The following is a 57,671-nucleotide window of genomic DNA, read 5'->3' on the forward strand; positions in this document are numbered from 1 at the left end:
GGGCTACCGAATCCTGCCGGTCAATCCCCGCCTGGCCGGTCAGACCGTGCTCGGTGAAACGGTATACGCCGACCTCCGAAGCCTTCCCGAACCGGTGGACATGGTTGACCTGTTCCTGGCGCCGGAGCGCACCGATGCAATTATCGACCAGGCCATCGATCTGAAAATCCCCGTGGTCTGGCTCCAGATTGGCGTCATCAACCATGAAGGGGCGGCGCGAGCGGAAGCCTCGGGGCTGACCGTGGTGATGGACCGTTGCCCCAAGCAGGAAATTCCCCGGCTGGGGATTACCAGAGTTTCCGGACACGCCTGAAACCTGACCTGAATCAGGAACTGCGTCACACTTCCAGCACTCTTCTGTAACCGGTCTGTCAGGTCTGACATAATCACCGGACATAAAACAGAAGACTGGTAGAGCCATGTGGTTCCGACGTAAATCCAGCAAACAGCACCGACATTCCGTCTCGGCGCCGTCGGCGCTCGCAACTCATTCGGACTCCCCTGTTTCGACTCTCCAGCGGGTGCGCTTACCGGTGGACCTTCTCCAGCCTGGCATGCGCGTCGTGAGCCTGGACCGGCCCTGGACCCAGGTGCCGGTTCTGTTTCAGGGCTTCACCCTGACTGATGACAACCAGGCGCAGATTCTGCGGCAGTACTGTGAGTGGGTTCTGGTGGAAGATGAAGAATCACACCTGAACCCGGTGCTCGATCAGATCTCGCTACTCAAGCGTCGCACCAGCGAACCGCTGCCGGAAACCTGCTCTCTCCAGCAGGAACTCCCAAGGGCACACGCAACCTGGAGCCGGACCCAGGCCTTTGTGGAAGAAGTCACCCGACAGATTGAAGCCGGCAATGACCTCAACCTCCAGAGCGCCCGCCCCATCATCCGGGAGTGCGTGGACAGCGTGAAAGCCAACGCAAGCGCCATGTTCTGGATGAGCCGGATAAAGTCCCGGGATGCCTACACCGCAGAGCATTGCCTCAGGGTGGCTATATTCTGTGTCGCCTTTGCCCGCTTCCTGGGCATGCCGGACGACGACCTGGAGACCGTGGGCATGTGCGGTCTGCTGCACGACCTTGGCAAACTCAGGGTTCCCGACGAGATCCTCAATAAACCCGGCGCGTTGACGCCGGAAGAGCACAGCATCATGCGCCAGCACACAACGCTGGGTTACGAGTTGCTTCGTGCTGATGCCAATCTGGATCCGATTATCAGCGATGTCTCCCGTCACCACCATGAACGCATGGATGGTCGCGGCTATCCTGAACAGCTGGCGGAATGGCAGATCAGCCGTTTCGCCCGTCTGGTTTCCATCGTCGACGCCTTCGATGCCATCACCAGCGACCGGTGTTACCGGGATGGGCTACCGGCCTCCGAAGCCATTCGCATCCTGTTCCGTAACCGCGGCCAACAGTTCGACGCTTCCATGGTGGAAGCCTTCATACGGATGATTGGCGTGTATCCGCCCGGAAGCCTGGTCGAGCTGTCGACGGGAGAAGTGGCCATCGTCCTGGCGACCCACCCCCGGCGCAAGCTGAAACCAAAGGTGGAGGTGCTGCTCAATGGCGACAAGCAGCCAGTCACCCCGCGTATCATCGACCTGGGAGGCACGGGCTCGGAACCTGACGAGGGTTCTCCGGAAATTGCACGGCCAGTGTCCGACGGCGCCTTTGGGGTCTCGCTTCGGGACCGAATCAAGCAACTGATGGCGGTGGCCGATAGAAATGCTTCATAATTGCGCTGGCGCTGCCGACTGCCCGGCACCACCGTTTCAAGTCACGGAGTAACCTGTGGAACAACCTGTATCACCCCCCAAAGCTGTTGTCTCGGGCATGCTGAACCCGCTGTTTCCGGTGGTGATCTTTCTGGTTTTCCTGGGTCTGGCAGCCGGCCTGCGCTACGGGCTGGTACAGCAGGACAAACGTCAGATAGAAGCAAACCTGGCCAATGAAGCCCGGGCCATGGCCAACCACCTCGAGCGGGAATTTCTGATTCATGCCGAAGCAATCCGGCGCATGGCTGAAAGACTCGAGACAGCTCCGGACATCACCGAACAGGAGTGGCGCCAGGACGCCCGCAACTATCTGGACGATTTCGGGGTTTACCAGGCTATTGAATGGATTGATTCTGATTTCGTTATCCGCTGGCTGGAGCCATTCACCGATAACGAGGAGGTCATTGGATACAACGTTGCCTTCAACGAGGAACGACGCCAGGCGCTGGAGCTGGCGAAGCAGACCGGCACCTGGGATCTCTCCGGTGTCATCAATTTGCGCCAGGGCGGCAAGGGCATGGTGATCTACGCGCCCGTCGGAGCAGGCCCTGAAAACAATGGTTTCATGGCCGGCGTGTTCAGGATGGAAGTACTGGCCCGCCAACTCCTCACCGAACGGGTTCTGGAATCGTTCCGGATCGAGATCCGCGAAGCCGGCGAAGTGAGCTACCAACTGAACGTGTCAGAGCCTGTCAGCAGCGAATTTTCGCAACGCCAGTCCGTGAATCTGCCAACGCTGGACTGGACCCTGACACTTCGCCCGTCTGTCGAGTGGGTGGAGAACCAATACAGCGACTGGCCGGCCCTGACCTTTACCACGTTCCTGTTGATGGGCCTTCTCACCAGCCTGACCACGTTACTGGTACAGCTGATTCTGAAACGCAATCAGGCCCTGCTGAAGACCCGCCGGGAACTGGATCAGGAAATCGAACAGCGCACTGCGATCCAGAAGGATCTGGCGCGGCTGGAATCCACCGACACCCTCACTGGTCTGGCCAACCGTCGGTTCTTCATGGAAGACCTGTCTCACACCCTGAACATTGCGGATCGCCAGATGCGCCAGGTTGCCCTGGTTATGCTCGACCTCGACCGGTTCCAGACGCTGAATGACTCGCTTGGCCACCAGTTCGGGGATGAGCTGCTGATCAAGGTGTCCGAGCGGCTCAACCGTTTGAGTAACGAACGTCTGCTGGTGGCCTACTCCGGAGGCGATGAGTTCATGTTCTGCCAGCAGCAGGTAGACGACATTGACGACATCATTCACCTGCTGGGCCAGATCAAACAGTGCTTTGACCAGCCCTACGAGGTTCAGGGCCAGTCCCACAGCATTACCGGCACCATGGGCGTGGCGGTGTATCCCCAGAGCGGTCTGGACGCAGATACGCTGTTGCGCAATGCCGACATTGCCCTGTATCGCGCCAAGGAGCAGGGCCGGAATACCTACCAGTTCTATACCGAAGGCATGCAGGAACGGGAAGTCATGCGCCTGGAGCTGGACAAAGATCTCAGCCAGGCCCTGGCCAACAACGAATTCGTGCTCTTCTACCAGCCTCAATTGAATCTGGACACCGGTGAAATCCAGAGTGTTGAAGCGCTGATACGCTGGCGCCATCCCCGCCGGGGGCTGCTGCCTCCCGTGGAATTCATCCCTCTGGCTGAGGAGAGCGGCCGGATCACCGATATCGGGCGCTGGGTAGTGATGGCCGCCTGTCGGCAGCTGGCAGCATGGAAAGGGACGCCACAGGATGGCCTGCGCATTGCGGTCAATCTCTCGGGCCGGGAGCTGGACGACGAGGATCTGGTGGATCATATCCGGGAAGCGCTGGCCGCAGAGAATGTCCCGGCGGATCGTCTGGAGGTTGAGCTGACCGAGGAGATCTTCATCCAGAATATCGAGCACAATCGCAATCAGCTCTCCCGTCTGCATCAGCTGGGAGTGAACCTGGCGATCGATGACTTTGGTGTCGGTTATTCGTCTCTCGGCTACCTGCGGGATTTCCCGGTCGACCTGCTGAAGATCGACCGCTCGTTCATCACGGAGGTCACCGAACGCCACGACGATGCCGTCATTACCCGGGCGGTAATCAATCTGGCGCATAATCTGGGTATTCAGGTGGTTGCCGAGGGCGTGGAAACCGAGGAGCAACTGAGCTTCCTTAAGAACCAACGCTGCAACTTCGCCCAGGGTTACCTGATCAGCCGGCCGATCCCGGTCGATGATCTTGAGAAGGCGCTGGCCTCCGGCGTTCTGGTGGCAGGTATCACCGCCGATTCCGGATTGTAATTCCCCCCGGCCGTCCCCAAGATACGGGTAAATCCTCCAGGTGAGATTCTATGGCTGCGCAATACCTGACACCGGAACAGGACGACAAGATTCGCCAGTGGGAACGCTGGAACCGGAACTATTTTATTTTTGCCTTTGTGGCGCTGACCATCATTCTGGTGTTCAGCAGCCAGCTGGGCTTGTCCAGCGATGAAAGCTGGGGCCCCCTGGGTGTTCTGATCGCCGCCCTGATTACGCCGATCATAGTTCTGCAGCTCAAGCTGGCGTGCCCGGCCTGTGGCCACAAGATTGGCTGGCAGGCAAAGCTTATGGCGCCGGATCAATGCAAGACCTGCGGTACGTTTTTGCGTTCCCGGGATTAATAGGCCTTCTGTGAACCCCATCACTCTGAAAAAGGAGCAAGGCTTGACGGATGACTGGCTTCGCAGAGTGACTGGGGAAAACCCTCCGCTCTAGTCCTAATTCAGAATCTCAGGCCCGTTGCTCAGGACTTTACGATACGAGTTCTCGGAATCTGCTGGAGTCCACGTCCCGGTTAGATGCTTTGCTATATACTTTTTGCTACAGCAGCGTAGCTAGCCAATGCATTAGCTCTTGATACAGAAGGCGGCGATGTAAAGAAAAGCTCACCATTCTCAAAAGAACGTTTCATTTCCCCATCTTCCATAGAAGAAGTCATATCCTCATATTCCCTATGAAACCAGTCAGGCACTTTTTGAGAGTTGATCATGATTTGATGTTTGTTCAATGTGACACTGCTGCCTGCAAATGAAGCACCGCTGTCTTCAGCAGCTTGCGAAAAAGCTTCTTGGAACGCCTTTCCGGCGGCCACTACACTATCATCTGAAATCAAAAGGCCCTTTGCCGACCATTCTTGCATCGTGTCTATGCCAAGAGCCATTCTACCCAGCGTATAGGTCCCAATCTCCCCAGTTACGCTTATTAACCCGCCATTTAGTGGCTTTCCCGAGGTAAGGGATTTAGCCTCTTTGCTGATTCGCACAGTGCCCTCAGGAGGCTCCTCTTTCGGCAAATTATTGCCGCCTGTTGCGGCAGGCTTTGTACTATTTCCCGTAAAACCAGTCTGATTTATCGCAGACAAATAACCTGTATTGTTCGATATCATGTTTATTGCTCCTCCCATTTCTCGGGGTAGCAATATCAATGCCGCTTTCCCGCTGAATCACAGCAGTCCTCGCCTGCAATACAATAATCACCGGTGGCGACACCGCCTGGTAGAAACGCCTTTGGATTTCAGATGGTTATAACGCGATCAATGAGTTCGATTTTCAACGGACAGATTGAAGAGGCCGTGCGACATGAGAAGCCATGGGCCGATGTTCATGCGAAGAGAGTTTCGCGGGGTCTGCTTAATCACGCAGTAAGAGCTTTTCTGCACCGCGTCTGGCAAGAGTCTCGTTTAAGGTGCCCTCATAATTAGGAAGGGAATTTGCGATCAGGTCGCGCCCCCGCCCCTGTTCATCCAATGCGATAACTGTGCTTTAGCCCGCCAATCGACCAAAACAATAAACGCAGCCAAACACCATTAGTTGACTATTGCATTCAGTAACCATTTAAACCAAAATATTAACACGTCGGGCGTTTGTGTCCCCTCGTTTCACTGGCAGTCCCGTGGCAGAGGTTTTTCAACAAGGTCGAGCGGAGCAGAACACATTGAAGCCATTGCATCTATCGAGGATCGAGAATGATTTCGTCAAATTCATCACGACCCAAAACTGCGTTTCCAGTACCGAAGTCGGAAACTGAGCTTGTGGAAGAAATGAAAGAGGGCAGACCAGAGGCTTTTGCGGAGGCGTATAAACGCTACCAACCCTCAATGGCTCGCATAGCCAGAAGGCTGTTGGATCGCAGCCTTGCAGAAGATGTCGCCCATGAAGCCTGGTTGGCGGCACTCCAGAGGATTAAAGGGTTTGAGGGTCGGTCGACGCTTCAAACGTGGCTGTGCCGAATTACCTTAAACGTGGCATTCAATGCGCTCCGCAAAAGTAAACTAGAGGTCCAGTTAACACCACATTCTCATGATTTGATGGAAGAGCAAAACCTTGATCTGGCACCCGCCCAGTCTTTGCCATTAAGTGAGCCGGAGATGGCAACTCATTTAGCAAGGGTCCGAAGCCGTGTAGACGTGCAGCTAAAAAAGATGAGTCGTACTAAGGCCAATGCTCTATACCTCACAGGTACGTCCTCAATGAATGGCAATCAAATCTCCGAGATTTTCTCTATTTCGCACTCAAATTTGAGGGTTATCCTGCATAGAGCAAGGGCAGATTTGAGCAAGACTATTAGCGTTAACTAGAAAGACAAACCTCTTTAACACAATAGAGTGATATCACTACGCTCGATCACGGTGACCTGCTCGGGACGGTCTGTGCTGAGACGAACACACCGCTCCAACTCCACACTCTCCAGAACTCCACCGGAGTGACTAACCTGTCACTCGGTGGAGAGCCCCGCCGAACCGCCCATTCGATACCAAGACCTTTTCTTCAAAAAAACGCAAGTTGTTGTACCAGCTGTTTTCCGGATTCTTAAAGGACATTCGTTTCTCGCAAGACCCAAAAATGATTTCGTGAGCACATCCCGCTTTTGGTTCCGGTCAAAACCTAATACGTAAAATAGACACCTTTTGACTATTGGTCACTTTAGTCGTTTTACTGGTATTATCCCGTTAGTTATGACACTAACTAGTGATGACAGTCACCGGTTACCACCCGGTGAATTAGGTTTGCCAACGGATCCCATCAGGTTTAAGAAACAATGAAACGAATTTCCGATCTGAAAGTCAGCACCAAGATAACCTTGTCGGTCGCCTTACCTTTGCTAATTCTCTCAGGACTACTCACCTACATAGGCGTGACTCGGCTCATCGAATACAGCGAGGAGGGGTTGGATTCTCTCGAAATCGAGCTTGTAGAGGCTAGAAAGGCAGGTCTCCAGCAGCTTGTTGAAGCTGTCACAAGCGCAGCAATGGAGCTAAAGAATGAAAGCCCTGGATCTGTCGAAGAGCAGCAAAGACGTGTTATTGATTTTCTGAAATCAGTTAGCTTTGGTGATCAGAACTACGTCTTTGCGTACAACCGCAAACTGGAGTACATGACGGTGCATGGAGACCCGTCGAAAGATGGCGTCACCGAGGATAGGCAAGTCAAACAGCTTCTTAAAGACCTCTTTAAAGCCGCCGAAGACAGCGGTTTTCACTACTTCGAATGGGGAAATCCCGCCACCGGAAACATTGAGCCTAAAGTCGCCTACGTGAGGCTCATTCCCGGATGGGATTGGATGCTCGGAGCAGGCGTCTATATGAAAGATATTTCTGAGCAGGTAGAGACATCCGCGCAGAAAAGCCAAGCGACTATCGAATCAGTGATCTGGAACATGATTGCGATCTCCTTGGTGGCTTTCGCCGGGTTCGCAATTCTCGGCTATATCGTTTCAAGGACAGTAACAAAGCCCTTGCATCAGACAGTAAAGCTTATGGAAGAAATTGCTGTTGGGGACGGGGATCTGGGTTCTCGTCTCCCCGATACCCGTCAAGATGAGTTGGGAGAAATGGCCCACTGGTTCAATCTGTTTGTAGATAAAATAAAAAACGTCGTCATCGATGTCTCCGAGACATCCCGATTGCTCAAAGATGACACGGACCTGCTTGATGAAAACGTCCATGAAACCCGGCGCTCCATAAATATCCAAGAACAGGATACAGACCAGGTTGCGGTTTCTCTGAGCGAGCTAGCAACGACGACCCAGCAGATTGCTGAGAACTGCAATTTCGCCAACTCCGGCTCGGCGGATGCTGAGAACCTTGTCAAAAATGGAGTGTCGCTTACGTCGTCTTCCATGGAACAAATGGCGGAGCTGAATACCAGCATTTCAGAAAGCGCAAGAAAGATAACGGGTCTCTCAGAGCGCTCCAAAGACATATCTCAAATCTTGGACGTTATTCATTCAGTGAGTGAGCAGACGAATCTTCTCGCCTTGAATGCTGCAATTGAAGCTGCCCGAGCGGGAGAACACGGCAGAGGCTTTGCGGTTGTGGCAGATGAGGTTCGCCAATTGGCCAGCAGGAGTGCCGAATCTGCCGACAGCATTCAGGAGCTATTGGAGCAATTCATTGAAGAGACGAAAGACGCTGCGGTTCAAATGGAACTCATTGAGCAAAAGACAAACCGAACAAATGGCTCAATAAAGAATGCAGAAGAATCGCTCAAAGGCATAGCCGTTTCGGTCGAGAGCATGCATGAGCAAATTACTCAAGTTGCGACAGCTACCGAAGAACAGAGCAGTGTCGCTGAGGAAGTAGCTCAGAACCTGGACCGAATCGTTAACACAACCAAAAACAACAGGGCCAGTATGGAGTCAATCTCGTCAACGAGCGAGAGCGTCAAGGAATTGTCTGAGCGATTGAGAAATCTAGTAGAACAGTTCAAGTTCTGAGTTATCGGTAGAGGCTACAAACACTCCATGTTTGCAGCCTTTACCATCCAACCCTCAACGGGCCTTAACGAACCCTGAAATAGAGGTCATAGATCTCTCTATCGTCACCGTTAACCGGTGTGATGTCCTGAGGGCAAGCAGACATCGCAATGATCAGATCCTCTAATGCCTCAAATTCGATTACATCTTCCGGCTTTGAAATCGGTGCGAGAAACTCGATGGCCCCATCATCATCAAGCCCAACATTCATCCATAAGTTCAGAGGCGATGGAAGATGCGTAGCGGTCTCACCAATCGCAGCAAGCGCCATCCTCAGGTTATCAGTACAGTTATCGTGATAGCCATCAACGCCCAGCCCCTTGTACCGATTGAGATCACAGGAAGCGATTAGCATGTCATGAACACCCGGAGAGGTGTCACTAAGCACCTTCAACACGGGACGCCGCCAGTTCGTGACCAATTCGTCCTGTTCCCTGATCGAGTTCCTTCCCAGATGAGTCCTGCAATGCTCCATCGATAACGATTCATGCAGGTTATCTTCCTTAAACGCCCAGAAATCACAGACCTGGCTCCCGCTTTCATTCCTCAATTCGAGCGTGTTGCCTTTTTTCAGGCGCACGGCCACACCGCAACGAGCCGGAACTCTGTACCATTTTCGCAGGTTGGGAATCCCATCTGGGGAGACTGCGCTAGTCAGAGAATCGTTACTGCCTTCGGCGATCCCCGGAGCAAAACTGAGAAAGTTCTCGTTCATGGTGATTTTTACGCCTCTGCTGATTTCGGAATGGCCCTTTTCGCCACCTTTTCAAGGGCGGCGGTCAGAACTGCATAGCTAACGATGGTCGCTACGATGGCATTCAAAGGTGCGACACTGAAAACGCCCGTGTCTGGCGATGCCACCGAGACGCCAATGGCAATTAACCAGGCGACAATCGCAACGCCGTTGAACATTTGTGGCTTAAAGCTCTCAACGGATGGATAATTTGTTCTGGCACGGAAGAAGAAATCGGCAATGATGATCCCACCGATCGGTGGCAGGGACACGCTCAGGAAACTGAGCCATCCTATGAAGTTGTTGTACAAAAAGTCCGATGCGACCGTACCGAATATGCCAGCAGCCCATACCAGGTGGGATCGCTTCAGGCCGGTAATATTCACCAACCCAAGACCTGACGCGTAGAGTGCGTTGTCGTTGGTTGTCCAGATATTGAGGACGAGCAAAATAATCCCAGCGCCTAACAGGCCTTGTAGAGCCAGAACCTCAGCAATGTCCGAAACCCCTGTGGCGATTGCGCCGACAGCGCCAAAAATGAACATCAGGCTGTTACCGAACACGAAACCGATTGCAGTAGAAAAGACACCGATTCGCTTATTCTTTGAGAAACGCACAAAGTCCGGAGTAAGCGTCGCCCCACTGATGAACGAACCGACGGCGAGTGACATCCCGACCGCAATGGTCATAGACCCGCTGGGCTCCGAGAAAAGGATCGTATCGATGCCTTCGGGCGCGTCAAATATGGCCTTGAAAACGGAAGTGAATCCGAGAATCAGTATGGCAGGAACCGCAATCATGCTGAGCAATTCAATGGCCTTGAAACCTACCGCTACGGTATAGGTCATTGCCAGACCGCCGACCAAGAGAAGAGGAACATAAGGGATGCCCACATACTTGGTAATGGGGGCAGACAACATCGCTATCCCTACACCGAACCATCCGATTTGCGTTATGGCCAGCATGAAGGAGGGAAGCTTCGACCCTTTAACGCCGAAGGAATGCCACAATAAAACGTGCGTTGAGAGGTTGGTTTTAGACGCAGCGAACGCCAGGAGGGAACCGTATATCCCGAGTAGCAGGTTGCCACCAAGAATAACCAGGAGAAGATCGGGCCAAAGACTGAAGTTCTGGCCTAACGTGCCGCCGGTCCACATGCTCGACGCAAAGAATGTGAATCCCAGCATTACCGCTGTCATAGAAATAAAGCCCCTTCTTGCATTGAGAGGGACCGCTGTTAATGCGTAGTCACCATGACTCTCCAGCTCGTCTTTGCTAGTTTGACTGTTCATAGCCTTATCCTTGTAGTTTGATCAAACTTCATTCTTGAACGTCCAACCATCGTCTTGAGAGATAGTTGTGTTCGTCCATCACCGAATTCCAAATTGCTATATTTGATCTACGCTCGAGATAGTTTCCGCCTTCGTGCACCTCCCCTGGGTCAATGATTTTGTTGCCAAACGGATCTTTAAGAGATTTTTTGGTCTCGCGACCTTCGTACCAATAATTCCATTCATCCTTTTCCAGAAACTTCTTGGTGCTTTTCGGGTTTGCGACATATGCACCGTTTCTTGTCATCGAAGCGCCGGCAAATCCGTCAAGCCACCAATTCAGGTACCGATATGCCATATCAAGTTTTTTACCTTGCGCTTCACTGGATATTGAGAGCCCACCAAACCAGCCTCGATATCCCTCTTTTGGTGTGCACATATTGATGTTTATTCCGAGACGGCGAAGATAAACAAATCCTTGCCACCACATACTTGATATTTGAACTCGTTGAGCATTGATTGCATTAGCCACTTCGGATTCTTCTTTCCAGAACTGTGCAAAATGCTTTTTCTTTTTTAATCCCAAAAGAAAATCGATCAATTCGTCTATTTCAGGGATTTCAAAGTTTCCCGCATCCTTAAAACTTTTTCCGGAATACGATTGGTAGGCGAGATAACAGTCGATCACACCGATTGCCGCATCATTCTGGATGCTTACCTGACCGGAAAATTCAGGATCAAATAAGGCTGCCCAACTATTGGCGTAGTCCGTTTTCTTGCCGACCATGGCAAAAGTGTCGGCGTTGTAGACCGTTGGCAACATGCTCAGCTTTTCGGTGCAATCTCCGGTTAAACGGTCCCCTGAATCGATAAACAGTCTTGAAAATGGACTTCCTCCGGGAGTTCCCTTGGAGTCACAAGAAACTTTTAGACTATTGAGGGACTCAGATATGTCATCCCAATGGGCAACCCTGTTGATGTCTATCGCTTGTAAGCTTTTAGTCGGCCAAATCAAATCCAGGTCGTGAAACCACTGGTCATATACATCAAACTTTTGAGGACTTAGCGCAGCAACCCGCTGCGCCTCAGTACCGTCCAATGTGATGTACTTAATTGGAAACCCAAGATCTGACTCAGCCTTTTTCTTTATTACTTCCAGGTGCGTTACTGATGTTCCCAAGACTGTTAATTCTTCTGTGTTGCTATTTTTTATAGTCTTCATCACATACTCCATTTCACATATAGGACGGTGCTTGTTCCATAATTTCTTTAAAAGTACAGAACTCAACACCCTCGTGGCTTAACATGTAATCAATTAACCTTTCGTGCATAAGAAGGACTTGAGGCCTTCCCGAAACATCTGGATGGATCGTCATTGGAAAAACCGCGAAATCGTATTCTCGATAAACCCAATCAAACTGGTCCTTCCACAATTCTTCAATTTGCCGTGGTGTGACAAACCCATGACTGTTTGCCTGGTTTTTCACAAACATCATTGGGACTTCATCATCCAGGTACCAATTTGCAGGGATCTCAAGAAGGTCAGTCACCTGCCCTCTTTCGATCGGTTTCATCCACTCTGCGGCATCCTTTGAGTAGTCGATCTTCGTCCAACGATCATTCTTTCTCAGGTAATAGGGCTGGAAGTCGTGGTGCATCAGACTGTGGTCGTACTTGATGCCGCGAGAAAGCAAAAGATCGGCGGTGTTTTTACTGAACTCCCACCATGGCGCGACGTATCCAACTGGCCGCTGTCCACTGAAGCGCTCCACCAGTTCAATGGATTTGTCCAGGACGTCACGCTCTTGCTCGTACGTCATTGAAATCGGGTTTTCATGGCTATAGCCATGCAGCCCTACCTCATGCCCTGCCTCGACTATTTCCATGAATTGATTCGGAAAGCTTTCAATCGAGTGACCAGGAACAAACCAGGAGGCTTTGATCCCGAACCGATCAAACAGATCAATCAGTCGCGGAGTACCGACTTCGCCCGCAAAAACGCCTCTGGAGATATCGCTGGGTGAATCCTCGCCTCCATAGGAGCCAAGCCAGCCGGCGACGGCGTCAAGATCTACTCCATAAGCAACCATTATTTTTTTCATCGGTATCACCTCAATGAGACACTGTGTCTGGTGTGTAAATGTTTTGTTTTGATAGCGCTGCTTCCAGGAAGAGCGCGGTTTTGAGAAGGAAATCGTCCTTGCCGGACGCCGCAGACAACTGAATAGACGTCGAAAACCCATTGGGGGCGTGGCCAATCGGAATGGCTATCGCTGGCATCCCAAGGTAATTCGCGTACATCGTGTTGCCGAGGATGAGTTTGTTGAACGCCTTGAATTCCTCGACGCCCTTTAGCACCGATTCAATAGCAGGCGGTAGAATTTTTACTGTCGGCTGGAGAAGGATCTTGTTACCAATACTGGAAGACAGCTCCGCTCGCAGGTTTCTTCTTATCTTCTGCAAGAGTGCATAGCTCTTCCGATTGAGTAACGTTCCCTCTTTCAGTCTCTGCAAAATCTTCGGGTCGATATATGAGGTCAGTCCATTCTCAAATAATGCTTCGTACTGCTGGGCGGCCTCATGGGCGACCAGGCTTCCATGTATCTCGAAGAGCCGGTCAACTTCGGCGTAGGGTGAAAAATCAACCTCGTGAATCTCGAACCCAAGGTTGGACAACAGATCCAGGGTTTTATCGAAATTGTCTTTGATGTGCGGATCACGTGGCTGGATCGATTTATTTCGAGGCACCAGAAACTCGGTTTGCTCGGAGAGCATTCGAAACTTCGGTATGGGGGCCAGACCTCTCAGGGCCTGATCCAGAATGACGCAGTCCTGTACTGTAAGAGCATTTATGCCCAAATGATCCAGGGAGGGGGCGAGAGGGGCCACTCCCCTTAGGGGATACCTATCGAACGATGGCTTGAATCCGACGACGCCACAAAACGCAGCGGGGATCCGGGACGATCCCGAGGTATCCGTACCCAGTGACACGGGCCACAGTCCGGAGGCGACACCTGCGGCACTTCCCGAAGACGAACCGCCTGTGATGTATTTCCCGGTAGTTGCTCGTGGATTAATGGGACTGCCAAACAAGTCGTTTGTCCCAACTCCAGAAAACGCCAACTCGGACAGATTTGTCTTCCCGCCGAAGACCATTCCCTGAAAACCAAGTCTTTCGACGGCCTCGGCATTTCTTTTTGCTGGCGGCGCGTTCCTGTATAGAAGAGAACCGCGAGAGGTAGTGCACCCTTCAACATCGATAAGATCTTTTACTCCAAAAGGAATGCCGTCGAGCAATCCAAATTGCTCATCATTCAGATACCTTTTTTCACTGGAGCGAGCTTGGGCCAAAGAAGTTTCGCCCAGAGGCTCCACCAGGATCCCCTGGTTCTTGGAATACCCCTGTTTAAACCGAGTTTCCCTAAAGACATCGACCGGACTTAATCGACCTGATCTCATCCCAAAGCTAAGAGCCTCAATTCGACTTCTTAGGGCCCCCTCACGAAGAATTTCGCTAATTCTCATCACAATTGCCTTCCAGGTATTGTTCTATTTTCGAAAGATAGCTGAAAATGACTATTGGATACAATACCTATTTGTGATTAGCAAGGCTCTGTTAGGTCCAATTTGCATTACAGTGCAAAGTCGCTATGCTCCGACAAGCGTTTCGGGAGGAAAAAGGCATTGGCAAAACAAAGGGCTAGTGGGAAAAAACCGAATTTTGAGGTCATCAAGGACGCACTGGCGGCGGCGCTTGAAAGGAGAGCTTTTCCGGAAGGACAGGTTATTCTCGAGAGACCAATCGCTGAGATCTTCAAAACAAGTCGAGCCCCAGTAAGGCGCGCCCTGGCCGAGCTGCATGAAGAAGGCAAGCTGTTTAAATTCGAAGGCAGAGGCTACAAAACCGACAACTCTGACATCATCCTGAGGGAGGAGATTCGCCCAGAGACGCTTGGTTTGGACGACGAAGCCCAGACTAGCGCTCCCGCAGAGGCTAGTATTATTGACGATGTCTACAGAGCGACTAAAAGGTCCACCTCAATCGCTATGACGTTTGGCCAATTCAGGATCCGCTCTGAAAAACATTCCCAGCATTTTGGAGTCAGCAGGACAATCTCCAGAGAAATTCTCGGCAAACTGATGGACGAAGGGCTTGTTGGAAAAGACAGTACCGGACACTGGATTACCGGGCCGCTCACGGCTCGGGATGTAAAGCAGGATTTTGAAACAAGACGGCTGTTAGAGCCTTACTCCCTTGAAACCTGCGGACCCTTGATTCCGGTGGAACTTCTTGAGCAGATGAAACTTCGCCTCCAGGAAGCACTTGCGCGAACCCCTGAGGACAAGAATCCGAGTCTTTTGGAGACCATTGAAGCTGACCTTCATCAGCGATGCCACTCATTCAACCCGAATAAAAAAATCGCCAAATTTATCAACCAAAGCTTAACGCCTCTGGTTGTCGGGCTGGTTTTTAGCGACGCAGTAAGGGCGTCAGTTGAAAAACCTGGCCTTCGCGAGCACCTTACTATTATCGAGTCGCTGATCGCCGGGAAGCACTCTGAAGCTTCAGAGCATCTTCATGATCATTTGCTCAACGCAGAAACCAGGACTTTGGAAAGGATGAAGTCCCTATCCGTTATCCCAGAGCCTTCTTTGCCAAACTACCTGATAAAAATTTCCTAAAAAAAAGCCGGGCGAACTTCCGCCCGGCAAAGGGCTGACACTGTGCTAAGCCCAAACCTCCTGACAGAAAAACTACATTTAAAAACTCCGCACCCAGCTGGCGAGAGCCCTCTCTGATTGCTCTCCATCTGCGTACCCCAATACCTCATTTCCCTGTAATAGCACCAATGTCGGAACCGATTTGATGAAGAACTTAAAAGCAAGCTCTATCGACGCTTCGACATCTATTTCGACGACCTGATCGACCAACCCACTGTTCTGGAGCGCTGCCAATACAGAATTCTGTTGATCACGTTGCTGACCACAAGCAACATAAAATCTCAGCAAAACAAGCTGATTTCGAAAAACAATATCACCCAAATCAGCCAGCGATTGAATCTGAGAAATTGCCACAGCAGCCTCCACCCAAAACAACATGCACGCGCTTTCCAACTCACGGCATATCCAAGCAAGCCCCACCTCTCCAGCCGAGCCATTCATCAAAGAAAGATACTGACTTTCTGTTTTCCGACCGCTGAACAGGCGCATAACAACAAAGCGCTTACCGTGAGGTTTTGCATGGACGTACAAGTCGAACGGTCGTACTCAGTATCGAGCTACCAAGTGCATCTCCATGGTAGAGAGTGAGCTGGGAGCATATTTGTTACGAAAAACAAAAGATAAATCTGGTTAGAAACAGAAGAAGGGAAGAATTCTCTGCCATGCCGGTAAGATCACCCGGAATTCTGACGACGCCAAACCGTTAATTTCTTTAAACCACCGATACAAAATGCCAAGCAAAGGGGTTGGCTTCGATTTGTTCGTGGACACATCCAACAGCGCTTTGCAGTTTAAACTTGCCCCGAAATGCCCGAAGCCACTTTGAAAGGATGCGCCGAATGTTCTCTCGTTGAAATCGAGGACGAGCGGCTTTGAATCACACCTCAGCTTGGCAAGCTCCACTTAAGCCGCTTCCAGAAGCGGATATAAAGATTATTAATGCGTCAGTTTACAGGTCCCGAACGTCACGAGATCTGGGATCAGACTCAAATTGGACTGACACCCTCTCATTCTCTATTACCCCAAAAAACCTTTGACCTGTGAGTTGCTCACAGGTTTTAGTCTATCGTTAATATTTTGGAGTTCGCCGTATCGGTGCGGGGCGGGCTTCCGAAAACCACTGCAAGTACATCCGTGTACGCTTGCTCTGAGCCGTCCATGGCTCAGAGCATTTTCGGAAGCCCGCCCCGCACCGACACTCCTCCAACTGTAGTGATATGTTCCCGACAATCTCCTACTGGGGAGTTGAGGCAAATGAAAGTAAAAGAAATTGCACAAGCCGCTGGTGTTAATCCGGATACGGTGCGTTTCTACACCCGGGAAGAACTGCTCAAACCTACCCGTAACCCGGACAACAACTACCAGCAATACGATACCGAGGATCTTCGACGGCTTCGCTTTGCCCGTAAGGCCCGTCAGCTGGGGTTTTCGTTGCCTGAAATTCGGCAGATTCTGGATCAGGCGGACGACCATCATTCGCCGTGTCCGATGGTTCGGGACGTGTTTCAACACCGGCTGGCAGAAGTTGAGCGGGAGATTCGGGAATTGCAGCAGCTTCGCAAGCGAATGACCGCTGCACTGGCGGCCTGGCAGGACATGCCGGATGGTACGCCGGATGGTCATACCATTTGCCGGCTGATCGAACACTGGGATGATCCGGCGCCCTGTTGCAGGGCAAACGAACAGAACGAGGGGTGATTCTGGATGACTGATACACCTGTTCTACAAACAACCCTCAGCATTTCCGGAGCTTCGTGCCAGGGCTGTGCGAAGAAGATTCGTAACGCCCTGGAGCCGTTGACCGGTGATACCGGGCTGGTTGACGTCGATCTGGAAAAACAGACCGTGGCCTTGCCGGAGGGAGTGGATGCCTCTGAGGCCGCGCGTATTGTTACCGAGACTGGTTACCCGGCTGAGCCTTTTGAAGAAGACGCCAAGCCGGGCAGTTGCTGTTCTCCAGCCCATCAGGATAAGGGTCACTCCAACGACAGCGCCGAAGACCGGGCAACCGGTGAACGTTCGGCACCTGCCAGCTCTGACGCGACAACCGGAGCGGATGAGCAGATTCATCTTTCGGTGACAGGTGCGACCTGTGCCTCTTGTGTCAATACGATTGAAAAGGCCCTGATGTCGGTTTCCGGGATCAGCCATGCGCATATGAACCTGGCAGACAACACCGCCACCGCCACGGGGGATGCCGATCCCGAGTCACTTGTGAAGGCGGTTGAGAGTGCTGGTTATGGCGCCAGCGTGATTGCGGACGAGGACGAAGCCGATGACCGCAAGCAGGAGGAAGACCGGAAACAGTACAAGACCCTACTGGTGAAGATGGCAGTGAGTCTGGGCCTGGGGCTTGGGTTGATGGTCTGGGGTATGGGCTTCGGAACCATGATGGTGACGGACGCCAACCAGGGCACCTGGCTCGGACTGGGTCTGTTGACGCTGACCGTGATGGCCGCCACCGGCGGGCATTTCTACACCGGTGCCTGGAAGGCGTTCCGTCACCACAACGCCAACATGGACACCCTGATTGCCCTGGGTACCGGCACCGCCTGGCTCTATTCCATTGTCGTGGCGAGTATTCCCGGTGCGCTCCCGGAAATGGCGCGCCATGTCTACTTTGAGGCCTCGGCGATGATTATCGGCCTTATCAATCTGGGTCAGGCGCTGGAGCTTCGGGCTAAAGGCAAGACATCAGAGGCGGTTCGCAGATTGCTGGACCTGCGGGCAAAAACGGCGCGGGTGATTCGCGATGGTGAAGAGCAGGATCTTCCGGTCGAGGAGGTTCGCAAGGGCGACCATATTCGGGTAAGGCCCGGGGAGAAATTGCCGGTCGATGGTGTCATCGCCGAAGGCTCCACCCGCATGGATGAGAGCATGCTCACGGGTGAGCCCATGCCGGTGAGCAAATCCGAAGGCGATGAGGTTTCTGCCGGTACCCTGAATACCCACGGTTCGATTGTCTATGAGGCTACCCGGGTAGGCAGTGAAACCGCGCTGGCGCAGATCATCAAGCTGGTGAAAAAAGCCCAGGGCTCCAAACCGGCTATCGGGCGGCTTGCCGACAAGATTTCATCGGTGTTTGTGCCCACCGTGATGCTGATTGCGGTAGTCGCGGCGCTGGTCTGGTACAACGTTGGGCCGGAACCGGCCGTGGTTCACATGATGGTGGCAGCCACCACGGTGCTGATTATCGCCTGCCCCTGTGCCCTGGGCCTGGCGACCCCGATGTCGGTGATGGTCGGAGTTGGCAAGGCTGCGGAGTACGGCGCGCTGATTCGTCAGGGCGATGCCCTGCAAACCGCCGGCAAGCTGGACCTGGTCATACTGGATAAAACCGGCACCATCACCGAAGGCCATCCTGCTGTCACCCGGGTTCATGCCATCGACGGAGATGAGCAGCGGCTGCTGGTCCTGGCGGCCGGGCTGGAACAACACTCCGAGCATCCCCTGGCCGAGGCCGTTCTGGAGAAAGCGAAAGCTCAAAGTGTGCAGCCCGCGAAGGTGACCGGTTTTGAAGCACTGAACGGCAAAGGGGTGCAAGGTAAACTCGACGGAGAGCCCCTGCGTCTGGGCAACCGCCGCTGGCTGGAAGACCAGGGCATTGGACTGGACGGACTGGCTGAGGCCGCCCGCGCAATAACCGAGGAGGCCGGCACGCCCCTGTTCCTGGCATTGGGCAACGAGGCCCTCGGCGTCATTGGGGTAGCCGATGCGATCAAACCGGACTCCAAGGCCGCTATCCGACGACTCCACGAAGCTGGTATCAAGGTGATGATGGTCACCGGCGATGTCGACGCCACTGCAAGGGCAATCGCCAAAAAAGCCGGTATCGATGACTATCGCGCGGAAGTTCTTCCTGAAGACAAGGCCGAGGTAGTCAGCGAAATGCGCGGCAAAGGCCACGTTGTTGCTATGGTCGGCGATGGCATCAACGACGCCCCGGCCCTGGCGGCGGCGGACGTCGGCTTTGCCATTGGCACCGGAACGGATGTTGCCATTGAGAGCGCAGGCATCACCCTGATGCGCGGTTCGCTACACGGCGTGCCCGATGCCATCGAGATCTCCCGGGCCACCGTAAAAAACATTCACCAGAACCTGTTCGGTGCGTTCGTATACAACACCATGGGTATTCCGGTGGCCGCCGGCCTGCTCTACCCGGTCTGGGGAATACTGATGAGCCCGATTCTGGCCGGCGCTGCCATGTCGCTGTCTTCGGTGACGGTGGTTTCGAACGCCAACCGTTTGAGGTTGTTCCGAACCAGTCACCGTCCGGAACGGAGCGACAGCAAGAGTGATCCGAAAGAGCAACAGGAGCGGAACTGATGGAAACACTACTGGTCAACGTCGGAGGTCTTGCCCTGATGGCAGCCATCGTCTGGTGGTTCTGGCTTTCCGGTTCTGACGACACAGGCTCCAATGAGCATGAACATCACCACTGAGGTATTCGCCATGAAAAAACACACCCTGGCTTTTGGCCTGATGGCAGCCCTGGGATTCAGCACCACGGCGCTGGCAGCCGGTGCAGCCCAGAGCATACACGTCTACAAATCCCCAACCTGCGGCTGCTGCGGTGACTGGATTGATCACCTGGAAGAAAATGGCTTCGAGGTGGAGGCGACCAACACCAACGACATGGGCAGGATCAAGGCCGATGCCGGTCTGATCGCCGGTCTGGGTAGCTGCCACACCGCCTTTATCGGCGACTACGTCATTGAAGGCCACGTTCCGGCCGACGACATCAAGCGCCTGATCAGCGAAGCGCCCCGGGCCAAAGGCCTCAGTGTGCCGGGTATGCCCATCGGATCTCCGGGCATGGAGATGGGCGACCGGAAAGACCATTACAAGGTCATCCTGTTCAACGAGTCAGGACAGACACGGATTTTTTCCGAACATAACTAGTATTGATCGCCAGGCAGGGGTCGTTGCATCAGCGGCCCTTGCGACACTGATTCCCTACCGAAACGTTCCCTGCCCTGTCTGTTTTTTCTACACTCTGATTAACCAGTGTTCTATCATTGGCGCCCAGAAACCCAGAAAAACCGAGAGGGACCCTCGTTGAGCATTAAAACCCGAATCCTTGGTCTGGCCGCCAGCCTGATAGTCGTGGCTTCACTGGCATCGTGGCTGGCCTATCGGGAGCTATCCGAAAATATCATCGAACGCTGGGGCCAACAGGTGGCGGAAATACAGGTGCGCTACGACAGCGCCCGACTGCTGCAGTCCCTGGAGCGGGAGATTGGGCTGGCCAAACAGATGGCGAGCTCCTCCACACTGATCAACTGGGCCGCCAGTCCCGATGACGAAACGCTCAAGTCTGAAGCCATTCGCCAGATGGAGAGTTTTCGTTCCAACTTCCGGGACAATAATTACTTTGTCGCGCTGGTCGGGAACGGCCACTATTACTACAACAACGCAGAGAATGAGTACGCAGGCAGCCAGTTCCGGTACGTTCTCGACGAGGAGAAGCCCGACGACGCCTGGTTTTTCCAGCTGATAGAAGAAGGCCGCGACTTCCATCTCAACGTGAATCCGGATACCGAACTGGGGGTCACCAAGCTCTGGATCGATGTATTGATGCGGGACGAGGCCGGCGAGATTGTCGGCATGGTCGGTACCGGCCTCAGCCTCGATGCTTTTCTGCAGGATATTGTCGACATCGATCAGGAGGGCATCACCACGCTGTTTGTCGATTACAACGGCGCCATACAGCTGTACCGCGACCGCAACTACATCGATTTCGCCAGTATCATCAAACCTGAAGGACAGAAGAACACGGTCGACCTGCTGTTCGAGGATCCCCAGGACAAACAGCAGATCCTCGGTATGCTGCAGCTGCTGAAGAAGCGCGGAGACCAGGCCGGTCAGGTGGAAAGCGGCTTTGTGACGGTGGATGGTCGCAAGCATCTGGCCGGGGTTGCCTTTCTACCTGCCATTGGCTGGTTTGAAATTACTCTTCTGGATCTGCACACCCTCCTACCCCAAAGCTATCTCTGGCCACTCGTAGCCGTATTCCTGGTGACCTTGCTTGTGAGCCTGTTGCTGTTCCATTTCATCATCCAGTCACGGATTCTGAAGCCCATCATGAGCCTCGAACGCGCGGTGGAAAAAGTCCGTGAGGGTAGCTTCGACCTGCCACGTCTCGAAAAACCGAATAATGAGGTCGGCTGGCTTGCCGACCATTTCGAGAAAATGGCCCAAAAGCTGGGCCAGTCCACGCGGGAGCTAGAGACAAAAGTGGCTCAACGAACGGATGAGCTGAACCGGCTGGCCCGAATTGATCCGCTGACTGGTCTCAAGAACCGTCGTGGACTGGACGAGATACTGGAAGAAGAGATTCAGCGGGCTCGTCGGCAGGACAGCGGGTTTGGCGTTATCTGGCTGGATATTGATCATTTCAAGACGATCAACGACAACCTCGGCCATCAGGCGGGCGACCAGATTCTCTGCCGTGTCGCACTCTGGCTCAAAGCCGGCGTTCGGCCTTACGACCATCCGGGAAGGTGGGGCGGCGATGAGTTCGTGGTTCTGCTATCACCCTGTGACCCTGACACTCTGGAACAGATTGCCCGGCGCATTCGGGAACTGGTGGAACAGGAGAGTCGAAAGACCGGCGCAGCGGTAACGGTCAGCGTCGGCGGATTTTTTGCTCGACCCGGCGACACCAGCGATACCATTCTCAGACATGCAGACCGCGCACTTTACCGTGCGAAAGCCGGCGGCCGTAACCAGGTCTGCATCGACACGCGGGATGACGAAACAGCGCTTTCCGAAAACTGACAGACAAGCCGGAACCCCGAATCGGAGGCTCCGGCGGTATCAATAATCAGTACAGGAACGGCGCAAGGGCCAGCTCCAGCCGGGCTTGGGCCGAGTAGACATTAGCCACGGGAACGGCTGGCTGCTCGGGCGGCACGGCTGAGGGCCAGGCTTTTTGGAGCTCGTCCAGTGCCTTCACAGCATCACGCCAGGCTTCCCTGTTCTGCTTTTTCAGTGTCGCCTGATGGCTATCCAGATAGTCACGCGCGGAACTCACAAAGCCGCGACCGTCCTGATATTCGTGCACGGCAACAAAGCGCCCTTCTTCCAGGGCCTCGTCATACTCAAGCACGGCCTGCTTGGTCAAGGAGAGGACCACTCTCGAGACGGTTCCGGCGCTCTGTGCGTTCTTGCTATCGACAGCATTGACCGCTTTCTCGAGAGCCACCCAAGCCGCCTGGAACTCCTTGTTGATGTCGCTCCAGCGCTCAACCCCGCCGGCCTGATTCGCCAGCAACTCCAGACGTTCACTCACGTCGTTTTGACCCCGGCTCTCAAGGCCGGGTTCAACCATGCCGTAAAGCTCAACCCAGGGATGGGTCAGATGTGGACGCCCGTCAGCGACCTTGCCCGCCTTGATCAATTCCCGAGCCGCCATCAAATGACCCTGCATCATCTGCAACATGGCAACATAGGCGCCGTCAGAGGCGACAGGAGAAACAGCGGACGATCCGCCTTCGCCACCTTCTCCGCCTTCTCCGCCTTCGCCACCGGCGGCAAAGTAACTGAACGCCGCTCCTGCCCCGGCTTCACCACCTTCACCTCCATGGTGTTCACCGCCTTCACCTCCGTGATGTTCTCCGCCCTCGCCGCCTTCTGCTGAGCCCGAGGTCATCATATCGTCGTGATGCTTCTCTTTATGCTCGCTGGCGACAACTCCGGAACTGGCAATCAGCGTAGCCATGCCGATGCCGGTCCAGAGCTTCAGCTTTTCATTCTTCATTCCGTTCTTTCTCCTGTTAAAAACCGCCTGCTGCTCTTCGTCAACAACGGTAGAATTGATGGCATGTCCATAGTGGTGCATGATGCGCCACAGCAAATACTGATTGCAAATTATTCGTATTAAGAGTTGAGCTAACCATGATTATCTGTATCGACCAGATCCTGACCCCCGAACAGCTCGAGCGAATCCGCAACACTCTGGACGGCGGCGAGTTTCAGGACGGGCGGAGCACAGCTGGGTGGCATGCAAAGCTGGTCAAGAACAACGAGCAACTGAAGGTATCCGGGGGCCAGGCGGAAGGTCTTCGGGCCGAGGTGGAAAAAGCCCTGACGGAACACCCCCTGTTCCAGATGGCGGTGCGGCCCGCCAAGGTCACGCCTCTCATTTTCAGTCGCTACCGGGATGGTATGACCTACGGCAATCATGTAGACGATCCCGTGATGGGCCGGGGGGCCGGCAGGTTGCGGACCGATGTTTCCTTCACGCTGTTCCTGGACGACCCTGACAGCTACGACGGGGGCGAACTGGTTACCGAGACCACGGCGGGTGAGCAATCCTACAAATTACCGGCCGGCGCGGCAGTGGTCTATCCGTCGTCAACCCTGCACCGGGTTGATCCGGTCACACGGGGCCAGCGCCGTGTCGCTATCGGTTGGGCTCAGAGCACCATTCGGGAACCAGCCCAGCGGGAAGTGCTCTTTGATCTGGACACAGCCCGGCGACAACTGTTTGAACGTGAGGGCAAAACGACCGAATTCGATCTGCTCACCAAATCACTGGCCAACCTCCAGAGATTCTGGACAGAAATCTGATTTGCGTATTCTGCTATCTGACGCATAGAGCCATAACCGTTATACTCCGCCCCATCATTCATTATTTACCAGCCAGGTTACTTCATGCTCAATGCCGACGCCCTCAGCCAGTTGCGCCAGCTGAAATCGGATATCAAGGACAACAAGGTGGTTTTTCCAGGTACCGTCAAAGCCACCAATGGCCGTTTCGGGTTCGTTGCGCTCGACGAGGGTCGGGATGTTTTCCTGCCACCCGAGGAAATGCAGAAGGTGTTGCCCGGGGACCGGGTGAATGTCACCGAGCAGGAAGTTGAGAAAGGCAAAACCCAGGGCGTAGTGGACGAACTCCTGGAAACCCGCCTGAACACCTTTGTGGGTCGTTACCTGGTAAAAGGTAAAGGGCATTTCGTGGTGCCCGAGACGCCGGGGATCAACCGATGGATCTTCATTCCCCCCAAGGAGCGGATGAACGCCCAGCAGGACGATTACATCTACTGCCAGATTCACAAACATCCGATCAAGGACGGCAAGGGCCAGGCCAAGGTACTGCGGGTAATCGGTAAGGCCGGGGAACCCGGTATCGAACGCTCTTTCACCCTCGCCACCTTTGATCTGGCTGACACCTGGCCGGACGCTGTGCGCGCTCAGGCCGACAGCCTCGGTGAAGGCGATATCGAATCCAGGGAAACCGGACGGGAGGACCGCACGGACCGCCCGTACGTGACCATCGACAGCCCGGGCACGCAGGACATGGACGACGCCCTGCTGGCCGAACCCAACGCCACCGGCTGGACCCTCTCGATTGCTATTGCCGATCCGACCGCCGTAATCGACACCGACAGCCCGGCGGAACAGGAAGCGTTCAATCGGGCCACCGCTATCTATTTCCCGGGCGAGCCCCTGCCCATGCTGCCAGACAGCATCAGCACCCGCCTGTGCTCGTTGATGCCGGAAGCCAAGCGCCTGTCCCTGGTCTGCGATCTTCAGGTTAACAATGATGGCAGTCTTGGCGACTACAGTTTTCATCAGGCCGTTATCCAGTCCAAGGGCAAGCTCAGTTACGAGCTCGTTTCCAACCTGATCGAAGGACGGGAAGACGATGACATCAAGGCACTGCCGGAAGCAGTTGCCAACAGCCTCGATCAACTGCATCAGGCAGCGACAGCCCTCCGGAAATGGCGCAACGAACATGCGCTGCTGAGCGGCGACCGTCCCGAATTCCGCCTCCGGCTGGATGAAAACAAACGTATCCGGCTGATCGAACCGTCCATCCAGAATGAAGCCCATCGGCTGGTGGAAGAATGCATGGTTGCCGCCAACCGCTGCGCCGCGGATTTCCTCAGCAACCACACGGCCGGCCTGTTCATCCAGCATCCAGGATTACGGGATGATCGCGCCGACAACATCCGGTCACTGATCGACAGCCACGCACCGCATCTCTCAGGCGTAGACGCCCATCAGGCCGAGGGTTTCAGGAAGCTGATGAAGGAGACGGACTCTCTGGAGGCCGAGGTACCGGTCAAGGCCATCCTGTCCCGCCAGCTGGCCCGGGCCGAGCTGAGCTTCAAGCCGGCTCCTCATCAGGGCATGGGCCTCGATGCCTACACCACCTTTACCTCGCCACTGCGCAAGTTCTCGGATTTTTACGTGCATCGGCTGATCAAGGCGGCTCTGTGGGACACCCCCATGAAAGCGCTGACAGAGGATCAGCTGGAAGCCCTGCAAGCTGCCCAGATCCGCGCCCGACAGGCGGCGAACAGCCTGGAATCCTGGCTCAAAAGCGATTTTGCCAAAACTCTCGGCGAAGAACCCATGGCCGGCGTTATCAGCCGCACAGTGCCCGCCGGCTTCTTCGTTCGCCTGGATGCCAACGGGCTGGAAGGCTTCGTCAGCTGCAAGGATCTTGACGGAAAGTACAGCTTTGATCCGGTTACCATGCGCCTTATCCACAACAAGAACGGACGCATCTTCCAGCTGGAACAACCGGTAACGGTCAGCTTTTCCGGGGTGGATGACGAGCGCAGGCAGATTAATTTCAAGCTTGTGGAAGCCCAGGAAATTGCCAGCCAGAGCAGCACTGACGGCGGTTGAAAAACCACAATGGCAGGCGCATCGTATTCATCAGGACATGTTCCCCTGATGGAGGTGCGCCATGCCCATCACGCCCGATGAATTTCTGAAAAAGTACGGCTTCGACAAGGAAGACGAGGAGCGGGACCACAGCCTCCGCAACAACGCCATGGAGCATGCCAAACACTTGCGCAGGCCCCATGCTGGCACGCCCCACGACTGGGAAGAATGGGAGCGCTACAAGCGGGAGCATCCGGATGAAGTGGAGGATGATGATCACTGAGCATCAACTCCTTCCTCCACCTTGTTTTCGGGTTGGTTAACAAATTTTTGCATTGTTTTTCATTTCTCTATATTCCATAGAGCCGCCTGATAACTCTTTTCATTTCATTTAGTTAGAAAAAACACCTTCCTCATCTTCCTGATTCTATTGGGTCAATGCCTCACGCTGGTGCACCAGAGGCGAGACGCGCTCATTAAAAATTGTTTATACATTTACCCAAATTCCGGAGTGTCGCTGTCCCGGACTCATTTCAACCAGTGGAATTTGGGTAGCAAAATGAAGTTCAGTTGTTCTCAAAGCGTGGAAACAAAAGGCGCTGCGTTTGCAGCAGCCGGAAGGGCTCTTGTCAGTCTTGTCATGGTCTTTTTACTGGCCGGATGTCAGGTTTATCAGTTCGACCCGAATAGCGTGAGCGCCGAAAACCCGGGTTCGTATACAACAGGGACGGTCCCGTTCACCATTGTTGGAGAGGAGCGTCCTGACTGGCTGGTTCCGGAGTCTCCCGATGCGCCTGAAGTTATGGTCACCCGGACAACTGAAACCAAGGGGTCGACGGGTTTCAACGGCGCCAGCTTTTTTGGCTACATGGTTACCCTGTCTCTGATTCCTTATTACGATGAAGTCCAGTACGAGGACATCTACGCGCTCAGCTGGCAGGGTGAAACCTTGCTCGAAAGCCGGGTGACCTACTCCATTGATTCCTATCTGTCTCTGTATTTCCCGACGCCAATGATGTTCATGGGATCACTGAATGATGAAGCCGCCGAACAGGCCGTAGCCCGGGACTTCATCACCAACCATCACAAGGACAGTGTTCTGGCACTCATCGATGGGCAGCGCCGCGAATTCGAGCAGGCAAACCCCGAGACCGCCGCCGAGATTGCAGCCTACCTGAAAGCCGGAGGAGCGAACTCTGTCTATCGCCCGTCGGCTGTTCTCAGACTGATTGACCTGGCTCCCGAAACCGACACGCTTGCCTATCACGCGGCCAACAGCCTGGTGCCCGGCTACGTTGACCTGCTACCTGCTCGCTATCAGGCCTGGCTGATCGGACCGGAAGGTTTGCGTGGCATAGATCTGAAGACACAGCTCGCCGAAGGCACCGACCCCGATCAGTTACTGGTCCGCATGCTTAACGCCTATCCAGACCAGAGTGGCGATGTTCAGTCCGGTTATTACACCGGCATGACCCGGGCGCACCGGGAGACATTGAAAGAAGCGGGCCTGCCCGAAGGGCTCGTGGATCGTATGACCAATGAGCCGCCCTCTGCTCAACTGCTGGCCGCCGCAAAAACAGGCAAACTCCGCGATGACAGCGGCAACATTCGTATTCCCACCGAAGAGGAATTGCTGGAACAATTGGTTCGGCAGGACAATCAGGGTAAATTCCTCAGCCCCTACACCAGCGATGACGTCCTTGCGGAATGGGTGAATTCCGCCATCAATGCCAATATCGGCGCAACTGTCGGCACTGGGCTCGGAGCAGCAGCAGGCGCCTATGCGGGTGAAAAAGCTCTGGAGCAGGTACCTTTCGTCGGCAGCTTTCTGGGTGGTGCCATAGGTGCCGAGATAGGCAAATCCGCAGGCCGTGAAACTGCGATCAGTGCCTCGGGTGGCTGGGAAGCGATTCGTGCCTCCTCAGACCGCAGCTTTGATGATATTCATTCCATGGCTCGCTACCTGAAAGCAAAATACGGCCACACCGGCAACTTCAAGAATGCCATGGAAGCCACCCGACAGATCTACCCGGAGCTGGCAGAAGCCCTCGCGAGCGCCTACTGAAATAATTGGAGATATATATGTTTACCAAGAATCATTTGAAACTGGTCTGCGCTGTAGCGCTTGCCTCCGGGTTTCTCTCGGGCTGTGCCAGCAAAATTGAAAACGTTCAGGGCAAGCCCAGTGTCTACGAGGACGTTTCCACCACCGGCAGCGTGGGCGGTGTCGGCATCGAAAGCCAGGACGTGGTCGCCATGACCGACCAGATGATGCGTGACATGCTGGCAAACCCCATGCTCACCGGCCGTTCGACGCCACCGCGAATCATCATCGACAATGAATACATCAAGAACGAGAGCACCTCGGTTATCAACACCAACATGCTGACAGATCGCCTGCGCATTGAGCTAAACCGCGCTGCGAACGGACGCATGGTCTTCGTTGGTCGCCACTTCTCCGACATGGTCCAGAAAGAGCGGGATCTCAAACGAGATGGCGCCGTTGATGGCGGCACCATTCGCCAAACCGCTGCCCAGGCCGGCGCAGATTTCCGCCTGGGAGGCCGTATCTCTTCGCTGGACGCGATTGATCGCAACACCGGAACCCAGTCCCGTTACAGCCAGGTGACCTTCGAGATGGTCGATCTTGAGCTGGGCACCATTGTCTGGAGCGGACTCTATGAGATGAGAAAGGCGGCCCGTGACAATGTGGTTTACCGATAAGACCTGGCTGAGGCCGGCACTGGCGACCGCCATCGCCGGCACACTGGCCGGCTGTGCCAGCGGACCAAAAGTGTATGATCGGGCCACATTGGCACCGGCCGAAACGTCGCTTGTAGCGAGCAAGCCCGAGGTTCTTCGGGCCGATTTCGAGAACCTGTTCGAGGAAGGACAACGAAACAAAGTCCTTAACCTTATGGAAATCGGGATCAAGGCCTATCGGGCAGGTTATCGACAGGAGGCGAAGAACACTCTGACCCAGGCCCGCCTGGAGATCGAGAATGTTTACGCTGACTCCGACGCCGCCCGTAAGGCCCGCAGCATCTGGTATGAAGAAGCGGAAAAGGACTTCAAAGGCGAGCCTTACGAACGGGCTATGGTCTACCTGTATCTGGGCCTGATTTACCTGGAAGAAGGTGACTACGGTAATGCCCGTGCCAGCTTCCTGGCAGGATTGCTGCAGGACGCCTTTGCCGAAGAAGAACAGAACAGCGCCGATTTCGCGCTGTTGTTGTACCTGGCAGGCTGGTCGGCCATGCAGATGGGCAGCGACCAACTGGCGCGGGATCATTTTGACGAGCTGAAACTCTATCGGCCAGATGCGCCAATTCCCGAAGCCGACGACAACGCGCTTCTGATTGTGGAAACCGGCACCTCCCCACGGAAGCTCGGGGATGGCGTCGGCCACTATCAGTTGGTCTATCGCCGTGGCAAGAACTTCCAGGATGTCGCTGCCGAGGTCCGCAACGGTGAGGAATGGTCAGCCCTGTATCCCATGGAAGATATTTTCTTCCAGGCCTCCACTCGCGGTGGTCGGGCTATCGATCGGATTGTCGAGGGTCAGATCCAGTTCAAGGAAAACACCCGCGCCGTTGGCTCCACCCTCAGCAGTGTCAGCCAGGACAGCATGCTGGCCGGCTTCAGTAGCGCTGCCGGCGGCGCCGTCGGGGCCGGGTACGCTGCCATCAGCCTGATCAGCGTTGCGGCCGAAGGTATGTCAGCGTCCGCCAATACCCGGGCCGACATCCGGTACTGGGCGGGACTGCCGGACACCATACACCTGTTACCGGTAACCGCCGCCGATGGCGATCCGGTCACTGTCCGTTTCCTGGATAAAAACGGTCAGCCTGTGCCAGGCCTTGCCGACAATACCGAATTCAAATTTGATGGTCGCGGGGCCGGCTTGGCCTTTGCCACGTCTCGCCGCCCGGATTCCGGAGGAAGCCAATGAACAAACTGATTACTTCTCTTGCCATCGCTGCGACCTGCGTGGGTCTTCTTTCCGGGTGTGCCGGCAAATCCGCCAGCAGCACGGATCTGATCGAGCGCACGGCGCCAATCACCATGAACTCGGTGGCATTCACCGACTACAACCTGAAGCGCACCTGGAGCCGCGGGTTTGGCCAACTGGAGGACGGCGAACGCTATCGTCTGTCACTGGTCCAGCACGGCCAACGGCCAACGGCAACCGGAACCACAGAGGTGTACGTGGTTCTGCGCAACCACACAGATTACGATTACCGGATCGAAGCCCGCACCCAGTTCTTCGATCAGGACGGCGTACCCACCGATGTGAAACCGACCTGGCAGCGCTCGACCATCCCGGCCAACAGCATCGCCACCTATCGTGAACTGTCTACCAGCACGCAACCTTTGCAATACCGCGTGGAAGTCAGGGAGCTTAACTGATGAAGCGATTTGCACTGGCACTCTGCGTGCCCTTGCTGGCGCCGGGTTTCGCCCTGGCAGCCGACCAGACCCATGAGGCTGCGCCGATGATGGCGCCGGCACAGAAGCCGTTGACTGATGAAGACCTGAAAGAAGATCGTTCGGCACCCCAGCGCACAGAAAGCGTGGACGTGATCCTCTCACGCTTCAAAGGTGCCTTCGGCGAACAGCCACCCCGCATGGCCGTGTTCTGGAATCGCGCGTTTGACGACCAGGTCAGCGACTGGAGCAGCAACACCCGTGGCGTGGTATCAACACGAGCCTCTCTGAATGGGGAGGTGCCCGACGGCAACGTCAACCTCCAGGCACAGGGCCAGGCAGCAGCGCAGGGTGAATACCGCTCGAATCGTCAGACAGGCCCTGCCGGACCGGCGTTCGAACTCCAGAGTGGGCTTGTCAGCCAGATGGTTGAGGCCGGCGTCACGGTGGTGGATCGAGCGGCCATTATGCGTATTACCGATAACGCACTGGAAACCGGTGAGTTCTCTCGCCTCTCCCCGGATCAGCGCCGGCTGGAAATGCGCGCACTGGGCGAACACGCGGACATGTTACTGGTGTTTCGAAAGCTTGCCAGCGACCGATTCGAAGTGCAGGTTCTGGACGTTCGCGACGGCAGTGTCCGTGTGATGTTGAGCTCCAATGGTGTTCCGCCCGAGAAAGCCGGGGGCCGCCAGTGGAAAGCCACCGATCGCGGATTCCAGAAAGTCGAGCAGACCGTTACTCTGGATGAAATCGGCCGGGAACTGGCGCTGCAGACACTGGCAAGGCTGTCTTCCTGATTCAGGAAGACAGCATCCGGTCCAGCTTCTCATCCTTCTGGGTCCAGACTTCTCCGAGCCAATTCTTGACGTTCCGGCGGTGTTCTGCGTCGGATGAGTAATCGCGGCCCTTCAGATGGTCCGGGATATCAACCGTGCGGATTTCCATTTTCACTTCCTTGACCCGGCCACAGATGAAATCCCAGAACGTGGGCGCCCCATCCGGATAGGCGATGGTCACGTCCACCAGGGTCTGAATCGAATCACCCATGGCATCAAGCACAAAGGCAGCACCGCCGGCCTTGGGTGTCAGCAGGTGCTTGTAAGGCGATTTCTGTTTGTCGTGTTTGGCCTGGGTAAAGCGGGTGCCTTCAACAAAGTTCATCACGCTCACCGGGGTATAGCGGAACCTCTCACAGGCCTTGCGCGTTGAGCGAAGATCCTCACCTCGCTTCTCAGGGTGCTTGATCAGGTATTCACGGGTGTAGCGTTTCATGAAGGGGAAATCCAGCCCCCACCAGGCGAGACCGATCACCGGAACCCATATGAGCTGCTGCTTGAGGAAGAACTTGAGGAACGGCGCCCTGTGATTGAAAACCCGCTGCATGGCAAAAATATCCACCCAGCTCTGGTGATTGGCCAGCACCAGGTACCAGCTCTCACGCTTGAGTTTATCTGCGCCCTCCACATCCCATTTCGTACCATGGGTCAGCTTCATCCAGCAGGTATTGCACGCCACCCAGGCTTCGGCAATCCAGATAATGACTTTGGTGCACAGAACCCGGAAGCCGGTGATGGGGATAATGAGTTTCAGAATGGCCGGGATGTAGAGCAGGATGCACCAGAACAGGGTGTTGATTCCAAGCAGGATGGAATTGAGTACGCCGATCACGGGGGCGGGTAGAAAGCTGAGCATGGCGATCCTGTTTTTCTGGTTGTTCTTTCCAAATGGGGTCCAATGATAGCAACCACAGACCTCATTGGGCAGTGGCCTGAAGTGACCGGTTTGCCAACCGGTTTGGACACTTCTGCCATGGCCCCGAAGGGTGCATTTGCCCTATTCTTGCCACAGCCTGCGGGTTCGGGCGTTAGCACGTTGTGTTCGTCATCATTCTGAATCTTTGCTTTTACGGATAGTCCCATGCCCAATCTTTTCAAATCAGCCGCTGATCGCGCAGCGGGCGTTACCCGCCAGACAGCCCTGTACGCAGGCAACGCCTTTGACCGGGTTTTCCGGGCCGCCAGCCTGGTTCAGGCCGGGCAGGCTCCGTTTGAAACCCTCTACACCGACGGTCTGGTCAGTCTGCGTTACTACCCGCCACTGGCCGAGGATTTTATCGAGCTGGACGGGGAGACCATCGCGGTTGAGCGAAAAGCGCACAGGACACCCATTGTGATCGTACCGCCCCTGGCGGTGAACATGCTCATCTATGACTTGTTTCCCCAGCGCAGTCTGGTGCGGTTTCTGCGGGCCAAGGGGTTCGAGGTCTATCTGATCGACTGGGGCACGCCAACACGGGAACACAGCCACTACAACCTGCATACCTATGTGGCCGAATTGTTGCCGGCCTATCTGAACCGGGTGCGGGAACACAGCGGTGAGCAGGAGCTGTCGCTGCATGGCTGGAGCATGGGCGGCATGTTCACGCTGTTCTATTCCGCGCTCAGTAATGACCAACATGTGCGCAATGCCATCGTGCTGGGCTCGCCGATCGACAGTCACGCGTCGGGAATTCTGGGGCTTGTGAATCAGCGTATGGCGGATGTGGCCGGATTTGTCCGGGAACGGACCGGCTTCCGCCTTCACGATGTCAAACCCCATTGGTTTCACACTCCGGGCTGGGCCAACACCATCGGGTTCAAGCTGACGAATCCGATTGCCAGCGTGATGAGTTACTGGGAGCTGATCATCCGGCTGGGTGACCGGGAGTTTGTCACCAACCACGCCACGACGTCGGCGTTTCTGGACCGCATGGTGGCCTATCCCGGTGGGATCATTCAGGACACGGTGGTTCGGGTATGGATCGACAACCAGCTGTCCAAAGGTGAGATCCAGATCGGCGAAGATATCGCCAGGCTGGACAATGTGAGTGCCAACTTACTGGCCATTGCCGGAGGCGACGATACGCTCGTGACGCCCGGTGCCGCCAAGCGGGTGATGGATCATGTGAGTTCTACGGACAAGACGTTCCGGGTTGTGCCGGGTGGGCACATGGGCATCCTTGCCGGGAGCAAGGCGCCTCGTCAGAGTTGGCTGGAGTTGGCGGAGTGGCTGGCTGTTCGGTCGGACTGATTGTCTTGCTTTGGAGTTTGCCGGCAGATGTCGGGGAGGGCTTTCCAAAACACGCTCCTTGCGGCACGTCCATGTGACGCTTGACTGTCGCCATCCATGGCGACAGACAGTTTTGGAAAGCCCTCCCCGACACCTGCCTTCGCTGACATCAGAGGTTCTTCAGTGTTAACTCCAACTCTGAAAGACTGCTGATCACTGCTGAGGGCTGAATCCCCCAGTCTTCAAAAACCTTATCCGGATCTCTCTGTACCCAGATTGCGAGTAATCCCGCAGCTCGGGCACCAATGACATCCCAGGCATTGCTGGACACAAGGCAAAGCGGCTTTTCCCAGGCACCAGTGGCTCGCCGGACGTAGGTATAAACGGCAGGGTCAGGTTTGAAGGTTTTAATGTCATCCACCGAAACCAGGCCCTTGAACTGCTCCAGCAGATCGTTGTGTCCCAGGACCTTTTCCAGCGCCGGATAACTTCCATTGGAAAACGCGAACAGCGGATACTGCCCTTTCAGTGTTTTCAGTGCCGGCAAGGCATCATCGAACGCAGGCAAAGACAGGTAAGCCGCCATCAGGGCGTTTTCGCGTTCTTCGGACAGGGTCAGTTTGTGGGTTGCCATGGCGTAGCGCAGGGCTTGGCGGGTGCAGACACCGAAATCTTCGTAGACTTTCATCAGGCCCTTGCGAAACGAGAACTCCAGCTGTTTCTCCCGCCACAACGCGGCTACGCCCTCTGCCCTGTCACCAGCGTCTTCCGCCAGCAGGCGGGACATGCCCATGGGGTCAACCAGGGTTCCGTAGACGTCGAAAGCGAGAGTCATGCTCATCAGTGGGGCTCCTCATCCGGAAGGCGGTTCGGGGTCGTATACTGAAGTCACAGTATCGGGATTTGAACGATCACTCAACACAGTCACCAATGACGACGGTTCAAGCGAAAGGAGCGAATCTCACTCGCCGGCTATGATTATCCTCAGGAATTTGCTCGTTTTACTGGTGCTGGGCACGACCGCCGCCTGCGCCACCAGCACGCAACTCTACACGCCAGGGCCATCAACATTAGGGGCCGAACCGGTTACTGATTTCGACCGCTATGTGGCATCGGTCAAAACCTACGTCGATACCAATCTGGTGCCGGTGGAAGGGTTTGAACGGGAACAGCAGGTATTGTGGAACCTGCCATACAGGCTGTCGCCGGCCGCCGATTGCAACTCCGGAGATCGCACCGGGCTGTTGCTGGTGCATGGCCTGAGCGATTCGCCCTTTGTGTTCCGGGATCTGGCTCGTTACCTGGCGGATCAGTGCGTTGAAGTCCGAACCCTGTTGCTGCAGGGACACGGCACCCGTCCCGGCGATATGGTGACGGCCAGCGCCGACGTTTGGCGCGATCAGGTACGTAATCACTTCGTCGCCTTGTCGCAGGATGTGGACCGGGCATTCATTGGCGGCTTTTCACTGGGCGGGGCCCTGGCCACGGATTACGCTCTCTCGGAGACGGGGCCAAGACCGGCGGGCCTGATTGCAGTCGCGCCCGCCTGGCAACTCAACGGCCTTCGGGATTACCTCTGGCTGGCGCCCATTGCCGACGTCTTTGGTGATTTCGTGGAAAAAGAGCCCGAGCTGAATCCGGTGAAGTACGAGTCATTTTCCTTTAATGCCGGCAGCCAGATCGGCGATGTCATCTCGGCGGCGCAAAGCCGGATAATCCAGAAGGAAAGCCTCGATATACCCCTGTTCCTGGCCGCCACTGAGGCCGACTCGGTGATCAATCTCGAGTATCTGGTCACGCAGTTCCGGGAGCGGTTTAGCAATCCAGGAAATGCCATGATGATCTTTCGGGATACCCGTAAACCCTGGCCGGTCGCGCAGGCCGGTGAGCGCATCCGTTTCCTGAACAGTTATCTGCCTGACGCCAATATCCTGGAATTCTCTCACCAGTCCCTGCTGATTGCGCCGGACAACGAGCTCTACGGCCTGGGCGCGCCGCTGCAACGGTGCCTGGAACCCAACAACATTTCCCTCGAGGATTGCCGGCAGTTGTCAGAAAAAGATCTATGGTTCAGCGCCTGGCACGATACAGAGCGGCCCGTGTTTACCAGCCGGCTGACCTACAACCCCTGGTTTGATGATCTTGCTCAGGCCATCGGGTCCTTCATCAAGGAAAGCGAGTACACCAAGGTGCCGTAGCGCCACCGGGGGCATCGGGTTACACTGCCATTCATGAACCCGATTGATACATTCAACCTGGATTTCCGGGCCCTGAGTACGTTCCTGGCGGTGCTTGATGAAGGCAGCGTGTCCCGTGCTGCGGTGCGGCTGGGTGTTACCCAGTCGGCGGTGAGCCATACGTTGGAGCGTCTGCGCCAGGCTTTAGGTGACCCCCTGTTCGTGAAGTCCGGGCGAGGCATTGTGCCAACCCGCTACGCGCTGCAGGCGGGGCCGCATATTCGCCAGATTCTGGATGACCTGCAGTCGCTGTCCTCAGGCCCCCCTTTCAGCCCCGCCACGGCCGAGTTTACGTTCACGATTGCTGCCAATGACTACCAGCGGGACCTGCTTTTGCCCGGCCTGGTGCGTACCTTGCGGCAGGAAGCTCCGGGCATCAGCCTTCAGGTGATTCCATCTGGCATTCCCCGGGCAGACCTGTTGCGGAAGGATGTCTGTGATCTTGTCATTTCTCCGCACGCGCCGGAGGCGACGGACATTATGCAGCGGGGCCTGATGGCCGATCGGATGGTGGTGTTCTACGATCCCGACTACCGCAAACCGCCTGCAGATCTGCCGGAATACCTGAAGGCGGACCACATTGCCCTGCTGTTTGCCACTGGCGAGAAGCCAACGGTGGAGACCGCCATGGATACCCGTGGCCTGGTTCGCCGCAATGTGGTGACGGTTTCCAATTTTTCCGGCCTGCCGGAGTTCCTGCGAGGCACGGATATGCTTGCCACGGCGCCGGAGGGAATGAGCAAACACTTACTCCGCGACTTCGCCTGGGTGCCTCTGCCCTTTGATTTCAAACCCTTCACCCTGCTGATGTTGTGGCATCGCCGCAATCAGAACGATCCTGCTCACAAATGGCTGCGGAATCAGGTGAATGCTGTTGCCGCTACGCTTAATGGTCTGAAAAGTTAATCAATTAGTTTTGCTCATAGGTTGTATGAGCCTTCTTGCCGTTATCTTCCCTCTGCTTCTGCCCTAGACTGCGTTTACTCCCCTGTCGACCGGGTCGGGTAGGGCTCTCCAAAACACGCTCCTTGCGGCACGTCCATGTGACGCTTGACTGTCGCCATCCATGGCGACAGACAGTTTTGGAGAGCCCTACCCGACCCGGCCTGTCGGACTTTTTGAGATAACGCATCAGGAAAACCATGCTGACTTTAACCAGTGTCTGGACAACGATACTTCTTGCCGCCGCTGTGGCCCTTGGGCCGCTGGCAACGGACATGTATCTGCCGGCACTGCCACAGATTGGTTCAGACTTTGGCACCGGTACCGATCAGGTTCAGCTGACGCTGAGTCTGTATATGGTCGGCTTTGCCATTGCTCAGCTGATTTGCGGTCCGTTGGCAGATCGCTTTGGTCGCAAGCCGATCATGATTGGTGGTTTCGTGCTTTTTGCGATTGCCAGCATCGGCTGCGCCCTGGCGACGAACATCGAAACACTGATTCTTTGCCGTTTCCTGCAGGCCCTTGGAGGTTCTGCGGGCCCGGTTCTGGGTCGGGCGGCGATTCGAGATATCTACACGCCCCGCGAAGCTGCCAAGATCCTGGCGATCCTTGCCAGCATCATGGCACTGGCGCCTGCCGTTGCACCGACCATTGGCGGTCTGCTGACCGCCAACCTCGGCTGGTCATCGGTGTTTATTGCATTGGGTGGCTACGCCCTGGTGATGGCGGTAGTTGTGGCCTTCGGCATTCCAGAGCCCATGCGCCCGGAACATCGCCAATCCCTTAAAATCTGCAGCCTGCTGCGGAACTATCGGACCATCGCGAAGGACATCAGCTTCGTGGGCTACACTCTGACCAACGCGCTGATCTTTTCCGGACTGTTTGCATTCCTGTCCGGTTCTTCGTTCGTCCTGATCGATTTTCTGGGCGTACCGACCGAGCAGTTCGGCCTGTACTTCGCCTGTATGGTGGCCGGTTATATTGTCGGCAACCTGACCGCCGTCCGTCTCGGCCGTCGTCTGCTGCCGGACCAGATTCTGGTTCGTGGCCTGATTATCGCCGTCGGTGGCGGCAGCCTGATGGCCGTTCTGGCCCTCAGTGAAGTGTTCAATGTCTGGGCGGTTATCCTGCCCCAGGCCCTGTTCATGATCGGTACCGGGATGGTGCTGCCCCAGACCATGGCGGGCGCCCTGGCGAACTTCCCCACTATGGCCGGCTCCGCCTCTGCCCTGTTCGGCTTCACCCAGATGGCCGTCGCCGCCATCGCTGGCATGCTCGTCGGCCATCTGCACGACGGCACCTCCCTGGTCATGGCCTCTATCATTGCAGCATGCGCCGCCATTGCCATGGGCTGTTATCTGCTGCTGGTTCAGCGTTACCCTGCGAAAGGTTTCGAGCCGCAAAGCGCGACCGGCAATTAAGGCAAAATCATCCAAAGTGGTCTACACAGAGTACGTAAGACTCTAAACCAGACACCGAGGAGCAAATACCATGAGCAGCGTTAACCTGGACGGCAACCCCATTGAATTGAGCGGTAAATTTCCCGAAACAGGCGACAACGCGCCTCCCTTTACCCTGACCAACAGCGGGCTGGAGGAAGTCAAACTCGACAACTGGTCCGGCAAGCGCAAGATCCTGAACATCATCCCGAGCATCGACACCGGCGTCTGCGCCGCGTCTACCCGGAAGTTCAACGAAAAAGCCGGCAGCCTGGACAACACCGTGGTCCTCGTAGTCTCTGCCGACCTGCCCTTCGCAGCCGCCCGCTTCTGTGGCGCCGAAGGTCTGAAAAACGTCGAAACCCTTTCCACCTTCCGGAACTATAGCTTCCAGCAGGACTACGGCGTCGCCATTCAGGATGGCCCCCTCGCCGGTCTCTGCGCCCGGGCGGTGGTCGTACTGGATGAGAACGACAAGGTCATCCACAGCCAGCTGGTCGATGAGATCAAGGACGAGCCGGATTATGATGCGGCGCTGAAGGTGCTTTGAGAGCTCAAGGTCAAAACCTGGCAGTTGGAAACACCACCAACGGTCTGGGCAAAGGCGCCGGAACGACTTAGCAGGAGTGTGCATTGCCATGGATGGCAATGCCAAGCCCCCAGGGATGGGTTCACGGCGTCTCCTGATAAGTCGTTCCGGCGACTTTGCTAACACCAAAAGCCAGACCTGTTAGAATCTCGCCTCCAAGCCAAACCGAAGGCCCACAACACCCCGTGCAGACCACCACCCAAAACCCATCCCTGGCCCGCCAGCTCTACAGCATGACCTGGCCCATGCTCTTCGGGGTGCTGTCCCTGATGACCTTCCAGCTGGCCGACAGTGCCTTCGTGGGTCAGCTGGGTCGTGATCCGCTGGCAGCCCTGGGTTTCACCTTGCCGATGCAGCAACTGATCATCGGCCTTCAGGTGGGTCTGGGGATCGCCACCACAGCGATCGTATCCCGCACGCTGGGGGCCGGCGATGAATTGCGCGCCTTCCGGCTGGGCGGCCTGATCATAACCGTGGGCGGCAGCCTCGTTTTCGTCATTTGCATGGCGCTGTGGTTCCTGCAAAGCCACATCATGACCGCCCTGGGCGCAGAAGACTCACTACTGCCACTGGTCCGGCAATACTGGGTCCCCTGGCTGATGGCGGCCTGGACCGGGGCCTTCCTGTACTTCGGCTACAGCGTTTGCCGCTCCCACGGCGATACCAAATTGCCCGGGTACATGATGGTGGCCACGAGTCTGACCAACATCGCCCTGGACCCGCTCTACATCTTTGTTTTCGGCTGGGGACTGCCCGGCGCCGCCTGGGCGACCATTACCTCGTTCGGAATAGGCTGTCTGGTGATCTATCCGAAACTTCTGAAACGCCACTGGATCCGGTTCGACCTGCGCGAGCTTGCCCTTTGGAAGGCCCTTAAACAGCTCAACGGCATTATGGCCCCTGCCATGGTGAGCCAGCTGATGCCGGCTGTCTCGGCCATGCTGGCGACGGCCCTCGTGGCCGGCTTTGGCTCCGCCGCCGTCGCCGCCTGGGGTCTGGGTACCCGCCTGGAATTTTTCTCCATTGTGGTGGTGTTGGCCCTGACCATGTCGATGCCGCCGATGATTGGCCGCATGCTGGGTGCCGGCGATATCGAGCAGATTCGTAAACTGGTGCGCCTTGCGGTCCGGTTTGTGGTGGTCTGGCAACTGGCCATTGGCCTGACCTGGGTGGTCGCTTCCGGGTTGGTGTCGGAACTGTTCTCCAGCGACAGTGATGTTCAGGAGGTTCTCGCCGGTTATCTGGTGCGGGTACCGCTCAGTTACAGCGGTCTGGGCGTGTGCATGCTGATGGTGTCGGTGTGCAATGCCCTCGGCCTGGCGATGCGGGCCCTTCTGGTGTCCACCCTGCGCCTGTTCCTGTGTTTCCTGCCCCTGCTCTGGATCGGTAGCCAGATCAACGGCGTCTACGGCCTTATGAGTGGTGCACTGGTGGGCAATCTGTTTGCAGGCGCCATGGCTTACAGCTTTTACCGTGCCGGCATGACGCGCCTTAAAGCCGAGATATCCTCAGGCAAAGCGTGAGCGGAAGCTCTCTGGCACCGGCACCACTTCCTTGCGGTGGTAGTTGAAGAAGACGAAGCCATACTTCGCCAGTGCCACCGGCTGGCCGCTCTCGGCCTTGGTGACCCGGAATACGAAATCCCCGCCATACTTGTTGAAGTCCATCAGACCCACTTCAAAGCGCAGCATTTCCGGGAAGAAGGACTCGGACTGGTACATGGTGGCCAGGTCGGTGACGATAATGCCGGTGCCGTCCTTGCTGGCTTCCTGGATGCCATAGCTGACCAGGAACTGGGCCCGGGCCTCGGAGAGCATGGAGATGAGGGCGTCGTTGCCGAGGTGGTTGGCGCCGTTGATGTCGGTGATTCTGACGGGCATCCTGGTTTCGAAGCAGAAGACGTCATCCGGGAAGGAGAGTTTGATTCGGGCCACGGGGGTTCCTGTTTTCACTGCGTATGTTGGGGCAAATCATACGCTGTTCGACTTTAGTGTTCATCTCGGGATCTTCTGAGTTAAATCAGTTATCTTGCTGTCAGACCTCTGCGCATCGAGCCTGGTGGAGCGACGGCTGGGAAAGGCCTTCCAAAACGCGCTCCTTACGGCACGTCCATGTGACGCTTGACTGTCGCCATCCATGGCGACAGACAGTTTTGGAAGGCCTTTCCCAGCCGTCGTTCGTACTTTGTTCGCGCACTGAATAAAAAAGATCGTATTTGGAGTCCTATGGATATTCGCCCTGCTGCCACCTTGGTTCTGGTTCGAGATACGGCCGACGGACTTGAAGTCCTGCTGCTGCAACGTACCTGGGACGCCGTGTTTATGCCCGGCTATTTTGTATTCCCCGGAGGGAGGGTCGAGGAAAATGAGACTCACGGCCAGGATCATATAATCGGCACCGCAGACGCCGAGATCAGTCAGATCATGAGCGTCGATGAGGGCGGCGCGGACTATATGTTGGCGGCGGTTCGGGAGTGTTTCGAGGAGTCCGGCGTTCTGGTTGCGGTGGACAAGCAGGGCAATCCAATCGCCGGGGATCATCCGGCCCACGCGGATCGGAAGTCGGTGTTCGACGGCGATCTGTCTCTGGCCAGTCTGTGTAAAAAGCACGGCCTGGCGATTCCGTTGGACCGGCTGGCCTATCTCGGCCACTGGATCACGCCGCCGGGGCCACCACGGCGTTTCGATACACGGTTTTTCGTGACGCCCGCTCCCGAAGGCCAGCTGGCCGGGCACGACGGGGTCGAAACCATTGATCACGTCTGGATCCGGCCGGAGCAGGCCCTTGAGGACCATCGCAAGGGCCAGTGTTTGCTGGGGCTGCCGACGATTCGTACGTTACGGGTGCTCAGTGATTTCGACACCACTGAGGCGCTGATGCGTTACGCCCATGCCAATCCGCCGGAGCCCTATCCAAGCAAGCCCTGGCCGGCGATCAAAAAGGGCAAACCGGTGACGCTGGAACCGGGTGCGCCGGCCTACGATGAGGCAGCGAAGCTGGATCCGGAGGGCGAAGGCTCCACACAGGCGAAGATTATACCCGGTGAGGCGGTAGAGGTTGCCGCCAGGGTCGTCCGTCTGACGGCGCCCAACCCGGGCATGATGACGGGGCCGGGTACCAACACTTACATTCTGGGCCATGAACGCTTTACGGTAATTGATCCCGGACCCGCCAACGAGTCCCATATCGAGCGGATTCTGGAGGTGACCGGTGGCGTGATTGACCAGGTTCTGGTGACCCACACGCATCAGGACCATTCGCCGGCGGTTGCTGCCCTGAAAGAGTGCACCGGTTGCCGGGTGTTTGGTTGGCCGGCGCCCGCGGGTGCCGGGCAAGACCAGACCTTCCGGGCCGACGATGAACCGGAGCACGGTGATCTGATTGTGACCGAAGCCGGGGTCCTGAAGGTGCTGCATACCCCGGGGCATGCCTCGAACCACCTGTGTTTTCTGCTGGTCGACCAGCAGCTGCTGTTCTCCGGTGACCACATCATGCAGGGCTCAACGGTGGTCATTAATCCGCCGGACGGCGACATGAAGGCCTATATCGAGTCGCTCTACGAGTTGCTGGCAGAGTCTGTACGTTACATTGCGCCGGCACACGGGTTCCTGATGGGGCATCCCGAAGCGGTGATCGATTTCCTGATTACCCACCGCCTCTCGCGCGAACACAAGGTGGCCCGTGCGCTGGAAGCCCTGACTCCCGTGGATCTGAAAGCCCTTACCGCCAAAGCCTATGACGATGTTCCGACGGCCATCCACGGCCTGGCGGCAAGGTCAGCCCTGGCGCATTTGCTGAAACTGGAAGCGGAGCACCGGGCGTTCCGGGAGGACGACCTCTGGCATGCCATACACGAGAGCTAACGCGGTCGTAACGAAAGCACACCGGATTTCGCAAAACACCCATATTGTTAATCGCTTTTCCAGCGTATAACAGGGTTCGTTATAACTTGCCCGGATTTCATGAAAGTGGCATTAAACCTTTGTCACAGCGGTATTCATGACCGACAGAGGCACTCTATCCTTGAGCGCACACTGACGAACCGTGAGGAAATATGCTGTTCGAGCGGCTTAAAAAACCGTCCCCCCGGATCCTGCTGATCGGCCTGGTGATACCCTGGCTGTCGGCACCGCTTTTGGCCGAAACCGATTCGGCAAAGGCCAGCAAAAAATCCGAAGTGCTGGTTGCCGAGCTGGCCGAGGACGAAAGCGTCGAGGACGTTGAGCAGTCGGCTCCCTTGCAGACCAAAGGGCAGGAACACAAATCCCGGAAACCGGAAGCCCCACGGGGCGGTGCCGGTGTCGATACGCCCTCAGCAGCGTCACGGAAAGTGGCGCCGAATATCGATCTGAAACAGGTAGCACCGCCACCGGAAGCCCAGGTGTCAACGCCGGCCGACACGGATGCGGATGCCGCCGAATCCGAGGTGATGGCAACCGAAGCCGGGGCCGAACCTGAGCCGCAACCCGAACCCGAAATTCGCGAGGGCAAGGTATTCACCCTGCTCGACAACGATGTAATGCCGGGCACGTCTACCCGCCTGGCCTGGACGCCAGGCATCCAGATTGCCGGTCTGTCCCAGACCACGCCGGTACTGGTGGTTAACGGTATCAACGCCGGCCCCACCCTGTGCCTCACCGGCGCCGTCCATGGGGACGAGCTGAACGGCATCGAAATCATCCGCCAGACCATGTACGACCTGAACCCCGAGAAGCTCTCGGGCACGGTGGTAGGCGTGCCGATTGTGAACCTGCCTGGATTCCAGCAGGGCAGCCGCTACCTCCCCGACCGTCGGGATCTCAACCGGCATTTCCCGGGCAGCCCCAACGGCAGCCTGGCGGACCGGATTGCCCATTCACTGTTCGAAAACGTGATTCGCAAGTGCGACATGCTGGTGGACATCCATACCGGTTCACTGAAGCGAACCAACCTGCCGCAACTGCGCGCCGACATGAACAATCCGGATGTGGCGGAATTTACCCGCGGCTTTGACCGCATGGCGGTGGTGCACAGCTCGGGATCTGCAGGCATGTTACGCACGGCCGCCGTGGAGGCCGGCATTCGAACGGTCACACTGGAAGCGGGCGAATCCCACCGTATCCAGCAACACCAGATCAGCGCCGGCGTTAACAGCCTCACCAGCCTGATGGAGCGCCAGGGCATGATCTCCAGAATGTTCGTGTGGGGCGATCCGGAACCGGTCTACTACGATTCCGACTGGATCCGGGCCGATCACGGCGGGATCCTGTTCAGCGAAATTGAATTGGGCGCTAATGTATCGGAAGGTGAGATTCTCGGTTACGTCTCCGACCCGATCACCAACGCCCAGCACCCCATCCGGTCCACCAGTGATGGCCGTGTGATCGGTATGGCCGTGGACCAGGTCGTGATGGCCGGTTTCGCCGCCTACCACATTGGTACGGAGGCAGAAGTTCCCGGAGAGTAGTATGCTAGGCTTTTTTCGGGCATCACCAACCCAGAGGAGCCTTTGTGTCTTCCGAGAACGCCGGAGTCTTATCACGTATTCCCGGCCTGGCCTACATCGGGCTGGTTCTCACCCCGCTATTCTGGGCCGGCAACGCCGTGGTGGCCCGGGGTACGGTCGAGAACATCCCGCCGTTATCCATGTCCTTCTGGCGCTGGGTGATCGCGCTGGCTATCCTGCTGCCCTTCGGGCTTCCCGGTATCTGGCGCCACCGCCAGGTTATCCGCCAGCGCTTCGGCTCCATGCTGGCACTGGCAACCTTCAGTGTGGGAGCCTTCAATACCCTGCTGTATCTGGCCGCCACCACAACCACCGCGACCAACATTGCCCTGATCAACGCCACCATTCCCATTTTTGTCGCTCTGCTTGCCTGGATCCTGCTCGGCGACCGGACCCGGCCGATTCAGGCGTTGGGAATCGCGCTGGCGATTACTGGCATCGTTACCGTGATTGCCCGCGGCGACCTCTCGGTGTTGACCAGTCTCCAGGCCCAACCGGGCGATCTGATCATGGTGGCGGCAGTATTCAGCTGGGGCCTGTTCTCGGTGCTACTGAGACGACAGGCAGTGCCTCTGCCAGCACTGACCTTTCTAACCACGCAAATTCTTCTGGGCACGATGGTTGTGCTGCCCTTCTACCTGACAGATCTGATTTTCTTCTCCGGAGGCTTCGAGCTGTCAAAAACCACCGCCATGCCGCTTCTGTACTTCGCGATCTTCCCGGGGATCCTGGCCTATGGATTCTGGAACCACGGTGTGCATAAAATTGGCCCGGCCAGAGCGGCCATCTTTATGTACCTGACACCTGTCTTTGCCTCGATTCTTGCGGGCATTTTCCTGGCCGAGTCCCTCGGACTGTTTCACATTATCGGAGCCGTGCTGATTCTTGCGGGACTGGTGCTGGCGACACAAACCCGAGTACGCACGAACTACCCACTCTCAAAGCAGCAAGCAAAAGGAGAAACCCATGGTTGAACTCACTCTCAGTAACGCTCGCAGCTTCTTTTGCCTGATTCTGATGCTGTTGGCCGCGAGCCTGTCGGCACCGGCTGCGGCAGAACCCTGCGATCCGGAGACAGCCAAGTGGAACCCCGAGCATTATTACCCCGAAGATGCCGTGGTTTTCCATAAAGGCCACTGGTACGAATCCAGAGAGATGCATAAGGGACTGGAGCCCGGCATCACGTTTGACTGGAACAAGCTCGACTCAGTGCCCGATTGCAGCAACCGACCCGATAGCGGAAAGCGGGCCAAGGGCAGCGACAAACAGAATGACGGACAGCCGGGGCTCAACCAGGCAGACGGCAAATCCCATCGCGGTGAAACCGCTTCCGGAATGTGCGTAAGGCCGGAACAATGGCTGTTTTCGAAAAGCTATGAAAAAGGCGACCTGGCCAGTCACGGAGGACAGATCTGGGAAGCCACCGGGCCAACTCGGGGGGACATGCCAGACATGGACGAGCCCCCTCACTGGAAACTGGTTGAAGAGCACTGCGCCCTTCAAAATCAGTGATCTGATAAGTCCCTGTCCAGGGCCGCTTCAATGCGGCCAATGACCTCCTCAAGAACCGACCTCGGGCAGCCGATATTCAGGCGCATAAAGCCGCTGCCCGGGTCTCCGAAGGAGAGTCCGGGATTCATGCCCACACCGGCCTTCCGAACAAAAAAGCGTTTCAGACCCGCATCGTCCAGACCCAGCTCGCGGCAATCCAGCCACATAAGATACGTGCCCTCCGGAGCAGACACCCGAACGCCGGGGAGGCGCTGGCCGACCGCTTCCACCACGTAGTCCCGGTTTGCCTGCAGGTAAGCCATCAGATCGTCCAGCCAGGGACCACCATGGCGATAACCGGCCTCAAACCCGGCAATGCTGAACGGATTACACTGGGGCAGATGCATCGATTCGAACACCGCTTTCATGGCCTTTCGCCGCTCCGCATCCGGAATCACCAGAGCCGACAGTCCCAGCCCGGGCATATTGAAACTCTTGCTGGGAGCCACCGCCATGACCAGTGCGTCGTCAGGGCCGGCCAGGTTGGCCAGCATCGTATGACGGGGTTTGTCGGGGAAAACGAGATCGCAATGGATCTCGTCGGACACCACCACCAACTGATGCCGACGTGCGATATCCAGCACCGCCCTCAGTTCTTCCTCGGACCACACCCGGCCGACCGGGTTGTGAGGTGAACACAGCAGCAGGACGCGAGCATCGGGACGCGCTGCACACTCTTCAAGATGATCCAGATCCATGCGGTAGTGGCCGGGGTCCCCGGTGTCCGGATCCTCGGGCACCAACGGGTTCTCGATCACCACCCGGCCACTGTGCCGCACCGAACTGAAGAACGGCGGATACACCGGCGGCTGAATGATCACACCCTCGCCAGGCCCGGCGTAGGCCATGCACGCGGCGTTGATGGATGGCACCACGCCGGGTGCCATCAGTATCCATTCGCGCTGGATCTCCCAGCCGTGACGGTTGGCGAACCAGTCAATCATCGACTGATAAAGACTGTCCGGAAACAGGGTGTAGCCGTAGATCGGATGTGCCGCCCGCTCCGCCAATGCGCGGGTGACCGCCTCAGGGGCTGCAAAATCCATATCAGCAACCCACACCGGAATCACCTCCTCGGTGCCAAAAACCGCCTGGCGGGCATCGAACTTGACGGAACAGGTATTCTCACGGGAAACCGGGTCATCGAAAGGGCTGGACACAAGGACTCTCCAGAGCAGATATCAGTATCGGAAACCGGTATTGTGGTGGGCCCAACCAGGCACCGCAAGCGCCTGCAAGAACACAACCATTGTGTTCATCTCCGGCTTTGGTCGAACATCGTCGATTAACACTTGCCCAGAAGGGCCGATACTTGCGAACCTAACGGTTTATCCAACAAAAACTTCCAAACTTTCTCCCGGAGCCTGTTCAATGATTGGCCAGATCCTGTCCACCATGTTGCCGGTGTTCCTGATCGCTGGTTGCGGCGCCCTCTACGGCCGTTATCGGACCCCCGATATCCAGGGACTGAACGTTCTCAACATGGAGCTGTTCGTGCCCATGCTGGTTTTTGCCGTTCTCGCCGACCAGCAGGCTCCGCTGCAGGAGTATGCCCGGCTGGCACTGGCGGCCACCGTGGTCGTGCTCGGATCAGGTATTGTTCTCTACCCGCTGGCCAGGGTTCTGAAGCTGAATCTGAAAACCTTCCTGCCGCCAATGATGTTCAACAACTCCGGCAACATGGGGATCCCGCTGCTGGTGCTGGCGTTCGGTGATGAGGCTCTTCCGGCGGCGATCGTGCTGTTTATTGTGGAAATGCTGCTGCACTTTTCGGTGGGGCTTTACATGCTTGACCCCCACACCTCCATCATCAAACGGCTCAAGCTGCCCATCGTATTTGCCAGTATTGCCGGGCTGTCGGTGAATCTCGGGGGCGTACCCCTGCCGGAATGGCTGCTGGAAACCCTGAACATGCTGGGGGGTGTCTGCATCCCGCTGATGCTCTTTGCCCTCGGCGTGCGCATGCTTGATATTGATTTCAGTGACTGGAAGCTGGGCATGCTGGGCGCCGTCGCCTGTCCCGCCAGCGGCCTGATACTGGCCTGGCCGATGATTGCGGTACTGGATCTTCCGGGCATGCAGATAGCCGCGCTGTGGGTATTTGCGGCCCTGCCACCGGCTGTACTCAACTACATGGTGGCGGAACAGTATCGTCAGGAGCCACACAAGGTCGCGTCGCTGGTATTATTGAGCAACCTGGGCAGTCTCATCGTTATGCCGGTTGTGCTCGGGCTGGTGTTTGCCGCCGGCTACGTTTGATCAGAGGAAGGACCCGATGTCTGAAACCGTTGCGGTGGTGCGCGCCTCCCGCCCGAACTTTCTGATACTCGCACCGCTGTGTGCCGGTCTCGGTGTGGCCCTGGCCTGGCAGCAGGGCGCATCGCCGGCCCTGATTGACACCTTGCTGGTTCTGATTGGCGCCCTCCTGGCCCATGCCGCCGTTAACCTGCTCAATGAATACGAAGATTTCATCTCCGGACTGGACCTGATCACCCGGCGCACGCCTTTCTCCGGCGGCAGTGGCGCTCTGCCGGAGGTTCCCTCCGCCGCCCGGCAGGTCCTGTTGGCCGCATCCGGTACGCTGGCACTGGTTGTGGCCATTGGCCTCTACTTTCTCTGGCTCCGGGGCCTGCCCATGCTGGTGCTGGGTGCCGCAGGCGTGGTGCTGGTACTTACCTACACCCGCTGGATTACCCGTTCGCCACTGATCTGCCTGCTTGCTCCCGGGCTGGGATTCGGCCCCGTGATGATCCTGGGCAGCCTGATTGCCCTGGGGGCGCGGCTCGATGCTGCGGCCGTTGCGGCCTCTGCCATCAGTCTGCTGCTGGTAAGTGAGTTACTGCTGATCAATCAGATTCCGGATGCCGATGCAGACCGGAAAGTCGGCCGGCGGCATCTGGTCATTACCATGGGCCAGCCGGCCGCTGCCCGCCTGGCAGGCCTGCTGTTACTTGGCAGCTACGGCCTACTCGGCTCGGCAATCTGGGTCGGCTGGTTGCCGATCTGGACGGCCATCGCACTTGCGCCATTGCCGGCAGCGATCTGGGTTAGCACCAGGCTGCGGGGCGCCCTGAGCAATCCCGCACAGCTGAACACCCTCCTGGGCATAAACGTCGCGGTGCTGTTAGCCACTCTCGCGTTGTTGATCTGCGGGCTCAGCCTTTAAACCGGAAGACGCTGACCCGCGAACGCAGCTGCCCGGCAAGCACCGCCAGATCCCGGCTGGCCCCTGCAACCTGCTCGGAACCGGCTGACGTTTCCACCGTGGCGTCGTGGATGCGGCTGATGTTGCGGTTGACCTCTTCCGCAACGGAACTCTGCTCTTCCGAGGCACTGGCAATCTGGGCGTTCATGTCGTTGATGGCGCCGACTTCATTGCGGATTCTGGCGAGGGCAGCTTCCGCCTCGCTGGTCTTGTCCACCGTGTTACGTGCCAGTTCACGACTGCTTTCCATCACGTTGGTCGCCTCGCCGGCACCGGTCTGCAGGTTGCCTATCATTTCCTGGATCTCCCGGGTGGAATCCTGGGTCCGCGACGCCAGGGAGCGCACCTCGTCCGCCACCACCGCGAAGCCCCGACCGTGAGTACCCGCGCGGGCGGCTTCAATGGCAGCATTCAGTGCCAGCAGGTTGGTCTGTTCGGCGATGGCATTGATCACTTCTATGATCTTCTCGATGTTGGCGCTGTCCTCAGACACCCGCTGCACGGTCCGGGTTGCCTGTTCCAGGGTTTCCGCCAGCTCGCCGATGGAGGCCGCGGTTTCCTGGACCACGCGATTCCCGCTTTCAACCTCGGTATCGGCCTTCTGGGTAGCGCTGGCCGCGCTGGCCGCGAAACCGGCCACTTCGTTTGCCGTGGCCGCCATCTGGTTCACGGCTGTGGCCATCTGTTCCGCTTCGCTCGCCTGCAAACGGATCTGACGGCTGTTGTTGTCGGAGGTCGCTTCCAGTTCAGAAGACGAGCTGGACAGTTCCTCCGCCGCTGAGCGGACCTCCCGGATAATGCCGCCCAGTCGCTCCACGGTATCCTGCAACGCGCCCATCACGCTGTCCGGGTAGCGGGTTTGAATATCCTGGTCCAGCTCTCCGTCAGCCAGCTGGCGAATCGCCTGGGCAACATCCTCCGGTTCACCGCCAAGAATCTTCTTCAACCTGCGGATGATTACCATTGCTACAAGTGCACCCTGAACGACCGCAAGACCTGTTACCGACAGGTTCAGGGCATTAAATGTGCTCGCCGCCTCACGCACTTCATCAACACCGGTGGTCACCACGTCTTCCTGGTAGTCGATAAAGGCGTTGACCCGTTTGAGCCACTCCGAATAGGCGCCGGAGACATCGCTGAGAAGAAATGCCCTGGCCTGATCGATGTTGCCGGCCAGTCGCAGCTCGAGCAGTTCATCCGTTAACGTGAGGGCCCTGAGTTCAATGTCTTTTATCGCCGCCAGCAGTTGCTTTTCCCGGCTGGTAGCGCCCTCTTCCCGGAACATCTCATCCATGGGGCCAGCGGAATCCCGGTAAAACGCCTTCAAACGTTCGATGTCAGCGAGGTGTGTTTGCAGGTCCCGCTCGTTCTCTACCAGCACCGCATCCCGGATGGCTATCGCCCGATCGTGGACACTGCCGCGAAAGTTGATCGCGTACCGCTGTTTCACGGCAGCGCCGTCACCCACATCGGTCAGGGTCCTGTCGATGAATCCGACCCGCTGGTTGCCAATCAGACTGACCGCAATTACCAGGGACAGAATCAGTCCAAAACCAAGGGCTAGGCGTTTCGCAACGGTAAAATGACCAAACAGCAGTAGGCTCCGGGGCACATTTTTATTGAATGAGCCTATGACTTCTTTAAAAATGGCAGGCTGGATCAATCAATGGAGCCTTCACACCCGTTTTTTGACAATCCTTTTCATTACTGCAATCAATCTTTACATCTCACGCCCCGAGCCCTTGCAACTGCCTGAACTTTAACCGATGGTTAAAGTAGCTTCTGAGCAATTGCATTCACGATACGGAGGTCTCCCCATGAGTGTTCTTCTCCTGCTGATCAGTGCCCTGGTGCTGATCTATCTGGGTATCGGCGGCACCACAGCCGCTGCCGTCATGTCTCTTGCGACCGTTGTGGGCCTGTTCCAGGATGAATGGCATCTGATCAGCATTCTCTGCGGCGGTGTGCTGCTGGCCTTGGCGTTGATTCTGGTTATCCCTGGCGACTTGCGTCTCGACAAGCTCAGCCGCCCGCTTCTCGGCTGGGTACGCAGCCGACTGCCCAAACTCTCGGACACCGAAGCCGAGGCCCTGAAATCCGGCTCGGTCGATTGGGACGGTGAGCTCTTTTCCGGCAAGCCCAAGTGGAGCAAGCTGCTGGACGCCAAGCCGGCACACCTCACCAGCGACGAACAGGCCTTCCTGGATGGACCGGTGGAAAAGCTCTGCGCCATGCTCGACGACTGGAAGATCACCCACGAGCAGTACGACCTGCCGGACAAGGTCTGGAAGTTTATCCGTGAGAACGGTTTTTTCGGCCTGGTGATTCCCAAAGAAGACGGCGGCCTGGGGTTCTCCAACACCGCCCACTCTGAAATCGTGATGAAGATTTCCACCCGGAGCGTATCGGCTGCCGTTACCGTGATGGTGCCAAACTCCCTCGGCCCGGGCGAGTTGCTGATGCACTACGGCACCGATGAGCAGAAACAGCATTATCTGCCCAGACTGGCCGGCGGCGACGAGATTCCCTGTTTCGCCCTCACCTCCCCGGTGGCCGGCTCCGACGCCGGCGCCATTCCGGACAAAGGCATCGTCTGCAAGGGCAAATGGAACGGCAAGGAAGTGCTGGGCCTGAAAGTCACCTGGAACAAGCGCTACATCACCCTGGCCCCGGTGGCGACTCTGATCGGCCTGGCCATCAAGGTCTATGATCCGGACAAGCTGCTGGGCGATTCCGATGAAATCGGTGTGACCTGTGTACTGGTGCCCAAAGACACGGACGGCGTCAACGCCGGTGCCCGCCACCTGCCCATGAACACCGTATTCATGAATGGTCCCACCTGGGGCAACGACGTGTTCATTCCGATGGAACAGGTCATCGGCGGCCAGGATATGCTCGGCAAGGGCTGGACCATGCTGCTGGAGTGTCTGTCTATCGGCCGCTCCATCTCCCTGCCCGCCCTCGGCACCGGTGCCGGCAAGGTGGCCAGCCTGGCCACCGGCTCCTACGCCTACACCCGGGAACAGTTCGGCCGGACTATCAGCCAGTTTGAAGGCGTGCAGGAAGCCCTGGAGCCCATCGCAGGCTACACCTACATGATGGACGCTGCCCGGCTGTTGACCTCCGGCATGCTGGACCGTGGCGTGCGGCCCTCGGTGCCGTCCGCCGTGCTGAAATACCGCAATACCGACCTGATGCGGGAAGTCATCAACCATGCCATGGACGTGGTGGCAGGCCGCGGCGTCATCACCGGCCCCCGCAACTTCCTGGCCCGGGCCTACCAGGCGGTCCCCATCGGGATCACCGTGGAAGGCGCCAATATCCTTACCCGGAGCCTGATGATCTTCGGCCAGGGTTCCATCCGCTGCCATCCGTTCATTGTTGAGGAAATCGAAGCCGCGGGCATGGAAGACGAGGACAAGGCAGCGAAGAAGTTCGACGGTATCTTCTACCGGCATCTGGCCCATACCACCCGCAATGCCCTTCGGGCCCTGCTGCTGGGACTGACCAGGGGATGGGCCGAATCGGTGCCACGGCAAGGCAACATCAAGTCCAGCTACCGACAGCTGGCGCGGTTCTCAGCAGCCTTCGCCCTGATGACTGACGTCACTCTGCTGACCGTTGGTGGTGGCCTCAAAGCCCGGCAACGCCTCTCCGGGCGCATGGCCGACTGCCTGGTGCAACTCTATTACGCCACCGCCGTCATCAAACAATGGCATGAGGAGGGTTACCCGGATGACCAGCGGCCGCTGGTAGAGTGGTGCCTACAGACCTGCCTCAGGGATCTACAGGGCTCCATGCGCGAAGCCATCATCAACTTCCCGGTGCCGGCCCTGCGCTGGCCCCTGCGACTGCTGGTGTTCCCGCTGGGTGCCACTGGCCTGAACGGCCCCGACGACAAGCTGGGCGCACAGGTCGCGGAATCCATCGTCAAGGACACCCCGGTACGCCAGCGCATCAGTCGCGGTGCCTACACCACCATGGACCCGGAAGATCCGCTCGGGCGGGTGCTCAATGCCTACAAGCTGGCCAACGAGACCGCGGACATGCGCAGCCGGCTGCATGACGCCATGCGCAACCGCGATGAAGACGAACTGGGCGGCATTGACCTGTTGATGGGGCATCAGCGCAAGGAACTGGTTGACTGGGCCTGCGCCCAGGGCGTGGTCAAGGCAGACGAGTGCGACAAACTGCTGGAAGCACTGGAAGCGCTCTATGATGTGATCCGCGTCGATGCCTTCGATGCCGACGGCCTGAAAGCGCTTTCGCGCTGTGCCAAGGGCAAACGCAAGGTGGTCGAGCGCCCACCCAGAGACGAGAAATGACGAGCGAAAAGCGTGGGCGAGTCGATGAACGATCCTGGTGATTTGCGTCCGAATGAGGAGGCCGTGGCGCTTGAACCGGCCTCCGATGCAACGCTGCGCTTCATCGGCACCATTCATACCCCCTGGCGCGATCGCAAGGACTGCCCGCGCCAGGGCCGCCTTGACGGCCCGGAGTGCCAGCTGGTTCTGGACCCTGTTTGGCACAACGCGCTGGCGGGGCTCGAAGACTACGACACCATTGAGGTGCTTTACTGGCTCGACCAGAGCCGCCGGGACCTGATCCGGCAAAGCCCCAGAAGCGACGGCCAGACCTTCGGCACCTTCGCCCTGCGCTCCCCGGTGCGACCAAACCCGATTGGCACGTCCATGGTCAAACTGGTTCGTATAGAAAAAGGAGCGCTGATCGTACGCGGCCTGGACTGTCTGGACGGCACCCCGCTGCTGGACATTAAGCCAGACCGCTGCGCCTTCAGCCCGAAGGCACCCCAAAAAACCGGCAACCAGCCGATTTCATAACAATGAACAAGAGTGAAATCCCATGGTACGAAAACTTCTGCTTGCCTCTGTGCTGGGCGTTGCGATGAGTCCGGCCATTGCTCAGGATCTGTCCCTTTACGCCGCAGGAAGCCTGAAAGCGGCCTTGTCGGAAGTCGCAAAAGATTTCGCGGCAGCTTACAACGTACCGGTGAACACCAGCTTCGGCCCCTCTGGCCTGATGAGGCAACGCATCGAATCCGGCGAGACAGCCCACGTGTTTGCCTCGGCCAACATGCGTCACCCCCGAACGCTGGAGGGGGCAGGCAATGGCGGCCCGGTGGCCCTGTTCGCCCGCAACCAGCTGTGCGCCCTGGCTCGCCCCGAGGTGACTGTCACTACGGACACTCTGCTGGAAGTAATGCTGGATGACTCGATTCGACTCGGAACCTCGACACCGAAGGCAGACCCGTCTGGCGACTACGCTTTCGAACTGTTCGACAAAACCGGGCATGCCGACACCCTCAAGGCCAAAGCGCTGCAACTGACCGGGGGTCCGGACAGCGCCAAGCCGCCCGAGGGTCGCAACAACTACGCCTGGGTCCTGGACAGTGATCAGACCGATGTTTTCCTGACTTATTGCACCAACGCCGTACTGGCCCGCGCGGAAGTGCCCTCCCTGCAAACTATCCGGGTTCCCCAGTCACTCTCTGTCGGTGCTGATTATGGTTTGATCGTACTGAATGAGGCACCGCCTGCCGCCTGGAAGCTGGCCATGTACATCCTGTCGCCTGCCGGCCAGTCAGTGCTCGCCGAGTACGGTTTCGACGCCGTGGCAACGGTGCAGGGCGAGTGAGGAGACGGCAGTGAAAATCCTCTGTCTAATGCTGGCATTGCTGGCCCTGCCAGCCCAGGCCCGGACCGTCGTGGACAGCGCCGGCCGCAGCGTTGAGATTCCGGACGAAGTGGACACGGTCTTTGCTGCCGGGCCGCCAGCGGCCATCCTGCTGTATATCGTCAAGCCCGAGGCCATGACCGGCTGGCCCCGGGCCCTGCGGCCTGACGAACGCGAGTTCATCGCCGAACCCTATCGGGACCTGCCGGAAACCGGCCGGCTGACCGGCCGCGGCGGCGAAGCCAACCTGGAGCGGGTACTGCAGATCCAGCCCGACCTGATCCTGGATTTCGGGTCGGTGCGCGACACCTATGTGGACCTGGCCAACCGGGTGCAGGACCAGACCGGCATTCCCTACCTGCTGATCGACGGCCGCTTCGAGAACACCCCGGAGGCACTGCGGGTTGTCGGTGAAGCACTTGGTGTGCCCGAGCGGGGCGAAGCCCTGGCCGAGGATGTAGAAGCTACCTTCGCCCGAATCGAACGCATTCTGGAGACTGTGCCGGAGGGCGAGCGGCCCAGAACCTACCTGGCCCGCGGCCCGGATGGCCTGGAAACCGGCATGAAAGGCTCCATCAACACCGAGATCATTGAGCGCGCCGGCGGTCGCAACGTGGCCGATGACGGCGGCGCCACCCGCGGGCTGGTGCAGGTCTCCATGGAGCAGATGATCACTGCCAACCCGGATACCATTGTGACCTGGGATCCGAATTTCTACGGCAAGGTATTTGACGATCCGCTCTGGCAGGGGATTGATGCGGTGCAAAGTGGCCGTGTTTACCTGTCGCCCTCTTTGCCGTTCGGATGGATCGACCGGCCACCATCACTCAACCGCATCATGGGGCTGATCTCGATGACCGGGCTGCTCTATCCGGACGATTGGGAAGGGAACCTGCGGGAAGAGACCCGCGAGTTCTATCGCCAGTATTACCACGTCGATCTCAGCGACGATCAATTGGGGAGGCTCCTCCAGTGGACCGAGGGTCGCTCCGGGGAATAGCCCGGCCAAAGCCGGTGATCTCGCTAGGTGCAGGCCTGACCCTCGGCCTGACGCTGCTGGCGTTTGGCGCGGTGATGATTGGCCCCTACAACCTGACCCCGGGCCAGACGCTGGCCGCGCTGTTGGGTCAGGGTGATACCCAGGCTCAAATCGTCGTCTGGAACATCCGCCTGCCTCGGGTAGCGGCGGCGCTGCTGGTGGGCGCGGCCCTGGCGGCCGCAGGCGCCAGTTACCAGGCGCTGTTCCGCAATCCCCTGGTATCGCCGGACATTCTGGGCGTTTCTGCGGGCGCAGGCCTGGGTGCGGTGGCCGGCATATTCCTGTCGCTGCCAGTGGCGGCCATCCAGGCGTCCGCTTTTGTCGGCGGCATGCTGGCGGTGGGCTTCGTCATTCTGGTGGCCTCGCTGGTGCGCAACACCGACCGAACCCTCACTCTCGTGCTCATCGGGGTGGTGATCGGCGCCCTGGCGGGTGCGGCCACCTCACTGCTGAAGGTCATGGCCGACCCCTACGATCAGCTGCCGGCCATTACCTTCTGGCTGCTGGGCTCCCTGGCTGCCACCACCACCGAGGACATTCTGCCGACCCTGCCAATGGTCCTGATAGGCCTGGTGCCGCTGGCCCTGCTGCGATGGCGCATCAACGTGCTCAGTCTTGGGGACGAAGAAGCGCGGGCCCTGGGGATCGACGTGTCGAAAACCCGGTTTCTGGTGATCGTGGCCGCCACGTTGATCACCGCCAGCGTGACCGCCCTGGCCGGTGTGGTCGGTTGGGTCGGGCTGGTGATCCCCCATATTGCCCGCATGTTGGTAGGTCCCGGCTTCGGCCGGCTTCTGCCAACCTCCGTGCTGATCGGCGCCGGCTACCTGCTTGTCGTGGATACCCTGGCGCGAACCATGGCCCAGGTAGAAGTCCCCCTTGGCATTCTCACGGCCGTCATCGGCGCACCATTTTTCGTCTGGCTGCTGGCACGCGGCCGGCGCGGGTGGTCGTGATGCTGGAAGCCCGCGAACTGGCCATCGGCTACGGCCGGACTCAAATTGGATCCGGCCTGAACCTGAGCGTGAACGAGGGAGAAATACTCTGCCTGTTGGGCCCTAACGGCTGCGGCAAGACCACCCTGTTCCGGACCCTGCTGGGTCTTCTGCCGGCAATGTCCGGAACCGTCACTCTGGGGAACAGGCCCGTCGCCAACCAGACCCCGGCCACCATCGCCCAGCAAATTGCCTACGTGCCCCAGGCACACGCGCCGCCTTTTCCGTTCGAAGCTCTGGAGGTGGTTCTTATGGGCCGGACCGCACGGCTGGGCGTGTTCGGGCAACCGGGGCACCACGATCGGGAAATCGCCCATAACGCCATGGATCGACTCGGCATTGCCAACCTCGCCCACCGTGACTACTCGCGCCTGTCCGGCGGACAGCGCCAGTTGGTACTGATCGCGCGGGCATTGGCCCAGGAGGCACCTCTGATCGTCATGGACGAACCCACCGCCAGCCTGGATTTTGGCAACCAGGCCCAGGTGCTGATGCAAATCGCCAGCCTCGCCCGCGACGTGGCTGCCCGAGGCTGCGGCGTGGTGCTGTCCACCCACGATCCGGACCAGGCCTTCGCCCTCGACGCCCGGGTGCTGCTCATGAAAGACGGCCACGAACTGGCGCAAGGCACCGCTCGCGACGTACTGACCGGCCCCAACCTGAGCGACGTGTACGGTCTTCCCGTGGCAGTGGAAACAACCTCCTCCGGGCGGAAGGTTTGCATGCCGGCGCTGACCAGCCATCATTAGAGCCGTCAGGATGCCCGCAACCGACTCCTGATGGCCTCATCCACCAGCCAGCGTCGCAGGGTCTGGATGCCCCGCTCCTGCCGTCGGCTGGTCTTCCAGGCAAAATAAAAAGTGTCACCGGTTGCTACCGAATGGGACGGCAAGCGCACAAAATCCTCCGAATCCCGTCGGGTACTCAGCATGTAATCGTTGGTCAGGGCCACCCCCTGATGGAACCTCGCCGCCTCCAGCGCCAACAGCATGTGGCTGAAGTGCTGCACCCGAACGCCACCGGGCAGTCGCTCACCCACTGCGTCGTACCAGGCTTGCCAGTCCCCGGTGGCACGGTCAAAAATACTGTGGGTCGATAGCAACGGAAAGCGCGC

At 57.3% G+C, this 57,671-nt stretch carries 51 protein-coding genes (2 of these 51 only partly in view); 37 read left to right on the forward strand and 14 right to left on the reverse strand.

Annotation, left to right across the window (positions count from 1 at the left end; translation table 11 throughout):
- The 4 genes from HP15_RS17485 to HP15_RS17500 form a co-directional block, all read left to right on the forward strand.
- Nucleotides 1-313: the 3' portion of a CoA-binding protein gene (locus tag HP15_RS17485; RefSeq protein WP_014578685.1), read on the forward strand. It extends 125 nt beyond the left edge of the window; only the last 313 of its 438 coding nucleotides appear in the window; the start codon falls outside the window, past its left edge; it ends in the stop codon at nt 311-313.
- Between the two features lie 106 nt (nt 314-419).
- Nucleotides 420-1,736, forward strand: coding sequence for an HD-GYP domain-containing protein (locus HP15_RS17490; protein ID WP_049784500.1), 1,317 nt, complete (start codon nt 420-422; stop codon nt 1,734-1,736).
- A gap of 97 nt (nt 1,737-1,833) precedes the next feature.
- Nucleotides 1,834-4,059, forward strand: coding sequence for a putative bifunctional diguanylate cyclase/phosphodiesterase (locus HP15_RS17495; protein WP_014578687.1), 2,226 nt, complete (start codon nt 1,834-1,836; stop codon nt 4,057-4,059).
- Nucleotides 4,060-4,109: 50 nt separating this feature from the next.
- A complete protein-coding gene (locus tag HP15_RS17500) occupies nt 4,110-4,421 on the forward strand; it encodes a hypothetical protein (RefSeq protein ID WP_014578688.1) in 312 nt (103 codons plus the stop codon).
- A gap of 185 nt (nt 4,422-4,606) precedes the next feature.
- Here HP15_RS17500 and HP15_RS17505 read toward each other — a convergent pair whose 3' ends face one another.
- Nucleotides 4,607-5,185 (reverse strand): hypothetical protein, encoded by a 579-nt coding sequence (locus tag HP15_RS17505; protein ID WP_041645758.1) that lies wholly within the window; start codon nt 5,183-5,185, stop codon nt 4,607-4,609.
- 654 nt (nt 5,186-5,839) lie between these two features.
- Here HP15_RS17505 and HP15_RS17510 point away from each other — a divergent pair.
- Nucleotides 5,840-6,376: an RNA polymerase sigma factor gene (locus HP15_RS17510; protein WP_227499794.1), complete on the forward strand. Its 537-nt coding sequence runs from the start codon at nt 5,840-5,842 to the stop codon at nt 6,374-6,376.
- Nucleotides 6,377-6,837: 461 nt separating this feature from the next.
- On the forward strand, nt 6,838-8,514 hold the full coding sequence (locus HP15_RS17515; RefSeq protein ID WP_014578692.1) for a methyl-accepting chemotaxis protein: 1,677 nt from the start codon (nt 6,838-6,840) through the stop codon (nt 8,512-8,514).
- Between the two features lie 64 nt (nt 8,515-8,578).
- Here HP15_RS17515 and HP15_RS17520 read toward each other — a convergent pair whose 3' ends face one another.
- From HP15_RS17520 to HP15_RS21735, 5 genes are read right to left on the reverse strand one after another with little or no spacing between them, the layout of a single operon-like run.
- Nucleotides 8,579-9,268, reverse strand: a complete 690-nt coding sequence (locus HP15_RS17520) for a DUF1989 domain-containing protein (RefSeq protein WP_041645762.1) — start codon at nt 9,266-9,268, stop codon at nt 8,579-8,581.
- Nucleotides 9,269-9,276: 8 nt separating this feature from the next.
- Nucleotides 9,277-10,578, reverse strand: coding sequence for a cytosine permease (gene codB / locus HP15_RS17525; RefSeq protein WP_049784501.1), 1,302 nt, complete (start codon nt 10,576-10,578; stop codon nt 9,277-9,279).
- 28 nt (nt 10,579-10,606) lie between these two features.
- Complete coding sequence (locus HP15_RS17530; RefSeq protein ID WP_041646402.1) at nt 10,607-11,779, reverse strand: ABC transporter substrate-binding protein; 1,173 nt, start codon at nt 11,777-11,779, stop codon at nt 10,607-10,609.
- Nucleotides 11,780-11,792: 13 nt separating this feature from the next.
- The gene (locus HP15_RS17535) at nt 11,793-12,659 is read right to left on the reverse strand and encodes a polysaccharide deacetylase family protein (protein ID WP_014578696.1); all 867 of its coding nucleotides are present in this window, start codon (nt 12,657-12,659) and stop codon (nt 11,793-11,795) included.
- Nucleotides 12,660-12,669: 10 nt separating this feature from the next.
- A complete protein-coding gene (locus HP15_RS21735; protein WP_014578697.1) occupies nt 12,670-14,082 on the reverse strand; it encodes an amidase family protein in 1,413 nt (470 codons plus the stop codon).
- 159 nt (nt 14,083-14,241) lie between these two features.
- On the opposite strand from HP15_RS21735, the gene HP15_RS17545 reads away from it, so the two are divergent.
- Nucleotides 14,242-15,240, forward strand: a complete 999-nt coding sequence (locus HP15_RS17545; protein WP_049784502.1) for a GntR family transcriptional regulator — start codon at nt 14,242-14,244, stop codon at nt 15,238-15,240.
- Nucleotides 15,241-15,318: 78 nt separating this feature from the next.
- On the opposite strand, the gene HP15_RS17550 is transcribed toward HP15_RS17545, so the two are convergent.
- The gene (locus HP15_RS17550; protein WP_169702179.1) at nt 15,319-15,768 is read right to left on the reverse strand and encodes a thioredoxin domain-containing protein; all 450 of its coding nucleotides are present in this window, start codon (nt 15,766-15,768) and stop codon (nt 15,319-15,321) included.
- 765 nt (nt 15,769-16,533) lie between these two features.
- Here HP15_RS17550 and HP15_RS17560 point away from each other — a divergent pair.
- From HP15_RS17560 to HP15_RS17575, 4 genes are all read left to right on the forward strand, one after another.
- Nucleotides 16,534-16,977: a MerR family transcriptional regulator gene (locus HP15_RS17560; RefSeq protein ID WP_014578699.1), complete on the forward strand. Its 444-nt coding sequence runs from the start codon at nt 16,534-16,536 to the stop codon at nt 16,975-16,977.
- A gap of 6 nt (nt 16,978-16,983) precedes the next feature.
- Nucleotides 16,984-19,605 (forward strand): heavy metal translocating P-type ATPase, encoded by a 2,622-nt coding sequence (locus tag HP15_RS17565; protein ID WP_014578700.1) that lies wholly within the window; start codon nt 16,984-16,986, stop codon nt 19,603-19,605.
- 126 nt (nt 19,606-19,731) lie between these two features.
- Nucleotides 19,732-20,181 carry a DUF411 domain-containing protein gene (locus HP15_RS17570; protein WP_041646406.1) on the forward strand — a complete coding sequence of 150 codons (450 nt, stop codon included), beginning with the start codon at nt 19,732-19,734 and terminating at the stop codon, nt 20,179-20,181.
- 156 nt (nt 20,182-20,337) lie between these two features.
- Complete coding sequence (locus tag HP15_RS17575) at nt 20,338-22,059, forward strand: sensor domain-containing diguanylate cyclase (protein ID WP_014578703.1); 1,722 nt, start codon at nt 20,338-20,340, stop codon at nt 22,057-22,059.
- Between the two features lie 46 nt (nt 22,060-22,105).
- Here the strand turns inward: HP15_RS17575 and HP15_RS17580 are convergent, their stop codons facing one another.
- Nucleotides 22,106-23,041 carry a hypothetical protein gene (locus HP15_RS17580; protein ID WP_169702180.1) on the reverse strand — a complete coding sequence of 312 codons (936 nt, stop codon included), beginning with the start codon at nt 23,039-23,041 and terminating at the stop codon, nt 22,106-22,108.
- A 137-nt stretch (nt 23,042-23,178) separates the two neighbouring features.
- Here HP15_RS17580 and HP15_RS17585 point away from each other — a divergent pair, with 137 nt between their 5' ends.
- From HP15_RS17585 to HP15_RS17620, 8 genes are all read left to right on the forward strand, one after another.
- Nucleotides 23,179-23,853, forward strand: a complete 675-nt coding sequence (locus tag HP15_RS17585) for a Fe2+-dependent dioxygenase (protein WP_014578705.1) — start codon at nt 23,179-23,181, stop codon at nt 23,851-23,853.
- Nucleotides 23,854-23,937: 84 nt separating this feature from the next.
- Nucleotides 23,938-25,923: a ribonuclease R family protein gene (locus tag HP15_RS17590; RefSeq protein ID WP_014578706.1), complete on the forward strand. Its 1,986-nt coding sequence runs from the start codon at nt 23,938-23,940 to the stop codon at nt 25,921-25,923.
- A gap of 61 nt (nt 25,924-25,984) precedes the next feature.
- Complete coding sequence (locus HP15_RS17595; protein ID WP_014578707.1) at nt 25,985-26,185, forward strand: hypothetical protein; 201 nt, start codon at nt 25,985-25,987, stop codon at nt 26,183-26,185.
- Nucleotides 26,186-26,461: 276 nt separating this feature from the next.
- Nucleotides 26,462-27,967, forward strand: coding sequence for a hypothetical protein (locus HP15_RS17600; RefSeq protein ID WP_041645770.1), 1,506 nt, complete (start codon nt 26,462-26,464; stop codon nt 27,965-27,967).
- 17 nt (nt 27,968-27,984) lie between these two features.
- The gene (locus tag HP15_RS17605; protein ID WP_014578709.1) at nt 27,985-28,626 is read left to right on the forward strand and encodes a hypothetical protein; all 642 of its coding nucleotides are present in this window, start codon (nt 27,985-27,987) and stop codon (nt 28,624-28,626) included.
- Nucleotides 28,610-29,854, forward strand: a complete 1,245-nt coding sequence (locus HP15_RS22780) for a hypothetical protein (RefSeq protein WP_014578710.1) — start codon at nt 28,610-28,612, stop codon at nt 29,852-29,854. Before HP15_RS17605 ends, HP15_RS22780 begins: the two co-directional genes overlap by 17 nt.
- Nucleotides 29,851-30,312 (forward strand): YcfL family protein, encoded by a 462-nt coding sequence (locus HP15_RS17615; RefSeq protein ID WP_014578711.1) that lies wholly within the window; start codon nt 29,851-29,853, stop codon nt 30,310-30,312. Before HP15_RS22780 ends, HP15_RS17615 begins: the two co-directional genes overlap by 4 nt.
- On the forward strand, nt 30,312-31,130 hold the full coding sequence (locus tag HP15_RS17620; RefSeq protein ID WP_014578712.1) for a hypothetical protein: 819 nt from the start codon (nt 30,312-30,314) through the stop codon (nt 31,128-31,130). Before HP15_RS17615 ends, HP15_RS17620 begins: the two co-directional genes overlap by 1 nt.
- Nucleotide 31,131: 1 nt before the next feature.
- Here the strand turns inward: HP15_RS17620 and HP15_RS17625 are convergent, their stop codons facing one another.
- Nucleotides 31,132-32,025 (reverse strand): acyltransferase, encoded by an 894-nt coding sequence (locus tag HP15_RS17625; protein WP_041645773.1) that lies wholly within the window; start codon nt 32,023-32,025, stop codon nt 31,132-31,134.
- 225 nt (nt 32,026-32,250) lie between these two features.
- On the opposite strand from HP15_RS17625, the gene HP15_RS17630 reads away from it, so the two are divergent.
- On the forward strand, nt 32,251-33,402 hold the full coding sequence (locus tag HP15_RS17630; RefSeq protein WP_014578714.1) for an alpha/beta fold hydrolase: 1,152 nt from the start codon (nt 32,251-32,253) through the stop codon (nt 33,400-33,402).
- A 148-nt stretch (nt 33,403-33,550) separates the two neighbouring features.
- Here the strand turns inward: HP15_RS17630 and HP15_RS17635 are convergent, their stop codons facing one another.
- A complete protein-coding gene (locus HP15_RS17635; RefSeq protein WP_014578715.1) occupies nt 33,551-34,222 on the reverse strand; it encodes a haloacid dehalogenase type II in 672 nt (223 codons plus the stop codon).
- A 151-nt stretch (nt 34,223-34,373) separates the two neighbouring features.
- Between HP15_RS17635 and HP15_RS17640 the strand changes: the two genes are divergently transcribed.
- The 5 genes from HP15_RS17640 (at nt 34,374) to HP15_RS17660 (ending at nt 40,111) form a co-directional block, all read left to right on the forward strand.
- Complete coding sequence (locus HP15_RS17640) at nt 34,374-35,579, forward strand: alpha/beta hydrolase (RefSeq protein WP_227499663.1); 1,206 nt, start codon at nt 34,374-34,376, stop codon at nt 35,577-35,579.
- Nucleotides 35,580-35,612: 33 nt separating this feature from the next.
- Complete coding sequence (locus tag HP15_RS17645; protein ID WP_014578717.1) at nt 35,613-36,524, forward strand: LysR family transcriptional regulator; 912 nt, start codon at nt 35,613-35,615, stop codon at nt 36,522-36,524.
- A gap of 236 nt (nt 36,525-36,760) precedes the next feature.
- Nucleotides 36,761-37,981 carry a Bcr/CflA family multidrug efflux MFS transporter gene (locus HP15_RS17650; RefSeq protein WP_014578718.1) on the forward strand — a complete coding sequence of 407 codons (1,221 nt, stop codon included), beginning with the start codon at nt 36,761-36,763 and terminating at the stop codon, nt 37,979-37,981.
- A 70-nt stretch (nt 37,982-38,051) separates the two neighbouring features.
- Entirely contained in the window at nt 38,052-38,549 is a 498-nt protein-coding gene (tpx, locus tag HP15_RS17655) for a thiol peroxidase (RefSeq protein WP_014578719.1), read from the forward strand.
- Between the two features lie 224 nt (nt 38,550-38,773).
- Nucleotides 38,774-40,111 carry an MATE family efflux transporter gene (locus HP15_RS17660; protein ID WP_014578720.1) on the forward strand — a complete coding sequence of 446 codons (1,338 nt, stop codon included), beginning with the start codon at nt 38,774-38,776 and terminating at the stop codon, nt 40,109-40,111.
- Here the strand turns inward: HP15_RS17660 and HP15_RS17665 are convergent.
- The gene (locus tag HP15_RS17665; RefSeq protein WP_008172718.1) at nt 40,097-40,522 is read right to left on the reverse strand and encodes a thioesterase family protein; all 426 of its coding nucleotides are present in this window, start codon (nt 40,520-40,522) and stop codon (nt 40,097-40,099) included. The genes HP15_RS17660 and HP15_RS17665 overlap by 15 nt on opposite strands.
- A 291-nt stretch (nt 40,523-40,813) precedes the next feature.
- Between HP15_RS17665 and HP15_RS17670 the strand changes: the two genes are divergently transcribed.
- The 4 genes from HP15_RS17670 (at nt 40,814) to HP15_RS17685 (ending at nt 45,585) form a co-directional block, all read left to right on the forward strand.
- Nucleotides 40,814-42,451, forward strand: coding sequence for an MBL fold metallo-hydrolase (locus tag HP15_RS17670; protein WP_014578721.1), 1,638 nt, complete (start codon nt 40,814-40,816; stop codon nt 42,449-42,451).
- A 191-nt stretch (nt 42,452-42,642) separates the two neighbouring features.
- Complete coding sequence (locus HP15_RS17675; protein ID WP_014578722.1) at nt 42,643-44,034, forward strand: succinylglutamate desuccinylase/aspartoacylase family protein; 1,392 nt, start codon at nt 42,643-42,645, stop codon at nt 44,032-44,034.
- A gap of 44 nt (nt 44,035-44,078) precedes the next feature.
- Nucleotides 44,079-45,047, forward strand: coding sequence for a DMT family transporter (locus HP15_RS17680; protein WP_014578723.1), 969 nt, complete (start codon nt 44,079-44,081; stop codon nt 45,045-45,047).
- On the forward strand, nt 45,040-45,585 hold the full coding sequence (locus HP15_RS17685) for a carbohydrate-binding protein (RefSeq protein ID WP_014578724.1): 546 nt from the start codon (nt 45,040-45,042) through the stop codon (nt 45,583-45,585). The genes HP15_RS17680 and HP15_RS17685 overlap by 8 nt, the downstream gene beginning before the upstream one ends.
- Here the strand turns inward: HP15_RS17685 and HP15_RS17690 are convergent.
- The gene (locus HP15_RS17690; protein WP_014578725.1) at nt 45,579-46,784 is read right to left on the reverse strand and encodes a MalY/PatB family protein; all 1,206 of its coding nucleotides are present in this window, start codon (nt 46,782-46,784) and stop codon (nt 45,579-45,581) included. The two genes, HP15_RS17685 and HP15_RS17690, sit on opposite strands and share 7 nt — an antisense overlap.
- Nucleotides 46,785-46,995: 211 nt before the next feature.
- On the opposite strand from HP15_RS17690, the gene HP15_RS17695 reads away from it, so the two are divergent.
- Together HP15_RS17695 and HP15_RS17700 are read left to right on the forward strand one after the other, a co-directional pair.
- Nucleotides 46,996-47,883 carry an AEC family transporter gene (locus HP15_RS17695; protein ID WP_014578727.1) on the forward strand — a complete coding sequence of 296 codons (888 nt, stop codon included), beginning with the start codon at nt 46,996-46,998 and terminating at the stop codon, nt 47,881-47,883.
- A gap of 16 nt (nt 47,884-47,899) precedes the next feature.
- A complete protein-coding gene (locus tag HP15_RS17700) occupies nt 47,900-48,790 on the forward strand; it encodes a prenyltransferase (RefSeq protein WP_014578728.1) in 891 nt (296 codons plus the stop codon).
- Here HP15_RS17700 and HP15_RS17705 read toward each other — a convergent pair.
- Nucleotides 48,780-50,441, reverse strand: coding sequence for a methyl-accepting chemotaxis protein (locus tag HP15_RS17705; RefSeq protein ID WP_014578729.1), 1,662 nt, complete (start codon nt 50,439-50,441; stop codon nt 48,780-48,782). The genes HP15_RS17700 and HP15_RS17705 overlap by 11 nt on opposite strands.
- 205 nt (nt 50,442-50,646) lie before the next feature.
- Here HP15_RS17705 and HP15_RS17710 point away from each other — a divergent pair, with 205 nt between their 5' ends.
- From HP15_RS17710 to HP15_RS17735, 6 genes are read left to right on the forward strand one after another with little or no spacing between them, the layout of a single operon-like run.
- Nucleotides 50,647-53,154, forward strand: coding sequence for an acyl-CoA dehydrogenase (locus HP15_RS17710; RefSeq protein WP_014578731.1), 2,508 nt, complete (start codon nt 50,647-50,649; stop codon nt 53,152-53,154).
- 24 nt (nt 53,155-53,178) lie between these two features.
- Nucleotides 53,179-53,670: a tRNA (N6-threonylcarbamoyladenosine(37)-N6)-methyltransferase TrmO gene (tsaA, locus tag HP15_RS17715; protein ID WP_041645776.1), complete on the forward strand. Its 492-nt coding sequence runs from the start codon at nt 53,179-53,181 to the stop codon at nt 53,668-53,670.
- A 22-nt stretch (nt 53,671-53,692) separates the two neighbouring features.
- Nucleotides 53,693-54,484, forward strand: coding sequence for a molybdate ABC transporter substrate-binding protein (locus HP15_RS17720; RefSeq protein ID WP_014578733.1), 792 nt, complete (start codon nt 53,693-53,695; stop codon nt 54,482-54,484).
- A 10-nt stretch (nt 54,485-54,494) separates the two neighbouring features.
- Nucleotides 54,495-55,523, forward strand: coding sequence for an iron ABC transporter substrate-binding protein (locus tag HP15_RS17725; protein ID WP_041645779.1), 1,029 nt, complete (start codon nt 54,495-54,497; stop codon nt 55,521-55,523).
- Nucleotides 55,496-56,518 carry a FecCD family ABC transporter permease gene (locus HP15_RS17730; protein ID WP_081449850.1) on the forward strand — a complete coding sequence of 341 codons (1,023 nt, stop codon included), beginning with the start codon at nt 55,496-55,498 and terminating at the stop codon, nt 56,516-56,518. Before HP15_RS17725 ends, HP15_RS17730 begins: the two co-directional genes overlap by 28 nt.
- On the forward strand, nt 56,518-57,306 hold the full coding sequence (locus HP15_RS17735; RefSeq protein WP_014578736.1) for an ABC transporter ATP-binding protein: 789 nt from the start codon (nt 56,518-56,520) through the stop codon (nt 57,304-57,306). The genes HP15_RS17730 and HP15_RS17735 overlap by 1 nt, the downstream gene beginning before the upstream one ends.
- 5 nt (nt 57,307-57,311) lie before the next feature.
- Here the strand turns inward: HP15_RS17735 and HP15_RS17740 are convergent, their stop codons facing one another.
- On the reverse strand, nt 57,312-57,671 hold the final stretch of the coding sequence (locus tag HP15_RS17740) for a LysR substrate-binding domain-containing protein (protein ID WP_014578737.1). The gene runs 588 nt beyond the window's last position; the window shows 360 of its 948 coding nt (coding positions 589-948); its start codon lies off the right edge, out of view — the gene reads right to left on this strand; its stop codon occupies nt 57,312-57,314.

The sequence above is a fragment of the Marinobacter adhaerens HP15 genome (genome assembly GCF_000166295.1).
In the GTDB taxonomy this organism is placed as follows: Bacteria; Pseudomonadota; Gammaproteobacteria; order Pseudomonadales; family Oleiphilaceae; genus Marinobacter; species Marinobacter adhaerens.

Excerpts from the sequence above, each read along its gene's own strand:
- HP15_RS17490 (WP_049784500.1), top strand. The coding sequence starts at position 420 with ATGTGGTTCCGACGTAAATCCAGCAAACAGCACCGACATTCCGTCTCG.
- HP15_RS17495 (WP_014578687.1), top strand. The coding sequence starts at position 1,834 with ATGCTGAACCCGCTGTTTCCGGTGGTGATCTTTCTGGTTTTCCTGGGT.
- HP15_RS17500 (WP_014578688.1), top strand. The coding sequence starts at position 4,110 with ATGGCTGCGCAATACCTGACACCGGAACAGGACGACAAGATTCGCCAG.
- HP15_RS17505 (WP_041645758.1), bottom strand. The coding sequence starts at position 5,185 with ATGATATCGAACAATACAGGTTATTTGTCTGCGATAAATCAGACTGGT.
- HP15_RS17510 (WP_227499794.1), top strand. The coding sequence starts at position 5,840 with ATGAAAGAGGGCAGACCAGAGGCTTTTGCGGAGGCGTATAAACGCTAC.
- HP15_RS17515 (WP_014578692.1), top strand. The coding sequence starts at position 6,838 with ATGAAACGAATTTCCGATCTGAAAGTCAGCACCAAGATAACCTTGTCG.
- HP15_RS17520 (WP_041645762.1), bottom strand. The coding sequence starts at position 9,268 with ATGAACGAGAACTTTCTCAGTTTTGCTCCGGGGATCGCCGAAGGCAGT.
- codB (WP_049784501.1), bottom strand. The coding sequence starts at position 10,578 with ATGAACAGTCAAACTAGCAAAGACGAGCTGGAGAGTCATGGTGACTAC.
- HP15_RS17530 (WP_041646402.1), bottom strand. The coding sequence starts at position 11,779 with ATGAAGACTATAAAAAATAGCAACACAGAAGAATTAACAGTCTTGGGA.
- HP15_RS17535 (WP_014578696.1), bottom strand. The coding sequence starts at position 12,659 with ATGAAAAAAATAATGGTTGCTTATGGAGTAGATCTTGACGCCGTCGCC.
- HP15_RS21735 (WP_014578697.1), bottom strand. The coding sequence starts at position 14,082 with ATGAGAATTAGCGAAATTCTTCGTGAGGGGGCCCTAAGAAGTCGAATT.
- HP15_RS17550 (WP_169702179.1), bottom strand. The coding sequence starts at position 15,768 with ATGCGCCTGTTCAGCGGTCGGAAAACAGAAAGTCAGTATCTTTCTTTG.
- HP15_RS17560 (WP_014578699.1), top strand. The coding sequence starts at position 16,534 with ATGAAAGTAAAAGAAATTGCACAAGCCGCTGGTGTTAATCCGGATACG.
- HP15_RS17565 (WP_014578700.1), top strand. The coding sequence starts at position 16,984 with ATGACTGATACACCTGTTCTACAAACAACCCTCAGCATTTCCGGAGCT.
- HP15_RS17570 (WP_041646406.1), top strand. The coding sequence starts at position 19,732 with ATGAAAAAACACACCCTGGCTTTTGGCCTGATGGCAGCCCTGGGATTC.
- HP15_RS17580 (WP_169702180.1), bottom strand. The coding sequence starts at position 23,041 with ATGAAGAATGAAAAGCTGAAGCTCTGGACCGGCATCGGCATGGCTACG.
- HP15_RS17585 (WP_014578705.1), top strand. The coding sequence starts at position 23,179 with ATGATTATCTGTATCGACCAGATCCTGACCCCCGAACAGCTCGAGCGA.
- HP15_RS17590 (WP_014578706.1), top strand. The coding sequence starts at position 23,938 with ATGCTCAATGCCGACGCCCTCAGCCAGTTGCGCCAGCTGAAATCGGAT.
- HP15_RS17595 (WP_014578707.1), top strand. The coding sequence starts at position 25,985 with ATGCCCATCACGCCCGATGAATTTCTGAAAAAGTACGGCTTCGACAAG.
- HP15_RS17600 (WP_041645770.1), top strand. The coding sequence starts at position 26,462 with ATGAAGTTCAGTTGTTCTCAAAGCGTGGAAACAAAAGGCGCTGCGTTT.
- HP15_RS17605 (WP_014578709.1), top strand. The coding sequence starts at position 27,985 with ATGTTTACCAAGAATCATTTGAAACTGGTCTGCGCTGTAGCGCTTGCC.
- HP15_RS22780 (WP_014578710.1), top strand. The coding sequence starts at position 28,610 with ATGTGGTTTACCGATAAGACCTGGCTGAGGCCGGCACTGGCGACCGCC.
- HP15_RS17615 (WP_014578711.1), top strand. The coding sequence starts at position 29,851 with ATGAACAAACTGATTACTTCTCTTGCCATCGCTGCGACCTGCGTGGGT.
- HP15_RS17620 (WP_014578712.1), top strand. The coding sequence starts at position 30,312 with ATGAAGCGATTTGCACTGGCACTCTGCGTGCCCTTGCTGGCGCCGGGT.
- HP15_RS17625 (WP_041645773.1), bottom strand. The coding sequence starts at position 32,025 with ATGCTCAGCTTTCTACCCGCCCCCGTGATCGGCGTACTCAATTCCATC.
- HP15_RS17630 (WP_014578714.1), top strand. The coding sequence starts at position 32,251 with ATGCCCAATCTTTTCAAATCAGCCGCTGATCGCGCAGCGGGCGTTACC.
- HP15_RS17635 (WP_014578715.1), bottom strand. The coding sequence starts at position 34,222 with ATGAGCATGACTCTCGCTTTCGACGTCTACGGAACCCTGGTTGACCCC.
- HP15_RS17645 (WP_014578717.1), top strand. The coding sequence starts at position 35,613 with ATGAACCCGATTGATACATTCAACCTGGATTTCCGGGCCCTGAGTACG.
- HP15_RS17650 (WP_014578718.1), top strand. The coding sequence starts at position 36,761 with ATGCTGACTTTAACCAGTGTCTGGACAACGATACTTCTTGCCGCCGCT.
- tpx (WP_014578719.1), top strand. The coding sequence starts at position 38,052 with ATGAGCAGCGTTAACCTGGACGGCAACCCCATTGAATTGAGCGGTAAA.
- HP15_RS17670 (WP_014578721.1), top strand. The coding sequence starts at position 40,814 with ATGGATATTCGCCCTGCTGCCACCTTGGTTCTGGTTCGAGATACGGCC.
- HP15_RS17675 (WP_014578722.1), top strand. The coding sequence starts at position 42,643 with ATGCTGTTCGAGCGGCTTAAAAAACCGTCCCCCCGGATCCTGCTGATC.
- HP15_RS17685 (WP_014578724.1), top strand. The coding sequence starts at position 45,040 with ATGGTTGAACTCACTCTCAGTAACGCTCGCAGCTTCTTTTGCCTGATT.
- HP15_RS17695 (WP_014578727.1), top strand. The coding sequence starts at position 46,996 with ATGATTGGCCAGATCCTGTCCACCATGTTGCCGGTGTTCCTGATCGCT.
- HP15_RS17700 (WP_014578728.1), top strand. The coding sequence starts at position 47,900 with ATGTCTGAAACCGTTGCGGTGGTGCGCGCCTCCCGCCCGAACTTTCTG.
- HP15_RS17710 (WP_014578731.1), top strand. The coding sequence starts at position 50,647 with ATGAGTGTTCTTCTCCTGCTGATCAGTGCCCTGGTGCTGATCTATCTG.
- tsaA (WP_041645776.1), top strand. The coding sequence starts at position 53,179 with ATGAACGATCCTGGTGATTTGCGTCCGAATGAGGAGGCCGTGGCGCTT.
- HP15_RS17720 (WP_014578733.1), top strand. The coding sequence starts at position 53,693 with ATGGTACGAAAACTTCTGCTTGCCTCTGTGCTGGGCGTTGCGATGAGT.
- HP15_RS17735 (WP_014578736.1), top strand. The coding sequence starts at position 56,518 with ATGCTGGAAGCCCGCGAACTGGCCATCGGCTACGGCCGGACTCAAATT.